The organism is Enterobacter sp. MGH 16, from assembly GCF_000493175.1.
In the GTDB taxonomy this organism is placed as follows: Bacteria; Pseudomonadota; Gammaproteobacteria; order Enterobacterales; family Enterobacteriaceae; genus Enterobacter; species Enterobacter roggenkampii.
Genome location: NZ_KI535695.1, coordinates 3,404,563 through 3,459,186 on the forward strand (window position 1 = coordinate 3,404,563; position 54,624 = coordinate 3,459,186).

Genomic DNA, 54,624 nt, shown 5'->3' on the forward strand with positions numbered 1-54,624 from the left:
CTCAACATCCAGCGGCTGCTTGCTTTGCAAAATAAAACGAAGCTGCTGCGTTTGGCCCGGCTCAAGGCGAACCACAGGCTGCGTGACGATCAACTTAAGCCCCTGGTCGTCCGGCAGGTCTACAACGTTCGTATATAATAAGGATGGGTGTGAATCCGTATTTTTTACGTTAATGGTACCGCTGTGTGTGGCTTCATCAATAATTAGCAGGCTGGTTTCTGGCACCATACCTTCTGCATGCACCGCAAAATTGGCGGAAAATAAAGCGACAGTAAAAAGTGTTTTAAATATATTCGACCTTATGCATTGCATAATATTATCTCCTTGATAGCCCAACAGAACATTCCATGTTTATCGTGCTGTTAAAAAGAGAGTAAATGCAGAACATTCACTCTCTGGATTATTTTAAAATTACTTTTACTCAATAAAGTCTTACAGATAACGCAGGCTGATGGTCAACTGACCGTCAAGCTGAGTATCGTCCGTAATCGCCAGAGTTGTGGTGTCCTGAAGAGCCAGTGAAGTTGCCAGCGGGAAGGTCGCGGTCTGGAAGGCCAGCGGATCCAGAGAACCTGCAGACGCAACGGTGAAGTCACGAATATGGCTGCCCTGAGAAGAACCGTTGGTGGATTTGGTCCAGGTACCCGTCGCGTTCTGCTGATAGATTGGATCTACCGCAGCACCATCAGCCGTTACGCTGTCTACTTTAACTAGCAGAGCGTAAGAGCCAATGTTAACGCCACCCGCGGTTTTGCCCACACCGTAAGTTTGGCTAGCGCCTTTAATAATACCACCACCAAACATACCGTTTTCTACGGTCAGACCCGCGTTAGTATCAGCGCGATCGTCAACCATATTCCAGGACACTTTTGTTGCTGCGGTGCAGTTAATGGTCAGATCGATATTCTTCTGTCCCAACTGGTTGACAGCAGAAGCGTTCAGACTGCCCAAATTAATTGTACCGTAGTCAACAGTACCGCCGTTGCTTAATACTGGCGTACATGCTGCATTCGTCAGCGTACCTTTAACCTTCAGTACAGCTGAAGGGTCTGCAGCAAATGCTGAAGTCACACACAGAGAAAGCGCAGTAGCGAGTAAAACTTTTTTCACTTGTTAATCCTTAACATATGAGTAATTGCAATATTTAACCCAGTAATGATAAATACCTTTACCAGTTACTGATTGTCGTCATGCTTGTCAGCATGTGCACATAGTATTGTTTTTATAAATACATGCAATTTAGCAAAATTAACTATTCTATTAAGGATAACCACAAAATGATTTTTTCCTTATTTTATTAAGAAATTACCCAATCAAAAAAGAGATCAACATCAAAAAAATAATATTACTCAGAATTCCTCTTTACTTTTCTCATCGTTTTGATATTAGTTCACACCTCATTTATTCATGGGGTTTATAAATCTATTTAATTATTAATCAAGCAATGAAGAAACAAGAGATATAAACAATGCTTATTTAAAAATATTACAACGGTAGATTGATACAGAAATAAAAAAAGCCAGTGATATCACTGGCTTTTTACAAACGGCGCAAGCGGATTTATTTCACAACGCGTAGCGCTGGACGACCACCGCGCGGAGGCGGATCGTCATCAGGGTCATTGTCATCTTGATGATCGGGTTTGTCGCCATCGATAATTGACATCACCGTGTCGCTTTCACGCTCATCAGATGCGTTGTCATCATTCAGGCTGGCAATGTCTTCATCATATGCCGCTTCCGGCTCGAACATGGTACCCGCACCGTTTTCACGCGCGTAGATAGCCAGCACAGCAGCCAGCGGTACGGAAACCTGGCGCGGTACGCCGCCGAAACGCGCGTTGAAGCGCACCTCATCGTTCGCCAGCTCCAGGTTGCCCACCGCACGCGGGGCGATGTTCAGTACGATCTGTCCGTCACGTGCGTATTCCATTGGAACCAGCACGCCCGGCAACGTCACATCCACAACCAGGTGCGGCGTGAGCTGGTTATCCAGCAGCCATTCATAGAAGGCGCGCAGCAGATACGGACGGCGTGGGGTAAGTTGTGACATTTCCACAGTCATTAGCCTCGGCCGAGACGCATTTCACGTTCCGGTTCAGTTAAAGATGCCAGGAAAGAGTCGCGCTCAAAGACGCGAGTCATGTAGCCCTTCAGCTCTTTCGCGCCAGGACCGCTGAACTCTACGCCCAGGATTGGCAGACGCCACAGCAGCGGTGCCAGGTAGCAATCCACCAGGCTGAATTCATCGCTCAGGAAGAAGGGTTTCTGACCAAACACCGGGGCGATTGCCAGCAGCTCTTCACGCAGTTGCTTACGCGCAGCGTCGGCTTCCGCAGCGGATCCGCTGGTGATCACGTTCATCAGCGAATACCAGTCTTTTTCGATACGCTGCATGTACAGGCGGCTTTCACCACGCGCAACAGGGTAAACAGGCATCAGCGGCGGATGCGGGAAACGCTCATCCAGGTATTCCATAATGATACGGGATTCCCACAGGGTCAGCTCGCGATCCACCAGCGTCGGTACGCTTTGGCTCGGGTTGAGATCGATCAGATCCTGAGGCGGGTTATCCTTTTCCACATGCTCGATCTCAAAACTGACACCCTTCTCGGCCAGCACGATACGAACCTGATGGCTATAAATGTCAGTAGGACCAGAAAACAGCGTCATTACCGAACGTTTGTTGGCAGCGACAGCCATGAAAACCTCCAGGTATATTCAGAATTTTTACTGCTACCAGCCCAACAGGGGCCAGCCAGATGTTGTATCGCCCATCCCAGAGAAGACACATTGTTCAAGAATCGAACAAAAATCGAGTATTCACCGATATTTGGGCAGAAAATTGGATGATAGTTTACCAGATTTTGATGGCTTTGTGGTGAGGGGATTCTGGAAATGTGGAAAAAGAGAAGATATATGCATGGATATTGTGGATAACCTGCGCATTATCCATAAAAAAACCCGCCGAAGCGGGTTTTTCGCCAATCGTTCTGCGTAAGCAGAATGGATTAACGTTTGGAGAACTGTGGACGACGACGTGCTTTACGCAGACCCACTTTCTTACGTTCAACCTGACGCGCGTCACGAGTAACGAAGCCAGCTTTACGCAGTTCAGAACGCAGGGATTCGTCGTACTCCATCAGAGCGCGGGTGATACCGTGACGGATCGCACCTGCCTGACCGGAGATACCACCACCTTTAACGGTGATGTACAGATCCAGTTTTTCTACCATATCAACCAGTTCCAGCGGCTGGCGAACTACCATGCGGGCAGTTTCGCGACCGAAGTACTGTTCCAGAGAACGCTGGTTGATTACGATTTTACCACTGCCCGGTTTGATGAAAACGCGAGCTGCGGAACTTTTGCGGCGACCAGTGCCGTAGTATTGATTTTCAGCCATTGCCTATAATCCCGATTAGATGTCAAGAACTTGCGGTTGCTGTGCCGCGTGGTTGTGCTCGTTGCCTGCGTAAACTTTCAGTTTACGGAACATAGCACGACCCAGCGGGCCTTTTGGCAGCATGCCTTTAACCGCGATTTCAATCACACGCTCAGGACGGCGAGCAATCATCTCTTCAAAGGTCGCTTCTTTGATACCACCGATGTGGCCGGTGTGGTGGTAGTACATTTTGTCAGTACGCTTGTTGCCGGTAACAGCAACTTTGTCAGCGTTCAGAACGATGATGTAATCACCGGTATCAACGTGCGGAGTGTATTCCGCTTTGTGCTTACCGCGCAGGCGACGAGCCAGTTCAGTAGCCAGACGGCCCAGAGTTTTACCGGTCGCGTCAACAACATACCAGTCGCGCTGTACGGTTTCTGGTTTAGCTGTAAAAGTTTTCATTAAAAGCTTACCCAAATAATAAGTTACACGTTGGTGAACACCCAAACGTTTAGTCAGTTGAGGTTCACACGACAAAGTCCGGCAAACCTACCCCTTCGAATAGCACATGCCGACACATAGAAAGTTTCGGGAAAAAAACCTTCTCGTAACGTGGGGTCGCAAGATTATAGAGAAGTTGAGGTCAAAGATCGACCCTTAAATGTGATTCAAATTGGGTTTTTCGAGGCGGTGGAAAATGCCGGGTGGCGGCTGCGCCTTACCCGGCCGACAAGTCCCCCTTCACAGGGAGAGGGTAGCGTTTATGGCATATGCTCCAGCTTCAGGTATTCCTCGCTCTGCATCTCCTGCAGGCGAGACAGGCAGCGCTGGAACTCAAACTTTAGCCGCTCCCCCTGGTAGATCTCATATAAAGGAACCTCGGCGCTAATCACCAGCTTAACGTGGCGCTCGTAAAACTCGTCCACCATCGCGATGAAGCGCCGCGCCTCGCTCTCCATCAGTCGCGTCATCACCGGCACATCCAGCACCATCACGGTGTGGAACAGACGTGAAAGCGCAATGTAGTCGTGCTGGCTGCGGGCATCAACGCACAGCGTCGTAAAGGAGACCGCCAGCGTTTGGTTTTCAACGCCGAGCGTTGGCAGCGGGCGATGGTTAATCTCGAGTTCCGGGGCGTGCTCGCGTTTTGCCCCCGCCAGCGCCAGCCAGAGTTTATCCATCTCGCGGGTGGTCTCTGCATTTAACGGCGAGAGCCACAGGTGCGCCTGGGTTAAGGTGCGCAGGCGATAATCGACACCGGCATCAACGTTCATAATGTCACAATGCTGCTTAATGGCGTCGATGGCAGGCAGGAAGCGTGCCCGCTGCAGGCCGTTGCGGTAAAGCTCATCCGGCGGAATATTCGACGTGGCCACCAGCGTGATCCCGCGGGCAAAAAGCGCTTTCATCAGGCCGCCTAACAGCATGGCATCGGTGATGTCAGACACAAAAAATTCATCGAAGCAGAGCACGTCCGTTTCCGCCTTGAACCTGTCGGCCACAATCTCCAGCGGATCGCTTTTACCCTGCAGCGCAGTCAGCTCTTCATGCACACGCAGCATAAAGCGGTGGAAGTGCAGACGCTGTTTACGCGCCCCCGGCAGGCTCTGGTAGAACATGTCCATCAGCCAGGTTTTTCCGCGACCGACCCCGCCCCACATATATAGACCGCGCACCGGCGCGTGGGCCTGTGGCGCTTTTTTTCCGAGCAACCGTCCAAATGCCGCCTTTAGCCCGCCATTCTGTTCGGTTTCAGCGGGTTTGGCCGTGAGTTCCTGATAAATCATCTCCAGACGACTTACCGCCTCACGCTGTACGTCATCCGGCTGATGAGTGCCCTCGTTTAGGGCCAGTTGATATCGCGATGCAGGGGACAGGTTTTGCATAATCTTATTGTTATTCCTTCAATTAACGCTCACCAGCAGACGTGACTGATGAAAAAAAGGCCGTTCTACACTACGCGATGATACGTCAGGATTCCACTTCTACGGAAATAGCGGTTATAGTGGCATTATCAGGCACAGGCAGGAGCCGAGCCAACACCCTACGGAACAACAAGACAACGGGAGAAGTTCATGACCTGGGAATATGCGCTAATCGGTTTAGTCGTCGGCATCGTCATCGGTGCTGTGGCCATGCGTTTCGGTAATCGCAAATTGCGTCAGCAGCAGTCACTGCAGTACGAACTGGAAAAGAACAAAGCCGAGCTGGAAGAGTATCGTGAAGAGCTGGTCAGCCATTTTGCCCGTAGCGCCGAGCTGCTGGACAACATGGCGACCGACTATCGTCAGCTGTATCAGCATATGGCAAAAAGCTCCAGCAGCCTGCTGCCGGAAATGACGGCGGAAACCAATCCGTTCCGCAACCGTCTGGCAGACTCTGAAGCCGGTAACGACCAGGCGCCTGTTCAGATGCCTCGCGACTATTCAGACGGCGCGTCCGGCCTGCTGCGCGGCGGTGTAAAACGCGATTAATCGCACAACCTGAATTTATTTTACGGGCGCAGCGATTGCGCCCGTCCTTTCTTCCTGACCCCAGCTATCATTTAGTTAAACACCTCATTGTTCAGCGGTTTAAAATTCAATAACATCAACGTGTTTTTGGGGCCGTTTTTCCTTTATTCCAGGTTACGAGAGTCAACATCGATGAAGAAAAAAAACCAGCTGTTGAGCGCTATCGCGTTAAGTGTCGGGTTATCTCTCTCGGCGTCCGTCCCTGTATTTGCCGCCCTTCCCTCCCAGGTGCCTGGCCAGGCGGCCATTCCAAGCCTTGCCCCCATGCTGGAAAAAGTGTTGCCTGCGGTGGTCAGCGTTCAGGTTGAGGGCACGGCGGTACAAAGCCAACGCGTCCCTGAAGAACTGAAAAAATATTTTGGCGATGAGTCTCCCGACCAGCAGGCCCAGCCTTTTGAAGGCCTGGGTTCCGGCGTCATTATTGATGCGGCAAAAGGCTACATTCTGACTAACAATCATGTCATCAGCCAGGCCGATAAAATCAGCGTCCAGCTAAACGATGGCCGCGAATTTGATGCCAAACTGATTGGCGGTGATGACCAGAGCGACATTGCGCTGTTGCAGGTACAAAACCCGAGTAACCTGACCCAGATTGCCATCGCGGACTCCGACAAACTGCGCGTCGGTGATTTTGCCGTCGCCGTGGGTAACCCCTTTGGCTTAGGGCAAACCGCCACTTCCGGGATCGTCTCCGCGCTGGGACGCAGCGGCCTGAATCTGGAAGGGCTGGAAAACTTTATCCAGACCGATGCCTCAATCAACCGCGGGAACTCCGGCGGGGCGTTACTTAACCTTAACGGTGAGCTGATTGGGATCAACACAGCCATTCTGGCCCCGGGTGGCGGCAGCATCGGGATCGGTTTTGCGATTCCCAGCAATATGGCCAAAACCCTGGCGCAGCAGCTCATTCAGTTCGGCGAAATCAAACGCGGGCTGCTGGGTATTAAAGGTATGGAGATGAGCGCCGATATCGCCAAAGCGTTCAATATCAACGTACAGCGCGGGGCGTTTGTCAGTGAAGTGCTGCCTAACTCCGGCTCGGCAAAAGCAGGTATCAAATCGGGCGATGTGATCGTCAGCCTCAACGACAAGCCGCTGAGCAGCTTTGCCGAGCTGCGCTCGCGGATAGCGACCACCGAACCCGGCGCCAAAGTGAAGCTGGGTCTGATCCGTGACGGTAAGCCGCTGGACGTTGAAGTGACGCTGGATAAGAGCACCTCCTCCTCTGCCAGTGCGGAGCTGATCGCCCCGGCGCTGCAGGGTGCGACGCTGAGCGATGGACAGCTGAAAGACGGTACGAAAGGCATTCGCATCGACACCGTTGAGAAGAGCAGCCCTGCCGCACAGGCCGGATTGCATCAGGAAGATGTGATCATTGGGGTAAACCGCAATCGCGTGCAGTCCATTGCCGAACTACGCAAGGTGATGGAGAGTAAACCGGCGGTTATTGCCCTGCAGGTCATGCGCGGCAATGAGTCTATCTATATTCTGTTGCGCTAAGCATTTGCGACCCGGACATCACCGCTGCGTGTGATGTCCGGATAACTCATGTTATGCTGCAAATCGTTCCTTTTTTAACGACACGCGCATCATGCTTTTAAAGCTCTTACGTTCTATTGTCATCGGTTTGATTGTCGCTGGCCTGCTGCTGCTGGCGCTGCCGTCTTTACGTCAGTTCAATAAACTGTCGGCCCCTCAGTTCGATAGCACGGATGAAACGCCGGCCACCTATAACCAGGCCGTTCGCCGTGCCGCACCTGCCGTAGTTAACGTCTATAACCGTGGCCTGAATACCTCAGCCCATAACCAGCTGGAGATCCGCACTCTCGGCTCCGGGGTAATCATGGACGAGCGCGGCTACATTATTACCAACAAGCATGTGATAAACGATGCCGACCAGATCATCGTCGCCCTACAGGATGGCCGCGTGTTTGAGGCATTACTCGTTGGCTCTGACAGCCTGACTGACCTCGCCGTCCTGAAGATTAACGCCACGGGCGGTTTGCCGGTCATCCCGATCAACCGTAAACGTACCCCGCATATTGGTGACGTCGTCCTGGCGATTGGTAACCCTTACAACCTGGGCCAGACCATCACCCAGGGGATTATCAGCGCGACCGGGCGTATTGGCCTCAACCCATCCGGGCGGCAGAACTTCCTGCAAACCGATGCCTCCATCAACCACGGAAACTCCGGCGGTGCACTGGTCAACTCGCTGGGCGAACTGATGGGCATCAACACCCTCTCGTTCGATAAGAGTAACGACGGCGAGACGCCGGAAGGCATCGGCTTTGCCATTCCGTTCCAGCTGGCGACCAAAATTATGGATAAGCTGATCCGCGACGGACGCGTGATCCGCGGCTATATCGGTATCGGTGGCCGTGAAATTGCGCCGATGCATACCCAGGGTGGCGGGATCGATCAGATCCAGGGCATCGTGGTGAACGAGGTGGCGCCAGGGGGTCCGGCGGCCAACGCGGGGATTCAGGTCAATGACGTCATTGTGTCGGTCAACGGCACACCGGCGGTTTCTGCGCTGGAGACGATGGACCAGGTGGCAGAAATTCGCCCGGGCTCTATCATCCCTGTTGAAGTCATGCGCAACGATAAGAAACTGACGCTGCAGGTCACCATTCAGGAATACCCGGCAACGAACTGACAGGCATAAAAAAACGGAGCGATAAGCTCCGTTTTTTTGCCGGGAGACGGTTCGTATTACTTGTTAACGAACTCTTCACCCAGGGTGATATCTTTCTTCAGCGTATCCAGCATGCCTTCCATCGCGTGTTGTTCAAACGCGCTCAGCGTACCAATGGATTTACGCTCTTCGATACCATTTTTGCCCAGCAGCAGCGGCTGAGAGAAGAAGCGAGCGTGTTCGCCATCGCCTTCAACGTAAGCGCATTCAACAACGCCTTTCTCGCCCTGCAGGGCGCGAACCAGTGACAGACCGAAACGTGCAGCCGCCTGGCCCATAGACAGGGTTGCAGAACCGCCACCCGCCTTCGCTTCCACCACTTCGGTGCCCGCGTTCTGGATGCGTTTAGTCAGGTCAGCCACTTCCTGCTCGGTGAAGCTCACGCCTGGGATCTGCGACAGCAGAGGCAGGATGGTAACGCCAGAGTGACCGCCGATGACCGGCACTTCCACTTCTGTTGGCTGTTTGCCCTTCAGCTCAGCAACAAAGGTGTTGGAGCGAATAATATCCAGCGTGGTTACGCCGAACAGTTTGTTTTTGTCGTAAACACCTGCTTTCTTCAGCACTTCTGCCGCGATAGCAACGGTGGTGTTCACCGGGTTAGTGATGATACCGATGCACGCTTTCGGGCACACTTCAGCAATCTGCTGCACCAGGTTTTTCACGATGCCCGCGTTGACGTTGAACAGGTCTGAACGATCCATGCCTGGCTTACGCGCCACGCCTGCAGAAATCAGCACCACGTCGGCACCCTGCAGAGCAGGACGCGCATCTTCACCGGAGAAGCCTTTGATTTTTACAGCGGTAGGGATGTGGCTCAGGTCAACCGCCACGCCTGGGGTTACCGGAGCAATATCGTACAGGGAGAGTTCTGAGCCTGAAGGCAGTTGGGTTTTCAGTAGTAGGGCAAGCGCCTGGCCGATACCACCAGCAGCGCCGAGGACTGCGACTTTCATCCTAAACTCCTTATTATGGTTAACTTAAGTATCTGTAAATCCGTTGCGGCGACCATAATTCAGCAAGTGTTTAATTACAATTTTCGTAGCTAAAGAATTTGAGGTCGCGCGACTTTATCTCTCTTCAGAAGGCTATCTGACGACAGACGGCAACGAATTAAGAGGTGGTTACAATACACCCTGCCCCGCCACCAAAACAACATCATTTTGATAACATTTAATTTACTTTTAAGCTTATTTGCGCGGCGTGACCCAGGCATGTTTTCTGATAACGAATTCTGATAAAATCACTCCCTTTCATAACATTATTTCAGCCTGGCGCTGAGTAGATAATTTGCATAAAAATTCATCCACATGCATAATAATGTTGTTTCTATCGTCATATTCCGGGTGACTTATGCGAAGCTCGTCTAAGCAAGAAGAATTAGTAAAGGCGTTTAAAGCGCTACTTAAAGAAGAGAAATTCAGTTCTCAGGGAGAAATTGTTCAGGCGCTGCAGGAACAGGGCTTCGACAACATCAATCAGTCGAAGGTCTCCCGCATGTTAACGAAATTTGGCGCGGTACGTACCCGTAACGCCAAGATGGAGATGGTCTATTGCCTGCCGGCTGAACTTGGCGTGCCGACCACCTCCAGTCCGCTCAAGAATCTGGTTCTGGATATCGACTACAACGATGCCGTTGTGGTGATCCACACAAGCCCAGGTGCCGCACAGCTGATTGCCCGCATGCTGGACTCATTGGGTAAAACGGAAGGTATCCTCGGGACTATCGCCGGTGATGACACCATCTTTACCACGCCAGCCAGCGGTTTCTCCGTTAAAGATCTCCACGAAGCGATTCTGGTTCTGTTCGAACAGGAACTCTAATCCCCTTTCCCCGTAGCGCCGCTGCGGGGATCGTTCTGCCTCCACACCGTTTCCCCCTCTTTTTCACTGCCTCTGCCTTTGACAAATAGTGCTTTTTACCACCCATTAACATTCACCTGGTGAATGCTAAATCAAAAAATCGCACAAAAAATCAAAAGCTGATATCCATATGATTTCATTAGACATAACCAACTAAAATGTGTAAAAAACACCCAATATTATGCAATTTGGTTATAAAAAAAAGACTGTTTAACACGTAATAACAATAGAAACCATTAGTCTGGTATTAATTTTTTCCGTTATTAGTGTATACTTGATTTTGTGATGAGGGTCACGAAACAAGACCCCACTAAAAAATTCGACGAGGTAAGAATCATGAAAATCAAATCAACTGTAGCGGCGCTGAGCGTCCTGTCTGTCCTGTCATTCGGTGCCTTCGCGGCTGACGCTATCAATGCTGACCAGGCGCAATCCCGCCAGGCCATCGGTACGGTTTCTGTCGGCGCGGTCGGCACATCGCCAATGGACATGCATGAGATGCTGAACAAAAAAGCGGAAGAAAAGGGTGCGTCATCCTATCGCATCATCGAAGCGCGCTCTGGTGCACACTGGCACGCCACCGCTGAGCTATACAAATAAGTTTGAGCAATAACTGAACTCGTAAATCTCCACTCAACGGCACCAGGCATAAAAATAGCGGTTCAACCCTTCTCGCCGTTGAGCAAAAACCCTATTCAGGAGTAAAGACTATGAAAACCAAATTGATCATCGCAACCCTCGGTCTGGCATCTGTTCTCTCTTTCGGCGCAAGCGCAGCCGTACAGCAGGTGAATGCCGACCAGGCACAAAATCTGCAGCCTATGGGCAGCATCTCCGTGACGTCTGTTACCGGCTCTCCGATGGATATCCGTCACGAACTGGCTGCCAAAGCTGAAAAAGCAGGTGCCAGCAGCTATCGCGTCACCGAACTGAATCAGGGTGACCACTGGCATGCAACTGCAGAACTGTATAAATAAACCCTCGTCGTATCTCATCATACGACTTGCCCCTGGCCTGATGGTCAGGGGCTTTTTTCATTCAGTGCCGCGCGTTAAAACGCAGCTGCCCTTCCAGCTCTTCTTCCGCTTCATCGAACAGTAATATCAGTGCGCCAAAACGTCTGCGCAGCTTATCGGGCAAATGGATGAACTCAATTTCCAGCGGTAGCGGCAGCAGACTCCCGGTCACCACGTCCCACAGCGTATCCAGATTCGTCACGCTTTCCCGTTCAAGATCAAACACCCGGATAAACTCACGGTAGAAGTCTTCCTGACTGTCGATCTCGTCAAAATCAAAGGTATAGGTTTTCATTGCCAGCCACCCAGTCCAGGCGAGCGGCAGATGCCGCCCTGTCTATTATAATCCCCCAATGTGAAGGGTTTTCACTTCCAGATACTCTTCCAGGCCCAGCACGGAGCCCTCACGACCCAGGCCTGACTCCTTCACGCCACCAAAGGGCCCCAGTTCCGTGGAGACGGCACACTCGTTAATGCCGATCATCCCACTCTCGATCGCCTGGGAAACGCGGAAAACACGTGAGAGATTCTGGGTATAGAAGTAAGCCGCCAGCCCGTAGGGCGTATTGTTGGCACGCTGGATAACTTCATCTTCCGAGGTGAAACGGAAACACGCCGCAACCGGGCCAAACGTCTCTTCCTCTGCCAGCTTCATGCCTTCATGGCAGTCGCCCAGCACGGTTGGCATCCAGAAATTCCCGCCAAGCGGATGGGGCTTACCCCCTGCCAGTACGGTTGCCCCCCGTGAGACGGCATCGTCGACATGCTCACGCACCTTGTCGACCGCAGCAGATTCAATCAGCGGCCCGACAACAACGCCCTCGTCAAGGCCATTCCCCACCTTGAGCGCCTTCACGGCATCGGCAAGTTTATTCACAAACTTGTCGTAGACGGTTTCCTGAATATAAAAACGGTTCACGCTGACGCAGACCTGCCCGGCATTGCGGAACTTGTTGGCAATCGCCCCCTTCACCGCCGCGTCGATATCTGCATCCTCAAAAACGATATACGGGGCATTTCCCCCCAGCTCCATCGAGACTTTTTTCATGGTTTCGGCAGCATTACGCACCAGCGTTTTGCCGACGGAGGTCGAGCCGGTAAAGGAGATTTTACGCACGTCTCGGCTTGCCATAATCGCATCGCTGATTTCATGGGTATTCCCGGCCACGGCGTTGAGCACGCCGTCGGGTACGCCGGCCTGTTTTGCCAGGGTGAGCAGCGCAAAGGCACTGAGCGGCGTGTTATTGGCCGGTTTGATCACTCCGGTGCACCCCGCAGCCAGCGCCGGGCCTAATTTGCGGGTGAGCATGGCCATTGGGAAGTTCCACGGCGTTATCGCCGCCACCACGCCTATGGGTTCGCGGGTCGCCAGAATGCGCGAGCCGGGTTTGATCGGCGGAATAATTTCCCCGTTGGCGCGCTTGGCCTCTTCGGCAAACCACTGGATAAAGCTGGCAGCGTACTCCACCTCACCTTCCGCTTCTTTCAGCGGCTTGCCCTGCTCGGTGGTCATTAACTGCCCGAGCCAGCTTTTATTCTCAATAATCAGTTCGTACCAGCGATAAAGAATCGCCGAGCGCTCTTTCGCGGTTTTGGCACGCCAGGCCGGGAAGGCTTTGGTGGCCGCTGCGATAGCCTCTTCGGTTTGTGCTTTACCCGCTTTCGCGACTTTCGCGATGACTTCCCCGGTAGCGGGGTTAAGCACATCGAAGGTCGTGTCCAGCGTTTTCCAGATCCCGTTGACCAGATAACCGGTCTGAAAAAGGATGTGATCCTGAAGCGCCTGGGTCGTCATGTGTCCTCCCTTCCTGAAATGTAAGAACGTGCTGGAATAAGTATAGCCACAAAAAAACCGACGCTTTTGGCGTCGGTTTTTTTACTTCAGTCAGCTATCCGTGAGGGCATTCTGGTAGCGATGCAGCATCAACACCAGCCGTCCTACCGGCTCGGTCACCTGAGGTGGCGCTTCCCAGGTTTTAAGCTTCTCCTGGTAGATATCAAGCTCTGCAAGCAGCTGCGTAAAGTAGCGACGTCGTTTGTCATCACTGCTGGCGAAAAGCACGTGGTCCGCGGTACGACGCAGCTGGCGGTGCCAGGCCGACAGATCGTCGTTGATCGGCACCGGCGCATTGCGCAGACGCTGGTGTGCAATGATCATGGTCAGCGCCAGGCGGAACTTGGCAATGTCGCCCGGGAACTTGTTCAGCAGTAAAAACAGCTGCTGGTAGAGCGCGGGCAGATGGTTCTCTTTTCGACGCGCGGTGTTGGTTGTCATCGACGACACGGCGGCCGACACAAACTGGTTCAACAGCACGCGGCCCGTTCTTGCCTGCGAATTATCGCGGACCAGCAGAATCACCATCATCGCCAGGAAACAGCCCACCAGCTGACCTAACGCGCTGTCGAGGAACTGGCTGAAATGGAAGGTCATCGGGTTATCCAGCACGATGATGTTAATCGTACTCGCCAGCGCCCCCAGCGATCCGAGGCGGCGCTTTTGCACCTCAATGCCGATAAAGAACGCCATCACCGCCAGGCTAATACAGAGCAGCAGCATGCTCTGCTGGGTAGACGGGATGATGACCAGAAAATAGAGCGCGCCGATCGGCAGGGCGGCAAGGGTGCCGTACAGGAAATCGATGGCGACCATACGCGGGTTAGGCAGACGCATCGCCAGTGCGGTCACGACGGCAATCATCACCATCGCGCCGCTGCCGGACGTCCAGCCCGTCCACAGCCAGAACAGCGTGCCGAGCATACAGGCAAGCGTCGTCCGCCAGAAGTTGACCATCGCGTGATGGCGCTCGGCGGATTCCGGCTTGATCACCACTTCGCCCTGCAGTACCTCTTCTTCCGCCGCGCTGATTTTGGTATTCCCGATCACGCCGCGTTTCAGCAGCAGGTAGCGCGTCGCGGCGCCGACCCAGGTGTAGATCGTTACCGGCGTGTCACGTTCCCCTGTCCAGGCAATAACCCTGCGCATACGCTTAAGCTGCTTGTGCACGTCCTGCACCGTTTCCACTGGCTCAGCGAACAGTTCGCGGAACGTATCGGTGACCACTTCCGGGCGCGTGTTCTGAATCAGGTAGGTTTCACATGCCTGAGTAATCAGCGTTAACGAGACCGTATTAAGGGCTTTCAGACGACGGTTAGCGCGAGCCCAGCGTGACGACTCCATATTGAGATTGCTGCGCATCCCTTCCAGCGCCTGCGTGCGGCGAACCAGCCCGCTCCAGGCTTTATCCACCTCTTCGCTGTCGCCGTGCTTAATGCAGAGCTGCATCAGCTGGTACTGGGCGACAATCAGCGCATCAAGCTCACGGTCGACTTCCTGCTTGATGGAGCGCGGGGAGAACAGCAGGTCCGCGACAATTGCACTCACGATACCAATGACAATCTCACTGCATCGCTCCACCGCAAACTGCGGAGCCAGCAGCGGCTCGGACTGGATGGTGATGATAATAATCAGCGCGGTATAGCCCGCCAGACCCCAGGCATAGGAGTTCTCCACTTTCACCAGGGATGAGATCCAGGTGCAGAAGCCCGCCCAGATACAGCACACCATCAGCATCAGCAGCGGCGTGCGGATCATCAGGATAATAATGGTGAGCGCCGCGATACAGCCGATGAACGTCCCGATGATACGCAGCATTCCGCGATAGCGGATCGCGCCTGAATAGGGTTCCCCACCCACGGCAAAGGCGGGACCCGCAGCGACAATCGCGGCCGTCAGCACTGCCCAGCGCGGGGTTTCAAGCTGGAAGTGGAAGCCAACAAACAGCGCCAGCACAATGGCACACGCCAGCTTCACGGCGAAGCGAATGTGCTGGCTGGCGATGGAAAAGATGCCCATAGCGATTAACCAAACTCGCGCAGACGGTGGGCGATTTTACGGAAGAACGAGTCCTGGCTGGCATCCCGATCTTTTTCACCGGTAATCACCACCGTCGCCGTGGTACCCGCAGGCCACAGATTGCCCTGCTGTTCATCCAGGTGGATACGGACCGGCACGCGCTGGGCCAGACGCACCCACTCGAGGTTGGAATCCACCGTTGCCATCCCTTTTGCATCACGCGAACTGCTGGAGTTGGTGACCCCTGCGGCGACGCTGTCGACGGTACCTTTAAAGACGCGGTTGCTGCCCAGCGGCGTGATTTCTGCCCGATAGCCGGGACGTACGCCTTCCAGCTTGGTCTCTTCCATATAGGCGAGTACATAGAAAGAGTTCTGTTTCACCAGCGCCACGGCGGTTGAGCCACGGGTAATGAATTCCCCGGTATAGACGTTAAGGTTGGTCACCCAGCCATCAGACGGCGCGCGGATCACGGTACGCTCCAGATCGAGCTTCGCCAGATCGCGCGTTGCTTCTGCTTTCGCCAGCTGGTGCAGCACGGTTTGCAGCACGTTGTTGGACTGGTCAATCTCTTCACGGGACATTGCCTGAACGCCAAGCTGATTACGGCGGCCTGCCTCACGGCGTTTCTCCGCAGCCAGCGCCTGGTAATAGGCCACGTCCGCTTCCGCCTCTTCCAGCGCTTTCTGGTAACGAGGCTGGTCGATGGTGAACAGAACCTGATCTTTTTTCACCAACTGGTTATCGTGAACGTTAACCGCCGTTATAAGACCGGCCACGTCAGGGGCGATGGCCACCACATCGGCGCTGAAGCGTGCATCACGCGTCCACGGTGATTCGGTGTAATAGACCCAGGCGCGGAAAATGGCAATGAAGGCGAGGATAACCAGCGCCATGGTGATGGCAGTGCGGGAGATTTTTCTTGTTAGCGTTTTCACATCAACCTCAGACAAACATGCGCGATATCAGGTAAAACAGGCAGCAATACAGCGCGGTATTGAACAATGCAGGGTGCCAGACGAAATCGTAGATCCCGGTAGGGACCAGCACCTTGCGCACCAGCCAGAAGATCGCCAGTGATAAAAGAAGCTCGAAAAATATCGGTGGGAACGACAGACCGAACACCACGATAACGGGAAACAGACTCATGTTGACCTTGATAAGAGAGAGTGCAGGCTTCAGAATTTTTTAGCGCACGCCACCGCAGGAGAGCAAGAAACGCCGGGCGAGAATGGCGCAGCCGTTATGTAATTAATAATATATTAACGTAACTGTTATGCTGTTATCTATAATATGTGATCTAAATCACTTTTAAGCCAGAGTGAACAATGGAACGTTTAAAACGCATGTCAGTCTTCGCCAAAGTGGTTGAACTGGGCTCCTTTACCGCCGCTGCACGCCAGCTTCAGATGAGCGTCTCCTCTATCAGCCAGACGGTGTCCAAACTGGAAGATGAGCTTCAGGTCAAGCTGCTCAACCGCAGTACCCGCAGCATTGGCCTGACGGAAGCGGGTAAAATTTACTATCAAGGCTGTCGTCGCATGCTTCTGGAAGTGCGGGATGTTCACGAACAGCTCTACGCCTTCAACAACACCCCCATCGGCACGCTGCGCATCGGGTGTTCTTCAACTATGGCACAAAATGTTCTCGCTGCCATGACGGCGGATATGCTGAAAGAGTACCCCGGGCTTACCGTCAATCTGGTGACGGGTATCCCGGCGCCGGATCTGATTGCCGACGGCCTGGACGTGGTGATCCGCGTCGGCGCGCTGCAGGATTCCAGCCTGTTCTCGCGTCGGCTGGGCAGCATGCCGATGGTCGTCTGCGCTTCGAAGAGCTATCTGGCCCAGTACGGTGTGCCGGAGAAACCCGCCGATCTCACCAACCACTCGTGGCTGGAGTACAGCGTGCGGCCCGACAATGAATTTGAGCTGATTGCCCCGGAAGGGATCTCCACCAAACTGCTGCCGGAGGGGCGGTTTGTCACTAACGATCCGATGACCATTTCGCGCTGGCTGGTGGCTGGCGCCGGGATCGCCTACGTGCCGCTGATGTGGGTGATCAACGAAATTAACAGCGGCGTGCTGGAGATCCTCTTCCCGCGCTACCAATCCGATCCGCGTCCGGTGTACGCCCTGTATACCGAAAAAGACAAGCTCCCGCTGAAAGTCCAGGTGTGCATTAACTATCTGACCGAGTATTTTGTGGACGTGGCGGAGCTGTTTCAGGGGATGCGGGGAAGACGAAAGGAATAATCCATTTATCCCATAACGCATAGGACCGATGAATATTCCCAGGATGAATCCCGTATTCATTCAGGAATATTCCTTCGCCACTATCAGGAATAGCTAATTGACACTACCGCCATCAGCCCATTACTTTATATGCAGTCTGCTCGTCAGGCTGTTATTAATTTGTTGCTGATATGAATAATAAAATGTATTCCGCAGGATGACGTTAAACAAGGAAAAGAAATGAATCTATTTGAACAAACACCGCCTTCACGCAGGCGCTATGGACTCGCTGCGTTCATCGGCTTAATTGCAGGGATCGTCTCCGCTTTTGTCAAATGGGGAGCCGAAGTACCGCTTCCGCCACGCAGCCCCGCCGACTTATTCACCGGCGCATGCGGACCAGAGCAATTAATAAGAGCCGCAGGCCAGATTGACTGTTCCCGCAATTTTTTAAACCCTCCCTATGTATTTTTACGCGACTGGCTGGGCGTTGTCGATCCTAACGCGGCAGTTTATACATTTGCCGGACATATATTTAACTGGGTTGGCGTGACGCATATTATTTTCTCCATCGTCTTCGCTGTTGGCTATTGTGTCGTTGCTGAAGTCTTCCCGAAAATTAAACTCTGGCAGGGTTTGCTGGCAGGTGCGTTAGCTCAGCTCTTTGTGCATATGATCTCCTTCCCGCTGATGGGGTTGACGCCACCGCTGTTTGAGCTGCCGTGGTATGAACACGTGTCAGAGATCGTGGGCCATCTGGTCTGGTTCTGGTCGATCGAAATTATTCGTCGTGACTTGCGTAACCGCATCACTCACGAGCCGGATCCGGAGATACCGCTGGGTAACTTACGTTAAAAAAAAGGCGCTACGTCTGTAGCGCCTTTTTTTATGTTTGCTCAGGTCAGGCTGTGCCGCCCACCGTCAGGTTGTCTACTTTCAGCGTTGGCTGGCCCACGCCCACCGGCAGGCTCTGGCCCTCTTTACCGCAGACGCCCACGCCGTTATCCAGCTTCAGATCGTTACCGACCATGGAGATCTGCTGCATGGCTTCAATACCGGAGCCGATCAGCGTTGCACCTTTCACCGCTTTGGTCACTTTGCCCTTCTCGATCAGGTACGCTTCTGAGGTTGAGAAGACAAACTTACCGGAAGTGATATCCACCTGGCCGCCGCCAAAGTTAGGCGCAAAGATACCGTAATCAACGGATTCGATAATCTCCTGCGGCGTGGATTTGCCCGGCAGCATGTAGGTATTGGTCATGCGCGGCATCGGCAGGTGCGCGTAGGATTCACGACGGCCGTTACCCGTTGGCGCAACGCCCATCAGGCGCGCGTTGAGTTTGTCCTGCATGTAGCCTTTCAGCACGCCGTTTTCGATCAGCACGTTGTACTGGCCGGGCGTACCTTCATCGTCGATAGCCACCGAGCCGCGACGATCGCGCATGGTGCCATCATCCACCACGGTGCACAGTTCAGAGGAGACAAGTTGACCAATCTGACCGCTGAATACCGACGTTCCGCGACGGTTAAAGTCGCCTTCCAGACCATGGCCCACCGCCTCATGCAGCAGCACGCCCGGCCAGCCGGCACCCAGCACCACCGGGAATGAACCCGCCGGCGCCGCGACGGCATTCAGATTCACCAGCGCCATGCGCACGGCTTCTTTTGCCCACGCGTCAGCGCGCGCTTCACCGTCAACGTCGCCCAGGAACCAGTCATAGCCAAAACGACCGCCGCCGCCGCTTGAACCGCGCTCGCGTTTGCCGTCCTCATCGACCTGCACGCTGATAGAGAGACGCACCAGCGGACGGACATCTGCCGCCAGGGTACCGTCCGTTGCCGCCACCAGAATCAGTTCATACACACCGCTCAGGCTGGCTGAAACTTCCTGCACGCGTTTATCTGCCGCGCGCGCCACTTTGTCCACGCGGCGCAGGATATCCAGCTTCTCTTCACGGCTCATGCTCTGCAGCGGATCGATGCTGGTATAGAGCGCAGAGTGCTGCACTTCTCCCAGGGTTTTCACGCGACCATCGCCGGTATCACGCACAATGGTGCGCGCGGCCTGCGCGCTCTGCTCAAGTGCGGCGAGGCTAATCTGATCGGCATACGCAAAACCGGTTTTCTCCCCGCTGACGGCGCGGACGCCGACGCCCTGGTCGATGTTGTAAGAGCCATCTTTAATGATGCTGTCTTCTAAAACCCAGGATTCGTGATAGCTCGACTGGAAATAAAGGTCGCCGTAGTCGAGACGGCGTTCGGTCAGTTGACCAAGAATGGAGAACAGGTCCTGATGGTTCAGGCCGTTCGCTGCGAGCAAATGTTCACTTACCAGGTTCAGACTCATCGTATTGCTACTCGTTCGTTGCCGCCCGTGGCGGTATAAAGATCGTATTTATTGAGAGTGAGGCAATTACCTGCCCACGTCAAATCATTGCTGTGCATCTTTGCGCGGCTGGCGCAGCACCTCGTTAATCTGCGGTTTATCGACCGGACCGGTAATGCGATAGCGCAGAATAGAGACCTTGCTCCACAGCGGCCCTAGCACTTTACTGGCGGCAAACACCGCCGCACCGACAATCGGGTTCACCACGAAGGCCGCCGCAACGCCCACGCTCGCGGAAATTTCCGGCGCCACCACGGCTTCCATATCCAGCTCGCGGCGCACGAGGTTGACCGAGCCTTTCATGGCGATATCCGCTTCCAGGCCATCCACCAGCGTATCGTCCGTATGCAGAACGCCGTCCTTGATCCACGCCGTACTGCGGATGGAATCGTAGTAGAACCCTTCGCTGAAGGTATCGCTGAAATCGAAGCGCAGCTTGCGCAGCAGCGCATCAAAACTCAGCAGGCGCAGGATCTGCCCGGCGCGCCCCGTGCTCACGTCGGCGATTTCACCTTTGCCGAAGCGGGTTTTCAGAATGCCGTTCAGCGAGGCCTCATCCGGCTTCCACGGGGCGTCGCGCCAGTGAAGATCGTAATCGACGTCAAATGACGAACCGCGCAGCGGCGTGCTGATGCCAAAGAAATTGGCTGCCGCATCCAGTTTGTTGCCTTTAATGTCGCCCTTGAGGGACGTTCGCTGCTCGCCCGGATTATTCACCCATTCCCCGCCTGCCGTCATGCGGCCAAAGCCGGTGTCGATCAATCCACCGGTGAGCGTAAGCGTATTTCCCTGAATGGCAAAATCACCGTCGATACGGCCATATTTCTGTCCCCACAGCCAGCACTCCGCGCAGCGCAGCTGGAGATCGGGCCAGCCGCTAAAGTCGACGCGGGAGGTTTGACTCAGCGGCGAGGTATCCGCCGGTTTATCTTTACTCGCGGCGGCCGGGTTGTAGTAGAGATAGCGGATCGCCGCCTGCCACGGCGCGTGATTGCGCATGGTCAGCGTGCCGTTTATCTCCCGGCCCTGGGCCTCCACTTTCGTACCGTTAGCAGCAGGCTGCGAGACAATACTCAGGTTGTTCCACTGCTGCCCACCCAGCATCAGCGACGGCGTGCGTACGGTAATGGTTTGCGGGAACTGCGCGGTTTCATCAACGTTTTGCCCAACGCCTTTCTGGAACAACGCCAGCCACTCTGCACCGTCCATCGGCGGCAGATTCAGCTCAACGCCCGTCTGCTCTGGCAGCGGCGGCGTGGAGCGGCTATCCGTCGTCCAGATGGCCCTGTCGAGGGTGAGCTTGCGGTTAAGCAGCCAGCGGCTGTTGAAGTGGTTCGTCCCGCCCGCGTTTCCGGTCAGCGCGAAGCTGTTCAGGTTGCCCTCGACGTTCAGCTTCACCGGCAGCGGCTGTCCGGCCTGTTTATCCAGCGGCGCAGGCAGCTGGCTTCGAAGATTCTTCAGATCACCCGTGATGTCGACCTTGTACTGGGCACCCGCGTGATAAGGCAGGTCGATTGCCACTTTACCCTGCCAGGCGACCGCCCCCTCCACCGACGCCTCAATCGGCTTCGGCAGGACATCCATTCGCGCTGGCTGCCAGTTACCGTCCAGATTGACGGCCACCTGATACGCCTTTTCACCTTCTGTGGTCGTGAAGTCGATATTCACGGGCTGATTAAACCAGCTGGCGGTCAGCGGCTCGCTCTTCAGGTTACCGTTCTCAAAGCTGAACTGCCCGCTGAGATTTTTCAGGGTGCTCTCAAGGGGTTTAATGTACAGACTGTTGTTCTTCAGACGGACGTCGCCTTTCGCGGTGGTCATCTCACCGTCCAGCGGGATATCAAGATGTAAGCGAGCATTCACATCGCCATCAAGCTGCAGCTGCTGAAGCGTCGCCGCCAGCGACTCTTTCAGGGGGGTCTCCTCAAAGTACGGTCCCACCGTCTTGCCGGGACCGTTGATGTCGGCATCAATCAACAGCTTCTCTTTTGAGTAGTCCGGAATGTTGGCCGTCAGGTTGCTGGCCGTCACGCCGCCCAGCGCCACGCTGTCGGACTTCATCCACAGGCCGTCATTGAGGAAGTTAAGTTCGATATCCAGATTTTTCAGCGCGGGCCAGCCCGGCTGGAACGCGAAGGTGGCGTCATGCAGCGGCACCAGCACCTGGAACTGACCTTCATTATGTTTGTACGGGAACAGATGGGGGTTACCGCCGTAGACCAGCGTGGCGTTTTCCGCCTGACCGCCCTGAATTGCGCCGCTCAGATAGTCGACCAGCGCTTTACCCATCAGGTTTTCCGGGAAATAGCGCCAGGCCTGCGAGCCATCATCGGTACTGATTCCGGCCAGAATACCCAGCCACGGCTCGTCCCCCTGCGGTTGCAGATAGCGGAAGTCACCCCGCGCGTGTACCGCTTTAGCTTTGACATCGATGTGGCGACCATCGAGCTGGAAGCCCTTATCGTTACGGAGCCAGTTAAGCACTGCGTTCCCCTGTTCGATTTCCAGCGGTGCGCGGAAGACCGTCTCGTACGGCATTCTGGCGTCGTGCATATCAACCGTCAGCCTGCCGTTCTCCACGCTGCCTTCCAGCTTGCCGCTAAAGTGCTCCGCACCCGGCAGCAGCTTCCACTGCTTCCAGGCAAGATCTTTCCATGTTGCCTGGAAACGGGTTTTTTCCGTCGCCTGAAGCGGGATATCCAGCGCCAGAGAATCGATCTTTCCGCTCGGCTGCGTAGCCAGCCAGATCTCGCCCAGGTCTGGAGAGAGCTTTGCCGCCATTGAGCGCAGCCCTTCAATGGCGGCCAAATCCAGGTTGCTGGCGCGAATGCGCAGCTCGTCGCTGCGTTTACTGGCCGTGCCGCCAACGTCCTGCTCCGGCATCCAGGCCAGCGTCAGCGCACCGCGCGGCCACGGCTTGCCGTCCATCGCGATCCGCGTATCGGGAATGGCAAACTGCCAGCCCTCTTTCTCCTGCGTCACGTGGGCGGTGAGGTTATCGACGGAAAGCTGATGCTGCTGGTTTTCACCTTTCCAGCTCGCGCCCCCCTGCTTGAGCCAGATATCGCCGCTGGCAAATTCGCCTTTCGTCAGGGTCAGCCAGCCTTCAAGGCTGAATCGGGCCGTTTCCAGCTGCATATTCTGCTGGAGCCAGTCGCCCAGCCACGGTTTGACGTCCACATCGTCGGCCTGCAGCCAGACTTTGCCGTTATTTAGCAGACCGTCATCGTCACGCAGATCCATGCGCACCTGCATCACGCCGTGCTGACCGTTCAGGCTGGAGAGACTCACCTGCCCCTCAGCGCGGTGCCGGTTCCTGCCGTTGAGCCAGGTCAGCTGGGGGATCGCCAGTTCCGCGCGCTGGCCGGAAAGGGTAATAAAGCTCACTTCGCTGTCGCGCAGATCGAAATGATCGAACTGACGCAGGAAAAGATCGCTAAAACGATTGGCCTCAAGCCCCTGGCTGCTGTCGCCGCCCGAGATGGGCGTATTGGTCAGAAACTGGAGCTGATAAAAGGTGAGATCGCGAAACTGCCAGCGCAGATGCAGCAGGCTTTGCCAGACGTCCAGCGCCAGGGTCACGCGTTTGATTTTGAGGTGGCCGCCATCTTTCAGGCTGGCGTTGATATCCCGCACATCGAGCGTCGGGCCAAAATTCTGCCAGCTGGCGCTTACCTGGCTGACGTTCACCGGTACGCCGGTGGTGGATTCGATTTTTGCCAGCAGCTGCGGACGCCAGCTGTCCAGATGCGGTAAAACGAGGCGTAGCCCGCTCACGAGCAACGCGACAATCACGACCAGCGTTGCCCCTGTAAGCAATAAAATCCCCGGCAATCGCCTCACGCATCTCTCCTTGTCAGCTTTGGTCACGCAGCGTACTGCGCTTACATCATCACGACGTCAAACTGCTCCTGGTTATAGAGCGGTTCAATTTGTACTTTTACCTGTTTGCCGACAAAGATTTCCACTTCCGCCAGCGCGTGTGACTCTTCGCCTTTCAGCGCTTCAGCCACCGCAGGGGAAGCATAGACCAGAAAACGATCGGAGTCGTAGGCATGATGAACACGGACGATTTCACGCATGATCTCGTAGCAGACGGTCTCAACCGTCTTTACCGTTCCGCGTCCATGGCAGGTCGGGCATTCATTACACAGCACATGCTCCACGCTCTCGCGGGTACGCTTACGCGTCATTTCCACCAGCCCCAGCTGTGAGAAGCCGTTGATGCTGGTTTTCACGCGATCTTTACTCAGGGCCTGCTCAAGCGAGTGCAGCACGCGGCGGCGATGGTCTTCATTACTCATATCGATGAAGTCGATGATGATAATGCCGCCCAGATTGCGCAGACGAAGCTGGCGCGCAATGGCCTGCGTGGCCTCGATGTTGGTGTTGAAGATGGTGTCATCCAGGTTGCGATGGCCGACGAACGCGCCGGTGTTGATATCGACGGTGGTCATCGCTTCGGTCTGATCGATGATCAGATAGCCGCCGGACTTCAGTTCAACCTTACGCTCCAGGGCACGCTGGATCTCGTTTTCGACATCATAGAGATCGAAGATCGGCTGACGCCCGGTGTAGTGCTCCAGTAGGCCCGGCATTTCCGGGATATATTCAGCGGTAAACTCCAGCAGCGCTTCATACGTCAGGCGGGAATCCACGCGAATGCGGTCGAGCTGCGCGTCGGCAAAGTCACGCAGCACGCGCTGCGCCAGCGCCAGCTCACCATAGAGCTGATAGCGGGTCTGGTTGCGTTTTTTACGCTCCATCACTTTTGTCCAGACGCGCTTCAGGTAAGCCGCATCTGACGCCAGGTCTTCCTCGCTGATCCCTTCCGCGGCGGTGCGGATGATAAATCCTCCCTGTTCATCGCAGTAGGCGCTGACGACTTTCTTCAGGCGCTCGCGCTCGCTTTCGCTCTCAATACGCTGCGAAACGCCCACGTGCGACGCGCCGGGCATAAACACCAGATAGCGGGAAGGTAAGGTGATATCGGTGGTCAGACGGGCGCCTTTGGTACCAAGAGGATCTTTCACCACCTGCACCATTAAGTCCTGGCCCTGACGCACCAGCTCAGAAATGTCACGCACGGCAAACTGTTTTTGCTCTTCGCCCGCGACGCACTCGGTGTGCGGCATGATGTCGGAGGCATGTAAAAATGCCGCCTTATCCAGTCCAATATCTACAAAAGCCGCCTGCATACCCGGCAGTACACGACTGACACGACCTTTGTAGATATTGCCTACTATTCCGCGCCGCGCTTCACGCTCAATATGAATTTCCTGAAGAATGCCACCGTCAATATAGGCCACACGGGTTTCCGATGGCGTTACGTTTACCAACAATTCAGCCGTCATAATTATCCCTTCCCTCACGCAGTGAGTTAAAATTGCTCAGCAACTCATACGTTTCCACCAGCGGTAAGCCGACTACGGCGTGATAGCTGCCATGAATCTTCCTGACAAAACAGCCACCCAGCCCCTGAATACCGTATGCACCTGCTTTATCCATCGGTTCACCGCTGGCAATATAAGCGGCGATCTCGTCGTCGGTAAGTACTCTGAACGTGACATCCGTCACCACCAGGCAATCCAGCACGTGCTGGCTGTCCGCCAGCGCGACGGCCGTCATCACCTGATGCGTTTGCCCGGACATTTTGCGCAGCATGCGCGCCGCGTGTTCCGCGTCATGCGGTTTCTCCAGCACTTCACCGTTAAGGATAACGATGGTATCAGCTCCCAGCACGGGCAGATCGCGCGGCACGCAGGCCACGCCCGCCTGCGCTTTCTCGCGCGCCAGACGTGACACGTACTGTTGAGCACTTTCGCCCTCAGCACGTTTTTCTTCAATGCCGGTCACGATGCGTTCAAAAGAGACCCCAAGCTGCGTCAGGAGTTCCTGACGGCGCGGGGAGCCGGAAGCGAGATACAAAGACGTCATAGAAACCTTTTATTGCACAGCAAACTGCTGGCGAACCTTACGCATCAGCAGGAATAGCCACGGCCAGAGCACACCGTTTACTACACTACTCCAGAACACTTCCGGTCGGAAAGAGACGTTGATCACTAAAAACTCTGCCCAGAAAACAACGATATCCGCAGCAAGCGACAACAGCATCACGACCAGGGCCTGTTGCCAGAGCGCGAGGTTACGGAAGAGCTGGAATTTCAGTGCGACGAGGTACGCAATAATGCTCATGGACAAGGCGCGTACGCCCAGCGTAGAGCCACTAATGAGATCCAGTATGGCACCCATCACAAAACCCGTGCCGACATTTACGCGATGCGGCAGGGCAAGGATCCAGTAGAGCAAAATGAGCAAGACCCAGTTTGGCCGGAAAACGAGAATGTTATCCGGCCAGGGCATAATCTGCAGCAACAGTGCAATGAGGAACGAGAGCCAGATGACCCAGCGTCCCTGGCTACGATAGCTTGCCACTACTGCCCTCCCGAAGAGAGTTTAGGCGGTGGCGGCGCATCCGGCAGCGGCTGCGTTAACCCCGTTGCCGGTGCCGGGACTGGCGCAGGCGGCCCCATAGAGTCCGCTGGCGGCAGAACCTGCGGCATCATCTGCATCAGGCGTTCATTTGCCACACGATGGACCTCTTCAGGCGTCATCGGGTTAGTACCGTTACGATCGGCGCCCCACAGCAGCAGCAGGTAGCGCAGACGCTGTAAACCGGCGGTTGGACGCGCCTGAATCACGGTATAGGCACGCTGCGTATCCAGCTTCACCGAAGAGACCACCGCAACCGGATAGCCTTCAGGGAAGCGGCCACCCAGACCGGAGGTCACCAGCACGTCGCCCACGCGGATATCCGTGTTGGCCGGCAGGTGTTCCAGCTGCAGATCGTCCGTACAGCCGTTCCCGGCCGCAATCACGCGGATGTCGTTGCGCAGCACCTGGATCGGCAGCGCATGCGTGGCGTCGCAAATCAGCAGCACGCGGCTGGTCAGTTTGGCGACGGCAACAACCTGGCCTACTACGCCTTTATCACTGATGACGGGCTGGCCTTCATACACCCCGTTGACGCTCCCTTTGTCGATCACAACCTGATCGCTGTAAGGGTCGTTCACGGTGGAGATCACCTGGGTAACCATCTTCTGCTCATCCTGACGCAGCGGCGAGCCGAGCAGCTCACGCAGACGCGCGTTTTCCTGCTTGTATTGCCCCAGCATCAGAAGTTCGCTGTTTTTCAGCAGCAGTTCCTGGCGTAATGCCCGGTTTTCAAGTTCGAGCTGGTCTCGTGAAGACAGCGTTTGAGAAACGGAGTCGAGCAGTTCACGGGGACCATTTGATATAAAGTAGAAAGGACTGACGGCGGTATCCATGTACGTTCGGATCTGGCTGAACGTACCGAGGCGGCTATCGGCAATAATGACCCCAAGCGCAACCAGAACCGCCAGAATGAGGCGAAACTGTAGCGATGGGCCACGGCTAAAAATTGGCTTCATAGGCTATGCGTATTCTCGCGTCAGAGAGAAAGGGTAGCAAATTGCTACCCTCTCAAACTCGACTACTCTTCGCTGAACAAATCGCCGCCGTGCATGTCGATCATTTCCAGCGCCTTGCCACCACCACGGGCGACGCAAGTCAGTGGATCTTCTGCAACTACGACAGGAATACCTGTCTCTTCCATTAACAGGCGGTCGAGGTTACGCAGCAGCGCACCACCACCGGTCAGAACCATACCGCGCTCGGAGATATCGGACGCCAGCTCTGGTGGGCACTGTTCCAGCGCGACCATTACCGCACTCACGATACCCGTCAGTGGCTCCTGCAGTGCTTCCAGAATTTCGTTGGAGTTCAGGGTGAAACCGCGTGGAACACCTTCAGCCAGGTTGCGGCCACGTACTTCGATCTCGCGCACTTCATCGCCCGGATATGCAGAGCCGATTTCGTGTTTGATACGCTCTGCGGTGGCTTCACCGATCAGAGAGCCGTAGTTACGGCGCACATAATTAATGATGGCTTCGTCGAAGCGGTCACCACCGATACGTACGGAAGAGGAGTACACCACGCCGTTCAGAGAGATAACGGCCACTTCAGTGGTACCACCACCGATATCCACCACCATGGAACCGGTCGCTTCAGACACAGGCAGACCTGCACCGATTGCCGCCGCCATTGGCTCTTCAATCAGGAACACTTCACGCGCACCTGCACCCTGAGCAGATTCACGGATTGCGCGACGCTCTACCTGGGTTGCGCCAACCGGCACACACACCAGAACACGCGGGCTTGGACGCATGAAGCTGTTGCTGTGAACCTGCTTGATGAAGTGCTGAAGCATTTTTTCAGTCACGAAGAAGTCAGCGATAACGCCGTCTTTCATTGGGCGAATAGCGGCGATGTTGCCAGGGGTACGACCCAGCATCTGCTTCGCGTCATGACCCACAGCGGCTACGCTTTTCGGCGAGCCTGCACGATCCTGACGAATGGCCACAACGGAAGGCTCATTCAATACGATGCCTTGTCCTTTTACATAAATAAGGGTATTCGCAGTACCCAGGTCAATGGACAGGTCATTGGAAAACATGCCACGAAATTTTTTCAACATACTAAGGGATAATCCTGAAAGCTGGGGCGGAAAACAAAATCCGCTTACTTTACCAACCACACGCAGCAGCGACAAGGCGCAAAAATCATCTGCAACGGTGAAAATTTGTGCAGTACGTTTCCTGATGTTACAAAATCATCCCCTGACTCCCTCAGGGCTGAGTAAACAGCAGCATTCCTTACTGACCTTTGTAACCCGTTAAAGGTCGTTCACTGGCTTTTTGCTCGACATACTCAAAGCTACAGGCGCGATATTCTACGTGAAAACAGCGTAAACGGCAGGTCAAACCGAGTATCTTTGCAAATATTTTTTCACATTGGTGTCAAGCGGCTGAGAGGCAGCAAAAAAATCCCCCTGACCACCCATTACACCGCGCTCTGTTAACATTTGCCATTCGCCTCTGGCGCGCACGCCCGCGGCAAACACCTGTGTTCGCGTTCCTTTGCACGCCTCAACCAGGCTCTGTACCAGCAGCTGGTTTTCCGTGCGCTTTTCAATATTCCTTACCAGCCCCGGATGTAGCTTTAATAGCTCCACATCCAGCTCCTTGATCCAGTTGGTGCTGACCAGCGTCAAACCTGCCTGCGTCACCGCGACGCGCGCGCCGAGCGCGTTGATCAAACGAACCACCGGACGTAACCGGCTGATGTGTTGACCTACATCCGCCTCAGCAAGTTCAAAAATAATGCGTTTGCGTTGCGATTTTTCGCATTGCATTAATGTATCACGCAGCCAGCGCTGAAAACGCGGGCGTATTAATGACTCCACGGTGACCTGTAACGCCAGGCTCTCTTCAGGCCAGAATGATAAAAACGGAATCAAGCGGCTAATTTGCTGACGGTCATACTCTTCGGACAGCCCAAATTGCAGCACCATTGGCAGATATTCCGCAGAAATAACCTCTTCCGTACCGTCAAAAATACGACACATCAGTTCACGGTGATGAACGTTACCGTTTTTCATGACCGCGGGTTTTTGATAAATACGCGGTCCGCCGCGACTTAGCATTTGCTCAATCAACGTACGCCAGCGCACGTTACCGCGCCCTTTTTCCGGCAACGAATCATCATAGACCGCCCATCCGTTCGCGCCCTGCAGCACGGCGTTGCGGGTGGCCGCTTCCGCATGCTCCATCACCTGTTCTGTCGATTGTCCGCCACGCCAGGCGCAGATCCCCATGTGGACCATATCGTCCCTGTCGAGCATTTTGCTCTGCGGCAGCGCATCAACCGCCTTCAGCAGCTGGCTGGCGATGCTTTCCGACTCCTTCAGCGTCCGATGCGGCAGCAACACGGCAAAGTCGCTGCGGTGGTAGCGGGCCAGCAGCGCGCCCGGGTAGCGCATAATAAAGGTGGAGAGCAGGTTGATCAGCGTAAAGAGATTTTCTTCCGCGGCCCGCTGTCCCCAGGTGTCGCGCAGGAGATCGAAATCAGGCAGGCGAATCATCATCACCACCCCGTGCGTCCCCACTTTTTCCGAATCGTCGAGCAGCGTGGCGAGCTGATTATCAAAGAAAAGGCGGTTGTTGAGGCCGGTTTTATTATCCTGCGCGGCATAGGAGCGGATCAGCGTATCCATACGGCTGCGCTGGTCGCTGGCAAACTGGATTTCCGAGAGCAGCGTATCCAGCGCGCTGCTGGCGCGTGACGGCCATTCGTGGACTGAACCACGGACCTGCGGGCCGCGTTCACCGTTAAGGATCCGCACGGAGCGCATCTCCAGCAGCTCCTGGCCGGAGAGCTGGCGGCGCAGCCAGCGGACCGCGAGAAAGATCAGCAGGACGATAAACGCCACCGCGACGGTGAGCGGCGCGGTGGTCATCATGGAACGGAAATAGCTGGCCATCGGATCGAGATAGACCATGTGTATGGTCATCCCCGGATTTTTAAGGGAATGTACGGTCACTTCCCGATACTGGCTCACCACGCCCGCAGGCCGATAGCTTCCCGGGCGTTCGTGGCTTAACACACGATGCTTTCCCTGCTGAATGTCGATCTGAACAATATCAACAGGTACCATCAGCTCATCGAGCTCCCTGGAGAGTGCCGGTAGCGGCGTCGTCAGCAGACGCGTATCAATTACCGACGCGACAGACTGTACCCGGTTAACCAGTTTGTCCTGAATGGCGTTGTAAAAGCTCAGAGAGCAGCCCAGAAGGGTGACAAAAATGGTAAGCCCCGTCAGCAAGGTGATAAAAGCTGAGAACTTCGTCGTTAATCGCATCCTTGAGATTACTCCGTGGGTTGATGGGGTAGCGAGTAAGCGCTAACTTGCATGTCAAATGCGGCATACTACCAAATCGGGTGTATCTGGCAATTTATTGCGTTAAATCGGCACTGCGTTTCCCTGAGCGAGTATAGTCTTCAGAAATTATTTTCCAATCAAATGAGTCGAGAGGACCCCGTATGCAGGCTTTGATCTTAGAACAGCAGGACGGCAAAACGCTTGCCTCAGTGCAGGCGGTAGAAGAGAGTCGCCTGCCGGAAGGCGAAGTAACCGTCGACATCGACTGGTCCAGTTTAAATTATAAAGATGCGCTGGCGATTACCGGGAAGGGTAAAATCATCCGAAATTTCCCTATGGTGCCGGGTATTGATTTCGCTGGCCGGGTACATACCAGCGAGGATCCGCGCTTCCATCCGGGCCAGCAGGTCCTGCTCACCGGCTGGGGCGTAGGTGAAAATCACTGGGGCGGGCTGGCCACGCAGGCGCGCGTGAAGGGCGACTGGCTGGTGCCGATGCCGAAAGGCATGGATGGCCGCAAGGCGATGATCGTCGGCACGGCAGGCTTTACCGCGATGCTGTGCGTGATGGCGCTGGAAGACGCAGGCATCCGCCCTGAATCGGGGGAAGTTGTCGTCACCGGTGCCAGCGGGGGCGTGGGCAGCACGGCAGTGACGCTACTGCACAAGCTGGGCTATCAGGTTGCGGCGGTTTCCGGTCGGGAAAGTACCCACGATTACCTGCGCCAGCTCGGTGCAAATCGCATTCTCAGCCGTGACGAATTCGCCGAAACCCGTCCACTGGAAAAACAGGTCTGGCCAGGCGCGGTGGATACCGTCGGTGATAAAGTGCTGGCAAAAGTCCTGGCGCAGATGAACTACGGCGGCTGCGTGGCCGCCTGCGGGCTGGCGGGCGGATTTGCCCTGCCAACCACCGTGATGCCATTCATTCTGCGTAACGTCCGCCTGCAGGGCGTGGATTCCGTGATGACACCTGCGGCTCGTCGTACTGAGGCATGGGAACGTCTGGTGCGCGATTTGCCGGAATCTTTCTACACCCAGAGCGCCACGGAGATTACGCTCAGCCAGGCACCGGACTATGCCAGTAAGATCATGGATAACCAGTTCCACGGTCGCGCGCTGGTGAAAATCGCCTAATCTTCAAATTTTCGTGACATATTCGCGCGAATCACTCTCCTCCGTCATGCTTAGGAAAACGCATGACGGAGGATGCCATGAAAAACCGAAAACTGACGGAAGCCGACGTAACGTCCGAGTCTGTCTTTATGTTACAGCGCCGCCAGATCCTGAAAATGCTTGGCATCAGCGCCACCGCGCTCTCGCTCTCGCCTTCGGCTCACGCTGACCTGCTCGACTGGTTTAAAGGCAACGATCGGCCGAAGGCCCCTTCCGGCGCCCCGCTCACCTTTACGAAACCCGCCCAATGGCAGAACAAACTGACGCTTACGCCAGAAGATAAAGTGACGGGCTATAACAACTTCTACGAATTTGGCCTCGACAAGGCCGATCCTGCGGCCAACGCCGGTAGTCTCAAAACCGATCCGTGGACGCTGAAAATCGACGGCGAAGTGGCAAAACCCCTGACGCTGGACCACCACGATCTGACCACCCGTTTCCCGCTCGAAGAGCGTATCTACCGCATGCGCTGCGTGGAAGCCTGGTCGATGGTGGTGCCCTGGATCGGCTTCCCGCTGCATAAATTGCTGGCGATGGTGGAGCCCACCAGCAACGCAAAATATGTCGCTTTCCAGACGCGGTATGCGCCGGACGAGATGCCGGGCCAGAAAGACCGGTTCATTGGCGGCGGGCTGGAGTATCCCTACGTTGAAGGGTTACGCCTTGACGAAGCCATGCACCCTCTTACGCTGCTGACCGTCGGCGTTTACGGCAAGGCGCTTCCGCCGCAGAACGGCGCGCCCATCCGTTTGACCGTGCCGTGGAAATACGGTTTCAAAGGAATTAAGTCTATCGTCAGCATTAAGCTCACCCGCGAGCGTCCGCCAACCACCTGGAATCTGGCGGCTCCGGACGAATACGGTTTCTTCGCCAACGTGAATCCGCACGTGGATCATCCGCGCTGGTCGCAGGCGACCGAGCGTTTTATCGGTTCCGGCGGCGCGCTGGACGTAAAGCGCCAGCCAACGCTGCTGTTTAACGGTTATGCGGATGAAGTGGCCTCGCTGTACCGTGGCCTCAATTTACGGGAGAACTTCTGAGTGCGTTTAACGGCAAAACAGATTACCTGGCTGAAAGTGCTGCTGCATTTAGCCGGATTACTCCCTTTTATCTGGCTGTTCTGGGCCGCCAGCCAGGGGCTTTTTAGCGCCGATCCGGCCAAGGATATCCAGCATTTTACCGGTCGGATGGCTCTGAAATTTTTACTGGCCACCTTGCTCGTCTCGCCGCTGGCGCGCTACGCTAAACAGCCACTATTGATACGCACCCGTCGGCTTTTGGGGCTATGGTGTTTTGCCTGGGCCACGCTGCATCTGACCAGCTATGCCCTGCTGGAACTGGGAATTAACAATCTGACACTGCTTGGCCGCGAACTGGTGACGCGCCCTTATCTGACGCTGGGTATTGTGAGCTGGGTGATTTTACTGGCGTTAGCGCTGACATCCACGCAATATGCGCAGCGAAAGCTGGGCCGTCGCTGGCAGTTGCTGCATAACTTCGTCTATCTTGTCGCGATCCTCGCACCCATTCATTATCTGTGGTCGGTGAAGATCCTCTCTCCGCAGCCGGTCCTTTACGCGCTGGCGGCCGTGGCGCTTTTAGCATGGCGTTACAAGAAGTTCCGCCAGTGGTTGCGATAGTTCGCGAAACTGTGCGTTTTCCCGCAGATTGCCTCTCAACCGCAAATCTTTTTTGGATTGCGGTTGATAATCTTCCCTGATAAGACCAGTATTTAGCTGCCAAATGCTACGAAATCGTTATAATGTGCGACCTTGGTTCGCCTGACAGTGGTTTTTGGCCTCTGAAAAGGTGACATTTGCGCTTCGACGGTATATTTTGTTTTTTACCCGAAAATCGCAGGAGATAGCGGCATAATGACTGATAAGTTCCAGATCTTAGTTTTGAACGGACCGAACCTGAACATGCTCGGCACCCGTGAGCCGGAGAAGTACGGCACGCTGACATTAAGCGAAATTGTTAACCGTTTGAGCACGGAAGCAGCGTCGCTGAATGTGGATTTGGATCATTTTCAGTCAAACGCGGAGTACGCAATCATCGACCGTATTCATCAGGCTAAAGACAATGTGGACTATATCCTGATCAATCCGGCCGCGTTTACGCACACCAGTGTTGCTATCCGCGACGCACTGCTTGCGGTGAGTATCCCGTTTATCGAGATCCACCTGAGTAACGTGCACGCCCGAGAGCCGTTCCGTCACCACTCGTATCTGTCGGATATCGCTGCTGGCGTTATCTGTGGACTGGGCGCAGACGGCTATTCATACGCTTTACAGACAGCGGTAAAACGCTTGTCACAATCACACTAAACAAGAGTACGGAACCCACTCATGGATATTCGTAAGATTAAAAAACTGATCGAGCTGGTTGAAGAATCAGGCATCTCCGAACTGGAAATTTCTGAAGGCGAAGAGTCTGTACGCATCAGCCGTGCAGCCCCAGCCGCTAGCTTCCCGGTAATGCAGCAAGCTTACGCTGCGCCAGTGCAGCAGCCTGCGCTCTCCGCAGCCGTTGCACCAGCAGCAGCTGAAGCCGCACCTGCCGCTGCAGCAGAAATCAGTGGTCACATCGTACGTTCCCCAATGGTTGGTACTTTCTACCGCACCCCGAGCCCGGACGCGAAGGCGTTCATCGAAGTGGGTCAGAAAGTCAACGTAGGCGATACCCTGTGCATCGTTGAAGCGATGAAAATGATGAACCAGATCGAAGCAGACAAATCAGGTACTGTGAAAGCGATTCTGGTCGAAAGTGGTCAGCCGGTTGAATTTGACGAGCCGCTGGTCGTCATCGAGTAACGAGGCGTACATGCTGGATAAAATTGTTATCGCCAACCGCGGCGAGATCGCACTGCGTATTCTTCGTGCCTGTAAAGAACTGGGCATCAAGACTGTCGCTGTGCACTCAAGCGCGGATCGCGATTTAAAACACGTATTGCTGGCGGATGAGACGGTCTGTATTGGCCCGGCTCCGTCCGTAAAAAGCTATCTGAACATCCCGGCTATCATCAGCGCCGCTGAAATCACCGGCGCGGTGGCAATTCATCCGGGTTACGGCTTCCTCTCTGAGAACGCCAACTTTGCTGAGCAGGTTGAACGCTCTGGCTTTATCTTCATCGGCCCGAAAGCCGACACCATCCGCCTGATGGGCGACAAAGTGTCGGCGATCACCGCGATGAAAAAAGCCGGTGTACCAACCGTACCAGGCTCTGACGGCCCTCTGACCGACGACATGGATGCTAACCGTGCTCATGCTAAACGCATTGGCTACCCGGTTATCATCAAGGCGTCCGGCGGCGGCGGCGGTCGCGGTATGCGCGTTGTGCGCAGCGATGCTGAACTGGCACAGTCCATCTCCATGACCAAAGCAGAAGCGAAAGCCGCTTTCAGCAATGACATGGTGTACATGGAAAAATACCTGGAAAACCCACGCCACATCGAAATTCAGGTGCTGGCTGACGGTCAGGGTAACGCAATCTATCTGGCAGAACGTGACTGCTCCATGCAGCGTCGTCACCAGAAAGTAGTCGAAGAAGCACCAGCGCCGGGCATTACTCCGGAACTGCGTCGCTACATCGGCGAGCGTTGCGCTAAAGCGTGTGTCGATATCGGCTATCGTGGAGCGGGTACCTTTGAGTTCCTGTTCGAAAACGGCGAGTTCTACTTCATTGAGATGAACACCCGTATTCAGGTTGAACATCCGGTTACCGAAATGATCACCGGGGTTGACCTGATTAAAGAGCAGCTGCGTATCGCAGCCGGTCAGCCGCTGTCCATCAAGCAGGAAGAAGTTGTGGTGAAAGGCCATGCGGTAGAATGCCGTATCAACGCCGAAGACCCGAACACCTTCCTGCCAAGCCCGGGTAAAATCACGCGTTTCCACGCGCCGGGTGGCTTTGGCGTGCGCTGGGAGTCTCATATCTACGCCGGTTACACCGTACCGCCGTACTATGACTCAATGATCGGCAAGCTCATCTGCTACGGCGAAAACCGTGACGTGGCGATTGCCCGCATGAAGAACGCCCTGCAGGAACTGATCATCGACGGAATCAAAACCAACGTTGATCTGCAGATGCGCATCATGAGCGACGAGCACTTCCAGAATGGTGGAACCAACATCCACTATCTGGAGAAAAAACTCGGTCTGAACGAGAAGTAAGAGACCTGTGTTGTGAAAAGGCCGGATTATCCGGCCTTTTTTATTTCTGGGGCCTGGAAAGCCTCATCATGTACAATCCCCGCTTTCTTCATCCACAAGGGACAAAAAATGGACAAACGTTTTGTTCAGGCCCATAAAGAAGCGCGCTGGGCGCTGTGGCTGACCCTTTTCTATCTTGCTGCATGGTTAGTAACCGCTTACTTACCAGACTCTGCTATTGGCATCACCGGCCTGCCGCACTGGTTCGAATTGGCCTGCCTGCTGGTTCCGCTGGTGTTTATCCTGCTGTGCTGGGCAATGGTGAAATTTATCTACCGGGATATTCCGCTGGAGGACGATGATGCAGCTTGAAGTCATTCTGCCGCTTGTCGCTTACCTGCTGGTCGTATTTGGATTGTCCATTTACGCCATGCGCAAAAGAACGACCGGTGCCTTTCTGAACGAGTATTTCCTCGGCAGCCGTTCGATGGGCGGCGTTGTGCTGGCAATGACGCTGACCGCGACCTATATCAGCGCCAGCTCGTTTATTGGCGGCCCCGGTGCGGCCTACAAATACGGGTTAGGCTGGGTTTTGCTGGCGATGATCCAGCTGCCTGCCGTCTGGCTCTCGTTGGGCATACTGGGTAAAAAATTTGCCATTCTGGCGCGCCGTTACAATGCCGTGACGCTCAACGATATGCTCTTTGCCCGTTACCAGAGCCGCTTGCTGGTGTGGCTGGCGAGCTTGAGCCTGCTGGTGGCGTTTATCGGTGCGATGACCGTACAGTTTATCGGCGGTGCACGCCTGCTGGAAACGGCGGCCGGCATCCCTTACGAGACAGGCCTCATCATCTTCGGGGTAAGCATCGCGCTCTATACTGCGTTTGGCGGATTCCGCGCCAGCGTGCTGAACGATACGCTGCAGGGAATGGTGATGCTCATCGGTACGATCGTTCTGCTGGTGGGGATTGTCCATGCGGCGGGTGGACTCACTCACGCGGTGGAAACCCTGGAAGCGATTGACCCGAAACTGGTCTCGCCGCAGGGCGCAGATGATATCCTCTCTCCGACCTTTATGACCTCATTCTGGGTGTTAGTCTGCTTCGGAGTAATTGGTCTGCCGCATACCGCCGTGCGCTGTATCTCCTATAAAGACAGCAAAGCCGTTCACAAGGGCATCATCATCGGGACGATTGTGGTCGCTGTCCTGATGTTTGGTATGCATCTGGCGGGGGCATTAGGGCGCGCGGTAATCCCCGATCTTACCGTGCCGGATCTGGTTATCCCGACGCTGATGGTCAAAGTGCTGCCCCCCTTTGCCGCCGGGATTTTCCTCGCCGCACCAATGGCCGCCATTATGTCGACCATCAACGCTCAGTTACTGCAAAGTTCCGCTACGATCATTAAAGATCTCTATCTGAACCTGCGCCCTGAGCAGGTTGAAAATGAACGTCGCCTGAAGCATATGTCGGCGGTGATTACGCTGGTGCTAGGCGCGTTGCTGCTGTTAGCCGCATGGCGCCCGCCGGAGATGATCATCTGGCTGAACCTGCTGGCATTTGGTGGGCTTGAGGCGGTATTCCTGTGGCCGCTGGTGTTAGGGCTCTACTGGGAACGCGCAAATGCTGCCGGTGCGCTGAGCGCGATGATTGTTGGCGGCGTGCTGTACGCCGTCCTCGCAACGTTTAAGATCCAGTACCTGGGCTTCCATCCGATTGTGCCTTCGTTACTGCTAAGTTTACTGGCGTTTGTGGTGGGGAACCGTTTCGGTCAGCCCGTCCCACAGCCCGCTATGATTTCTACTGATAAATAAAGAGTTTTGCCATGCCGTGGATCCAACTAAAACTGAATACAACCGGCGCGAACGCCGAAGAGCTGAGCGATGCGCTGATGGAGGCCGGCTCGGTCTCTATCACCTTCCAGGACACGCATGACACGCCGGTCTTTGAACCGCTGCCGGGCGAAACCCGCCTGTGGGGCGATACCGACGTGATTGGCCTGTTCGATGCTGAAACCGACATGAAAGAGGTCGTCGCGATTCTGGAAAACCACCCTCTGCTGGGCGCGGGCTTTGCGCACAAAATCGAACAGCTGGAAGACAAAGACTGGGAACGCGAATGGATGGATAACTTCCACCCGATGCAGTTCGGCAAGCGTCTGTGGATCTGCCCAAGCTGGCGCGAGGTTCCTGATGAAAACGCGGTTAACGTCATGCTCGATCCGGGTCTGGCGTTTGGTACCGGCACCCATCCAACGACCTCCCTGTGCCTGCAGTGGCTGGATGGTCTCGATCTGGATGGTAAGACGGTGATCGACTTCGGCTGTGGATCCGGGATCCTTGCGATTGCCGCCCTGAAACTGGGCGCGGCAAAAGCTATCGGGATCGATATCGATCCGCAGGCCATTCAGGCCAGTCGCGACAACGCCGAGCGCAACGGCGTTTCCGATCGACTGGAGCTGTATCTGCCGGATGCGCAGCCAGAAGCCATGAAAGCCGATGTGGTGGTTGCAAACATTCTGGCGGGCCCATTGCGCGAGCTGGCTCCGTTAATCAGCGTGCTGCCCGTTGAGGGCGGTCTGCTGGGACTTTCGGGTATCCTGGCAAGCCAGGCAGACAGCGTGTGTGAAGCCTACGCCGATCTTTTCGCTCTCGACCCGGTGGTGGAGAAAGAAGAGTGGTGCCGTATTACCGGTCGTAAAAAATAAGCATTTGGCGTGGTCCTCTGACCACGCCCCTCTTCTTCTGATAATCCTCTCTCCCTCTGCCATTCTTCGGTAAAATAACCCCGCAAATCATGTTGATTTGTATTAAAAAATTCACCGGAAGAATATGATGAAACACATTACAGGCAAGGCAGCGCTGTTTGCGCTGAGCATGGTTTCGGCTTCAGCATTCGCATCACACTGGGGCTATGAAGGGGAAGGTTCACCGGAACACTGGGGTGAACTGGACGAGGCCTACAAGACCTGCCAGAGCGGGATGAACCAGTCTCCGATAAATATTGATTCGACCGCTAACGCCCATCTCTCCCCGCTGCAAACACACTACATTGATGGTCCTGTAACGCTGACCAATAATGGCCATACCATTCAGGCTAGCGAACAGGCTGACACCCGTGACACCATCACTCTGGACAAGCAAACCTGGACGCTCCAGCAGTTCCACTTCCATGCACCAAGCGAAAACACCGTGCACGGCAAGAAGTACGCGATGGAGATGCATCTGGTACATAAAAACAGCGCGGGTGAGCTGACCGTGGTAGCCGTCATGTTTGATAAAGGGGCTGCGAATCCGGAGCTGGATAAGCTGTGGAGCGTGATGCCGCAGCAGGCTGAACAGAACGTCTCCATTGAGAAGGATCTCAACCTGAACAAGCTGCTGCCGAAGGTGAAAACCTACTGGCGCTTTAGCGGATCTCTGACCACGCCACCGTGTTCTGAAGGGGTCACCTGGATCGTGCTCAAACAGCCGTTAACCGTCTCAGCAGAACAGCTTGAGAAATTTACCCATACCATGCATCACGATAATAACCGCCCGGTACAGTCTCTGCATGGGCGCGTTGTGGTCGAATAACGCCCATTCTGAGGCTTAATATCATGTTCTAAAATGCGACGCAGATCGCAAAGAAGAGGGAAAATCTGCTGCTAAAAACAGCAGATTATCCCGTTCAGGTAGGCCATTTATTCAGAAATGATGAGAAGTTACGGGAAATTGTAAGCGCTCATAAAATAGCCATTCCTGTCTAACACAATGATTTAAATAGTGAATAATTCTTAACGAAAAGATTGAGCGGCGATTCCTTGATCTACAACAGTGGATTGTTCAAAGTTTGGCCTTTCATCTCGTGCAAAAAATGCGTAATATACGCCGCCTTGCAGTCACAGTATGGTCATTTCTTAACTCATGCGCATCGGACACCACCAGCTTAGAAATCGCCTGATCGCAGCCCCTATGGCAGGTATTACCGACCGGCCGTTCAGGACGCTGTGCTATGAGATGGGAGCCGGTTTAACCGTATCCGAGATGATGTCGTCTAACCCGCAGGTTTGGGAAAGCGATAAATCCCGCCTTCGGATGGTGCACATTGATGAACCCGGTATTCGCACCGTGCAAATTGCCGGAAGCGTGCCTGAAGAGATGGCAGATGCCGCGCGTATCAACGTGGAAAGTGGTGCCCAGATTATTGATATCAATATGGGGTGCCCGGCCAAAAAAGTGAATCGCAAGCTTGCAGGTTCAGCCCTTCTGCAATACCCCGACCAGGTGAAAGCTATCCTGACGGCGGTTGTCAGCGCAGTGGACGTTCCTGTTACGTTAAAGATTCGCACGGGTTGGTCGCCGGAACACCGTAACTGTGTAGAGATTGCCCAACTGGCCGAAGACTGTGGCATTCAGGCCCTGACCATTCATGGACGCACGCGCGCCTGTTTGTTCAACGGTGAAGCTGAATACGACAGCATTCGGGCAGTTAAGCAGAAAGTTTCCATTCCGATTATCGCGAATGGCGACATAACTGACCCGCTTAAAGCCAGAGCGGTGCTCGACTATACGGGAGCTGATGCTCTGATGATAGGACGTGCCGCTCAGGGAAGACCCTGGATCTTTCGGGAAATCCAGCATTATCTGGACACTGGAGAGCTGCTTGCTCCCCTGCCTCTGGCAGAGGTTAAGCGCTTGCTTTGTTCGCATGTTCGGGAACTGCATGACCACTACGGTCAGGCGAAAGGGTACCGAATTGCGCGTAAACACGTTTCCTGGTATCTCCAGGAGCACGCTCCAGATGACCAGTTTCGGCGCACATTCAACGCCATTGAGGATGCCAGCGAACAGCTGGAGGCGTTGGAGGCATACTTCGAAAATCTTGCGTAATGAAATAAAGAGCTGACAGAACTATGTTCGAACAACGCGTAAATTCTGACGTACTGACCGTTTCTACCGTTAACTCTCAGGATCAGGTAACTCAAAAGCCCCTGCGTGACTCGGTTAAACAGGCACTGAAGAACTATTTTGCTCAACTGAACGGTCAGGATGTTAATGACCTGTATGAGCTGGTACTGGCTGAAGTTGAACAGCCACTGTTGGACATGGTGATGCAATACACCCGCGGTAACCAAACCCGCGCTGCGCTGATGATGGGTATCAACCGTGGTACTCTGCGTAAGAAACTGAAAAAATACGGCATGAACTGATACTAATCAGTTAAATGCTTGTTTAAAAAGGCGCTCTTCGGCATGGGGAAGCGCCTTTTTTATTCCCTGCTTCACTCCGTCAACGCTTTGTAAACCTTCACTTATCCCGCTTTAAAACCGCCGCTTTTGGTGTATATTTCCCCCACTTTACTGGCGCTCTTCTCGCGGAATGACACAATGATTCGTAAATACTGGTGGCTGGTTGTTTTTGCAATCTCCGTTTTGATTTTCGATGCACTTCTGATGCAGTGGATTGAACTGATGAGCACTGAAACCGATAAGTGTCGCAATATGAACTCCGTGAATCCCCTGAAACTCGTAAACTGTTCAGAGCTCGACTAGCCGCCTGATTGCGCAAACTCCCCGTGATTACCCACTAAAAACGGGGATTTAAATCCCTTTGAGCCATTACCCGACGGTGATAATGTCTCGCCCTTCTCAACCGCTCTAGCGTAACCCCACACTCGAGTAGAACCGTCCATGCTGGTCAGCCAATACAACCATATCCTTGTTGTCCTCTCCTTTGTTGTTGCCATCCTTGCCGCGTATACCGCACTGAATATGGCGGCACGTGTCGCCGGGAGTGAGGGTGTCGCTGCCCGCGTCTGGCTGGCTGGCGGCGGTATTGCAATGGGCATCGGCGTGTGGGCCATGCATTTTATCGGCATGCTGGCGATGGATCTCTCCATGAGCATGAGCTACAACGCCAGCCTGACGGCGTTATCCATGGTCATCGCCGTCGGATCGTCACTGTTCGCGCTCTGGCTCGTGAGCTGCGATCGGCTACGCTTGCGCCGTCTGCTGCCCGGTGCGCTGGTGATGGGAAGCGGTATTGTTGCCATGCATTACACCGGCATGGCCGCGCTGGAAGTGATGCCCGGGATAATCTGGGACAAGGTCTGGGTGGCCATTTCGGTCGCCATTGCGCTTGCCGCTTCACTCACGGCATTATGGCTGACCTTCCGCCTGCGTCACGACGCCGCGCAGGTCGTGCTGATGCGCACGGGTGCCGCCATCACCATGGGCATAGCCATTGCCGGGATGCACTACGCCGGGATGAAAGCCGCACAGTTTCCGATGTCCACAATGGTTCACCATGAGGGTATTAACGGGAGCTGGCTGGCGGTGCTGGTGAGCGTTGTCGCGCTCTCTATTCTTGGGATTACCCTGTTGGTATCAATGCTGGACGCCCGCCTTCAGGCGCGTACCGCCCTTCTGGCCTCGTCCCTTGCAGAAGCTAACCGGGAACTCGCACAGCTGGCCCTGCACGATACCCTGACGCGGCTGCCCAACCGTATCCTGCTGGAAGACCGACTCGATCAGGCCATCAGCAAAGCCGATCGCGAGGGGACCCATTTTGCCCTGATGTTCATGGATCTCGACGGCTTTAAAGCCATCAATGACGCTTACGGCCATGATGTCGGTGACAAGCTGCTGATTGCCGTAACGGAGCGCCTGCTGCATCTCCTGAAGGGCCAGTTCACCCTGGCACGTATCGGCGGTGATGAGTTTGTTCTGCTGGCTGAGGGGGAAGGCCCGGACGATGCGGCATCGCTGGCGAATTCGCTGGTGCGCGCGATCGATAGCCCGTTCAACCTCGACCACTATGAACTGATGGTCACCCTCAGCATTGGGATCGCGCTGTATCCTCACGACGGCAAAACCGAACGTGAGCTCATGTTTAACGCCGATGCGGCGATGTACCATACCAAGCATATGGGCCGGAACGGTTACCACTTTTTCCAGCCCTCGATGAATACGCTGGCGCAGACCCACCTTCAGTTAATGAACGATCTGTGGATGGCGATCGATCGCAATGAACTCCACCTGCTGTATCAGCCAAAATTTCACGCCCCCGCCGGCCCTCTCCTTGGATTTGAGGCGTTATTGCGCTGGCAGCATCCTAAGCAGGGGTTACTGACCCCGGACCTTTTCCTGCCGCTGGCGGAGAAAACGGGGCTGATTATCCCTATCGGCAACTGGGTAATTAATGAAGCCTGTCGCCAGCTGCGTGAATGGCATCTTCAGGGACATCAAAGCTGGTCAATGGCGGTAAACCTGTCGACGCTGCAGTTTGAACAGCCTTCGCTGGTCAACACGGTTCTCAACTGCCTGGCACTTCATCATGTGCCACCAGAAATGTTGATCCTGGAGGTGACGGAAACGACGGCCATGAGCAACCCGGATGAAAGTGTACGGGTGCTGACAGAGCTGACGGAAGCGGGCGTCAAGGCCTCCATTGATGATTTTGGCACCGGCTATTCAAGCCTGCTGTACCTCAAGCGCTTACCCGCCTGTGAATTGAAAATCGACAGGGCGTTCGTGAAAGAGCTCAGCGGAGAAAGCGAGGATGCCACCATTGTCTCCGCGATTGTGGCCCTCGCCAAAACACTCAATCTGAAAGTCGTGGCTGAAGGCGTAGAAACCGAAGCACAGCAGGCCTTTTTGACCGAGTTGGGCTGCAACACCCTTCAGGGTTATCTGTTAGGTAAACCCGTCAGCGCGCAAACCATAGAGGCGCTTTGTGCACGAGGGGAGATGCTACCTGGTGCAGGGCTGTAAGCATCATCATGAGGCGATACGCGAATGACAGGGAGTGTCGCCAGAATGCTATCGACCAGGGCGGGCGCCTGCTGATAAAGATTGAAACTTTCGTTATTCATTAACCAGTTTTTAATTATTCCGCTAAAAAAGCCGTGGAATACGATCAAGGTCAGATCAACATTTACCTTTGGCGAAATGATGTTACGTGAAATACAGGCCTCCAGCGAGGCACGCAGCGTGTCATAATTGAATCCAATCCGTTTTCTGATGTCTCTCTCTGAAATCATGTCACTGCTAAATTCACATTTATGATACAAAATTTGTAAAAGTGCGCATTGTCGAGGCTCACGCGCAATATACTGCAACGCAGTAATAAATTGCTCACGAAGTATTAACAATGGATCATCACCTTCGGAAAGGGAAAGCCTGTCGCGAATAATGTCGCGAAGCGGTAATTGCTGTTCCCAGATGGCATTAAATATTTCAGCTTTACTGGTGAAGTGCCAATAGATTGCACCGCGCGTCACATTTGCAGCATCCGCGATGTCCGTCAGCGTCGTGTTGGCTACGCCACGCGTCGCAAACTGCCCGATAGCCGCCTCAATCAACTGCTGCCGGGTTTGTTGAGCTTCTTCTTTCTTTTTCCGCGCCATAGACAACGACTCGCTACTCACAAAGTTTATTCGTAACACAGGTCAGGAGAAAGAAAGTATTCACCAATTCCCGTTTTAGTTTTGCACAAAAAAAGTCAATCCTCTTAATTTATAGTTTAGCTAAATACATATTTAAGTTTAAATTCATGCCATGAATAAATGAGGCACATTAAGCGCTATTTAACTGATTAGCTTGCCGGAAGAAGACAGAGAAATAAACCGAGTCTGATTCTGATTTTTCTGCTCAGACCTTGCCATTCGCACTTATAAATTAAAAAACATTAAATACCCTCATTATTATACGCAGCTACATTTTATTTTTTTATCCCGCTGCCCCTGCTACCGATTCACGCTAAATATCGGTTACCGGGTATTTAAAGGAACAGTAATGACGAATCATTTCAGACGCTTACCCTTAGCCGGTTTCATTGTCTGCGCTGTGCTGCTCTCAGGATGCGATGGCCAGGAAAACCAACAACAACATCCGCAGGCTCCCCAGGTCACTGTGCATATTGTGAAAACCGCACCGCTGGCTGTCACCACTGAACTCCCGGGCAGAACAGATGCGTTCCGCGTTGCAGAGGTTCGTCCGCAGGTTAGCGGTATTATCCTGCGTCGCAACTTCACGGAGGGCAGCGATGTAAAAGCTGGAGATTCGCTTTACCAGATTGATCCTGCAACCTATCAGGCGGCTTACGACAACGCCAAAGGCGAGCTGGCGAAGGCCCAGGCGGCGGCCAATATTGCTCATCTGACGGTGAAACGTTATCTCCCACTGGTCGGTACACAGTATGTCAGCAAGCAGGAGTATGACCAGGCCGTGGCCACGGCCCAGCAGGCAGACGCCAGCGTCGTCGCCGCCAAAGCGGGCGTTGAAAGCGCGCGCATCAACCTTGCCTATACCAAAGTGACATCGCCCGTTGATGGTCGCATCGGTAAATCCAGCGTAACGGAAGGGGCGCTGGTCACCAACGGGCAGGCAGCGGCGCTGGCAACGGTTCAGCAGCTTGATCCGATGTATGTCGATGTCACCCAGTCCAGTAATGATTTTTTGCGCCTGAAGCAGACGAGCCTGCAAAAAGGCGATACCGCCAGCAGCGTTGAGCTACTGATGGAGAACGGGCAGCCCTATCCGCTGAAGGGCACATTGCAGTTCTCAGACGTCACGGTGGATCAAAGTACCGGCTCAATTACCCTGCGCGCCATTTTCCCGAATCCTCAACATTTGCTGTTACCGGGTATGTTCGTTCGCGCCCGGATTGATGAAGGTACGCAGCCGAATGCGATTCTGGTTCCCCAGCAAGGCGTGACTCGTACGCCGCGAGGCGATGCCACCGTGATGGTGGTGAACGATAAAAATCAGGTTGAGTCTCGCACCGTCGTTGCGCCTCAGGCGATTGGCGACCGCTGGCTGGTGACGGAAGGGCTGAAAAACGGTGACCGCGTGATTGTCAGCGGGCTACAAAAGGTCAGACCGGGCGTAACCGTCGTCGCCACGCCTGATACCACCACCGCTCCAGCCAGTTAAGGGACGACGACATGGCTAATTTCTTTATTCAGAGACCGGTTTTCGCCTGGGTACTTGCCATCATTTTGATGATTGCTGGTGGGCTGGCCATTCTCAAACTTCCCGTCGCACAGTATCCGACCATTGCGCCTCCCGCCGTGGCGATATCCGCGACCTACCCGGGAGCAGATGCTCAAACGGTGCAGGATACCGTGACCCAGGTTATCGAACAGAACATGAACGGTATCGATAACCTGATGTATATGTCCTCCACCAGCGATTCAGCGGGTAACGTCACCATCACCCTGACCTTCGAGTCCGGAACCGATCCGGACATCGCCCAGGTGCAGGTGCAGAACAAGCTACAGCTCGCCATGCCGCTGCTGCCGCAAGAGGTGCAGCAGCAAGGGATTGGCGTTGAGAAGTCCAGCAGTAGCTTCCTGCTGGTCGCCGGTTTTGTTTCAGACAACAAAAACCTCACGCAGAATGACATCTCCGACTATGTTGCCTCGAACGTCAAAGATGCCATCAGCCGAACGTCTGGTGTCGGTGACGTGCAGCTGTTCGGTGCCCAGTATGCGATGCGTATCTGGCTCGACAGCAATGCGATGAACAAATACCAGCTGACGCCGCTGGATATTATCAACCAGCTGAAAACGCAGAACGACCAGATAGCGGCAGGCCAGTTGGGCGGGACGCCATCCATCCCAGGACAGCAGCTGAATGCCTCGATCATCGCGCAAACCCGCCTGAAATCACCGGAAGAGTTTGGCCGCGTGACGCTCAAGGTGAACCAGGACGGCTCGATGGTGCATCTGAAGGATGTGGCTCGCATTGAGCTGGGTGGCGAAAACTACAACATGGTGACAAAAATCAACGGGCAGGCGGCAACCGGCCTGGGGATTAAGCTGGCAACAGGGGCAAATGCGCTGGATACAGCGGCAGCCATCAAGAGCAAGCTGGCACAACTGCAGCCGTTCTTCCCGCAGGGGCTAAAAGTCGTCTACCCCTATGACACCACACCGTTTGTGAAAATCTCCATCCACGAAGTGGTGAAGACCCTGTTTGAAGCGATTATTCTCGTCTTCCTGGTTATGTACCTGTTCCTTCAAAACCTGCGGGCAACGCTCATCCCGACTATCGCGGTTCCGGTCGTTCTGCTGGGTACCTTCGCGGTTCTGGCGGCGTTCGGTTTCTCCATCAATACCCTGACAATGTTCGGCATGGTGCTGGCGATAGGTCTGCTGGTTGATGACGCTATCGTGGTCGTTGAGAACGTTGAACGCGTCATGGTCGAGGACAAGCTGCCGCCGAAAGAGGCTACGCAGAAATCGATGGGACAGATCCAGGGGGCACTGGTGGGGATCGCCATGGTGCTCTCGGCGGTCTTTATCCCGATGGCCTTCTTTGGCGGCTCGACGGGGGCGATCTATCGCCAGTTCTCGCTAACTATCGTTTCCGCTATGGCATTGTCAGTACTGGTTGCGCTAATCCTGACGCCAGCGCTCTGTGCAACGTTGCTTAAGCCTGTTTCAGCCGATCATCATGAGAAAAAAGGGGGTTTCTTCGGCTGGTTTAATGCGCTCTTTGATAAGAGCGTTGAGCACTACAGTAACAGCGTGAGCGGTATCTTGCGCAAGACCGGACGCTATCTGTTGGTGTACGTCATTATTGTCGGTGGAATGGCGGTGCTCTTCCTGCGCTTACCGACCTCCTTCCTCCCCGAAGAGGATCAGGGGGTGTTTATGACAATGGTTCAACTCCCCGCAGGTGCAACCCAGACGCGTACTCAGCAGGTTCTCGACCAGGTTCAGGACTACTACCTGAACAAAGAGAAAGCAAATGTTGAATCCGTCTTTACTGTAAACGGCTTTAGCTTTAGCGGCCAGGGTCAGAACTCCGGTATTGCCTTCATCAGCCTGAAGCCCTGGGAAGAGCGTCCTGGGGCGGAAAATGGCGTTGAAGCCATTGTGGGTCGCGCGACAAAAGCTTTCAGTCAGATTAAAGACGGCCTTGTATTCCCGTTTAACCTGCCCGCTATTATTGAGTTAGGTACCGCAACGGGCTTCGACTTTGAACTTATCGATCAGGCAAACCTGGGGCATACCCAGCTGACGCAGGCGCGTAACCAGCTGCTCGGCATGGTGAAAGAGCACCCTGATCTGCTGGTGCGCGTGCGTCCAAACGGTCTTGAAGATACGCCTCAGTTCAAACTGGATGTCGATCAGGAGAAAGCACAGGCGCTGGGCGTCAGTCTTTCTGACGTCAACCAGACGATTTCGACGGCCTTAGGGGGCACCTATGTGAATGACTTTATCGATCATGGCCGCGTGAAAAAAGTCTATGTACAGGCCGACGCGAAATTCCGTATGTTGCCAGGGGATATTAACAACCTTTATGTGCGCAGCGCGAACGGGGAAATGGTGCCGTTCTCAGCCTTTAGCAACGCTCACTGGGTTTATGGTTCACCTCGTCTGGAGCGCTACAACGGAATGCCTTCGATGGAGATCCTCGGCGAATCAGCCCCGGGTAAAAGTACCGGTGAGGCCATGGCTATGATGGAAAGCCTCGCGGCAAAATTGCCTTCCGGCATCGGTTATGACTGGACGGGAATGTCTTACCAGGAGCGACTTTCAGGTAATCAGGCGCCTGCACTGTACGCCATTTCACTGATCGTGGTGTTCCTGTGTCTGGCAGCGCTGTATGAAAGCTGGTCCATTCCGTTCTCCGTTATGCTGGTTGTGCCGTTGGGGGTCATCGGGGCCCTTCTCGCAGCCTCGCTGCGCGGGTTAAACAATGACGTCTATTTCCAGGTCGGCCTGCTGACCACAATTGGTCTGTCGGCGAAAAACGCCATCCTGATCGTCGAATTTGCTAAAGACCTGATGGAGAAAGAAGGTAAAGGCATCATTGAAGCTACGCTTGAAGCGTCAAGGATGCGCCTTCGACCGATCCTGATGACCTCGCTGGCCTTTATCCTTGGCGTCATGCCGCTGGTGATCAGTACCGGAGCCGGGAGCGGTGCGCAAAACGCCGTCGGTACGGGTGTGATGGGGGGAATGCTTTCCGCAACGCTTCTGGCGATTTTCTTCGTGCCCGTCTTCTTTGTGGTTGTTCGTCGACGCTTTACCCGCCATAAAGATTAACATTTCCCTAAAAAGGCACCTCTGGTGCCTTTTTTATTTTTAACATAAACAATGAATTAGGCATTAAGCAAAAGCCATGTTAAAAATACAGTGATTTGCATTAAGTAAAAACACTCTCTTACCCCTTCATAATGTCTCCATTAATTCGTCCGGAAATCGATTTTTCTCCACGATTTTTACAAACTACATAATTTGAGATTATTCCTCGTGTAACGCGGACTTACCCCGGTGGTAAAATAACCTCCAGTTCGTTAATTGCCCTCCTGGCTTTATAGCGGACGAGAAATAATACTGAGGTAACATCATGAAAAGATTCATTTCCGTTGCACTACTCGCTGCGCTGCTTGCTGGTTGCGCGCACGACTCTCCATGTGTACCGGTTTACGACGACCAGGGCCGACTGGTTCATACCAATACCTGTATGAAAGGCACCACCCAGGACAACTGGGAAACAGCAGGTGCGATCGCTGGCGGCGCTGCCGCAGTGGCGGGCTTGACGCTGGGTATTGTTGCCCTGACGAAGTAACATCAGTTAAGAAAGCGCGGCTCTGGCCGCGCTTTTGCTTTTAATCAGTGCACTATTTTCAAAGAAGTAAAAAAATAGCCCCGTATTTATTCGTACCTTTCATTTCAGCCTGAAGCCAGTCACATCTTTTTCGTACACTTTTTTAAATTACCTGTTCTATTGTGATGATTTTCACACATTAATATTATTGAATATCCTGCCAATATTCACTCTGGAAACTATCTCTTCTTTTTTCTGGCACGACTCAAAACTTTTGCTCCAATTTGTGGCACAGGTTGTAATTTCGCACCGTTTCAGGGCGCTCGTTTTATTTAAGCCTGTCTACACTCAGCATTAAGCGTTCACTCATCTCTTATTTTGCCGAACGCAAAACTGGCATTACGTTTGCTTTATAAACGTTGGCCAAAGCCACAGACAGGTAAAGCGTTTAAAAACGCCTCTATAACGATAAATTTCGCCACACAGGAAGCATTATGAAAAAGACGATGATAGCCAGCCTGGCCGCTGCAGGCATGATGTTTGCCGTAGCCGGTCAAGCCCATGCGGGAACGACACTGGATGCCGTTAAAAAGAAAGGTTTTGTTCAATGTGGTATCAGTGACGGTTTGCCTGGCTTCTCTTATGCCGATGCGAACGGCAAATTTACCGGTATTGATGTAGATGTCTGCCGCGGTGTTGCCGCCGCCGTTTTTGGCGATGACAGCAAGATAAAATATACCCCGCTGACGGCAAAAGAACGCTTTACGGCACTGCAGTCCGGCGAGGTTGACATGCTCTCCCGTAATACCACCTGGACCTCCTCCCGCGACGCGGGTATGGGGATGTCATTTACGGGCGTGACCTATTATGACGGGATCGGCTTCCTGACCCACAATAAAGCAGGCCTGAAAAGCGCCAAAGAGCTGGATGGTGCGACCGTTTGTATTCAGGCGGGCACCGATACCGAGCTGAACGTCGCCGATTATTTCAAAGCAAATAACATGAAATACACGCCAGTGACATTTGACCGCTCGGATGAGTCGGCTAAAGCGCTGGAATCCGGCCGTTGCGACACGCTGGCTTCTGACCAGTCACAGCTGTATGCCTTACGCATTAAGCTGAGCAATCCGGCAGAGTGGATTGTCCTGCCTGAAGTGATCTCCAAAGAACCTCTCGGCCCTGTCGTTCGTCGCGGCGATGAAGACTGGTTCTCTATTGTTCGCTGGACGCTGTTTGCCATGCTGAACGCAGAAGAGATGGGCATCAACTCGAAAAACGTGGATGAGAAAGCGGCTAACCCATCTAACCCGGATATGGCGCACCTGCTGGGTAAAGAAGGCGATTTCGGCAAGGATCTGAAGCTGGATAACAAGTGGGCCTACAACATCATCAAACAGGTGGGCAACTACTCTGAGATCTTTGAACGCAACGTGGGATCGGAAAGCCCGCTGAAGATCAAACGCGGTCAGAACAATCTCTGGAACAACGGCGGTATTCAGTACGCGCCACCAGTACGTTAAGTCATAGCTGTAACGGGCACTGCTCATGCAGTGCCCACTCCAGAGTCATGGTTACTGAGGTTTCTTTATGTCCCATCGCCGCTCAGCCGTAAAAGGATCGCTATCCTTTTCTCATCCCGCGGTCCGCGCCTGGCTATTCCAGATTATTGCTATTGTTGCGGTTGTTCTCATCGCCGTGTATCTCATCCATAACACCATCACCAACCTGAACAATCGCGGCATTACCTCCGGTTTTGCGTTTTTGGATCGCAGCGCGGGCTTTGGCATTGTTCAGCATCTTATTGATTACCAGGAAGGTGACACGTACGGACGCGTATTCGTGGTCGGTTTACTGAATACGCTGTTGGTATCGGCGCTTTGTATCGTCTTCGCGTCGATACTGGGCTTCTTTATTGGCCTGGCACGTCTTTCAGAAAACTGGCTCCTGCGGAAACTGTCGACTGTTTATATCGAGACGTTCCGCAATATCCCCCCGCTGCTGCAGATCTTCTTCTGGTATTTCGCCGTACTGCGTAACCTTCCTGGTCCCCGTCAGGCCGTCGACGCGTTTGAGCTGTTTTTCCTGAGTAACCGTGGGTTGTCCATTCCTTCTCCTCAGCCGGGCGAAGGACTGTATGCTTTCATCGGCGCAATTGTGATAGCGCTTGCCCTCTCCGCTGGGGTATTCCGTTTTAACCGCAAGCATCAGATCAAAACCGGTCAGCTTTGTAGAACCTGGCCCACCGCAGTCATCCTGATCGTTAGCCTGCCGCTAGTGGCACACTGGCTGTTTGGCGCCGCGTTGCACTGGGATGTTCCCCATCTGCGAGGCTTTAACTTCCAGGGGGGAATGGTGTTAATTCCTGAACTGGCGGCCCTGACATTGGCGCTATCGATTTATACCTCAGCCTTTATCGCTGAGATTATTCGTGCCGGGATCCAGGCCGTCCCGCACGGGCAACACGAAGCGGCACGCTCATTAGGATTACCGCATACGGTGACGCTTCGCCAGGTCATTATTCCGCAGGCGTTGCGGGTCATCATTCCGCCTCTGACCAGCCAGTATCTTAACATCGTCAAAAACTCGTCGCTGGCCGCCGCTATTGGTTACCCGGATATGGTTTCACTCTTCGCCGGAACCGTGCTTAACCAGACCGGACAAGCCATTGAAACCATCGCCATCACCATGTCTGTCTATCTCATCATCAGCCTGGTAATTTCACTGCTGATGAACCTCTATAACCGTCGTATAGCACTGGTCGAGCGCTAAGGATCTATGATGACAAAAGCGATACTGTCGCACGCCTCGCGCCCTGCCAACTCGACAGGTGGACGTTTCATTCTCTGGGCGCGAAAGAATCTGTTCTCCAGCTGGAGTAACAGCCTGCTGACGATTGTCTGCCTGTGGCTCATGTGGGAATTGATTCCTCCCCTGCTGAACTGGGCGTTTTTACAGGCCAACTGGGTCGGTTCAACCCGAGCTGATTGTACAAAAGCCGGCGCCTGCTGGGTGTTTATTCATGAACGTTTCGGTCAGTTCATGTATGGATTGTATCCCCACGAACAGCGCTGGCGGATTAATCTCGCGCTGGTTATCGGCCTGCTCTCTGTTGCGGTCATGTTCTGTAAAAAGTTACCTCATCGTGGACGCTATATTGCCGTCTGGGCAGTGGTTTATCCAATTATTGTCTGGGTGCTTTTGTATGGCGGTTTTCTGGGGCTGGAACGCGTTGAAACACGCCAGTGGGGTGGGCTGACGCTGACGTTGATTATCGCGTCAGTGGGGATAGCCGGTGCCCTGCCGTGGGGGATTTTACTTGCCCTCGGACGGCGTTCAAAAATGCCGATCGTTCGCGTGCTCTCCGTTATCTTCATTGAGTTCTGGCGCGGCGTACCGCTTATCACCGTTCTGTTTATGTCATCGGTCATGCTGCCGCTATTTATGGCAGAAGGAACAACGATCGACAAACTGATCCGTGCCCTGGTCGGGGTGATCCTCTTCCAGTCCGCCTATGTCGCTGAAGTGGTGCGCGGTGGTCTGCAGGCGTTGCCTAAAGGCCAGTACGAAGCGGCGGAATCACTGGCGCTCGGCTACTGGAAAACCCAGGGGCTGGTCATTCTTCCCCAGGCACTCAAGCTGGTCATTCCGGGCCTGGTCAACACGATCATTGCCCTCTTCAAGGATACCAGCCTGGTGATCATCATCGGATTGTTCGATCTCTTTAGCAGCGTGCAACAGGCTACCGTTGACCCTGTCTGGCTGGGCATGTCCACCGAAGGATATGTCTTTGCTGCCCTGATCTACTGGATCTTTTGTTTTAGCATGTCGCGCTACAGCCAGCATCTGGAAAAGCGCTTTAACACCGGGCGTACACCGCACTGAGGAAAATATGAGCCAAATAACTATGACACCCGCCGACGCGATGATTACGCTGGAAAACGTGAACAAATGGTACGGACAGTTTCATGTCCTGAAAGACATTAATCTTAAGGTCAAACAGGGCGAACGCATTGTCCTGTGCGGCCCGTCCGGCTCCGGGAAATCCACAACCATTCGCTGTATTAACCACCTTGAAGAGCATCAGCAAGGACGCATCGTGGTTGATGGTATCGAGCTGAATGAAGATATCCGCAATATCGAACGCGTGCGTCAGGAAGTGGGAATGGTATTTCAGCACTTTAATCTGTTTCCGCACCTGACCGTTCTGCAGAACTGTACGCTTGCGCCGATTTGGGTACGAAAGATGCCGAAAAAGGAAGCCGAGGCGTTGGCAATGCACTATCTGGAGCGTGTACGTATCGCAGAGCATGCCAATAAGTTTCCTGGTCAGATATCGGGTGGACAGCAGCAGCGTGTGGCTATCGCCCGTTCACTGTGTATGAAACCGAAAATTATGCTGTTTGATGAACCGACATCTGCCCTCGATCCGGAAATGGTGAAGGAGGTTCTGGATACCATGATTGGACTGGCACAATCCGGTATGACCATGCTGTGTGTCACGCATGAGATGGGGTTCGCGCGAACCGTGGCTGACCGGGTGATCTTTATGGATCGTGGGGAGATTGTTGAGCAGGCGCCGCCAGATGAGTTCTTTGCGCATCCGAAGTCAGAACGTACGCGAGCATTCCTGTCGCAGGTGATTCATTAATCACATCTTTTTGCCCGGTGGCGCTGCGCTTGCCGGGCCTACCGTTTTCACGAGAATCATAACGCAAAAAGGCCATCCTTTCGGATGGCCTTCTCACTTATTTGATGTCTGGCAGTTCCCTACTCTCACATGGGGAGACCCCACACTACCATCGGCGCTACGGCGTTTCACTTCTGAGTTCGGCATGGGGTCAGGTGGGACCACCGCGCTAAAGCCGCCAGACAAATTCTTTTACTTCTTGCCGAACTTTAACCTAAGTATAAAGTGGTGCTGATACCCAGAGTCGAACTGGGGACCTCACCCTTACCAAGGGTGCGCTCTACCAACTGAGCCATATCAGCACGCTAAATTTGAT

The 54,624-nt window shown here is 54.2% G+C and carries 52 protein-coding genes, 1 tRNA gene and 1 rRNA gene (1 of these 54 only partly in view); 30 read left to right on the forward strand and 24 right to left on the reverse strand.

Annotated elements, in window-relative coordinates:
* The 7 genes from L362_RS06925 to zapE form a co-directional block, all read right to left on the reverse strand.
* A protein-coding gene (locus tag L362_RS06925) for a fimbria/pilus chaperone family protein (RefSeq protein WP_008502827.1) crosses the window boundary here: on the reverse strand, positions 1-312 show its 5' portion. 393 nt of this gene lie to the left of the window's left edge; the window shows 312 of its 705 coding nt (coding positions 1-312); its start codon is at positions 310-312; the stop codon falls past the left edge of the window.
* Between the two features lie 120 nt (positions 313-432).
* A complete protein-coding gene (locus L362_RS06920; protein ID WP_008502828.1) occupies positions 433-1,110 on the reverse strand; it encodes a DUF1120 domain-containing protein in 678 nt (225 codons plus the stop codon).
* A gap of 450 nt (positions 1,111-1,560) precedes the next feature.
* On the reverse strand, positions 1,561-2,058 hold the full coding sequence (gene sspB / locus L362_RS06915; protein ID WP_032638041.1) for a ClpXP protease specificity-enhancing factor: 498 nt from the start codon (positions 2,056-2,058) through the stop codon (positions 1,561-1,563).
* A gap of 5 nt (positions 2,059-2,063) precedes the next feature.
* The gene (gene sspA, locus L362_RS06910; protein WP_008502830.1) at positions 2,064-2,702 is read right to left on the reverse strand and encodes a stringent starvation protein SspA; all 639 of its coding nucleotides are present in this window, start codon (positions 2,700-2,702) and stop codon (positions 2,064-2,066) included.
* Positions 2,703-3,010: 308 nt separating this feature from the next.
* On the reverse strand, positions 3,011-3,403 hold the full coding sequence (gene rpsI / locus L362_RS06905; RefSeq protein ID WP_003860436.1) for a 30S ribosomal protein S9: 393 nt from the start codon (positions 3,401-3,403) through the stop codon (positions 3,011-3,013).
* A gap of 15 nt (positions 3,404-3,418) precedes the next feature.
* Positions 3,419-3,847 (reverse strand): 50S ribosomal protein L13, encoded by a 429-nt coding sequence (gene rplM / locus L362_RS06900; RefSeq protein WP_003860434.1) that lies wholly within the window; start codon positions 3,845-3,847, stop codon positions 3,419-3,421.
* A 299-nt stretch (positions 3,848-4,146) separates the two neighbouring features.
* The gene (gene zapE, locus L362_RS06895; RefSeq protein ID WP_023344996.1) at positions 4,147-5,271 is read right to left on the reverse strand and encodes a cell division protein ZapE; all 1,125 of its coding nucleotides are present in this window, start codon (positions 5,269-5,271) and stop codon (positions 4,147-4,149) included.
* A gap of 189 nt (positions 5,272-5,460) precedes the next feature.
* Between zapE and zapG the strand changes: the two genes are divergently transcribed.
* The 3 genes from zapG to degS all read left to right on the forward strand — a co-directional run bounded on the left by zapG (position 5,461) and on the right by degS (position 8,557).
* Positions 5,461-5,859, forward strand: coding sequence for a Z-ring associated protein ZapG (gene zapG / locus L362_RS06890; protein WP_008502832.1), 399 nt, complete (start codon positions 5,461-5,463; stop codon positions 5,857-5,859).
* A gap of 171 nt (positions 5,860-6,030) precedes the next feature.
* On the forward strand, positions 6,031-7,398 hold the full coding sequence (gene degQ, locus L362_RS06885) for a serine endoprotease DegQ (protein ID WP_021242281.1): 1,368 nt from the start codon (positions 6,031-6,033) through the stop codon (positions 7,396-7,398).
* Positions 7,399-7,489: 91 nt separating this feature from the next.
* Entirely contained in the window at positions 7,490-8,557 is a 1,068-nt protein-coding gene (gene degS, locus L362_RS06880) for an outer membrane-stress sensor serine endopeptidase DegS (protein WP_008502834.1), read from the forward strand.
* A gap of 56 nt (positions 8,558-8,613) precedes the next feature.
* On the opposite strand, the gene mdh is transcribed toward degS, so the two are convergent.
* On the reverse strand, positions 8,614-9,552 hold the full coding sequence (gene mdh / locus L362_RS06875) for a malate dehydrogenase (RefSeq protein ID WP_008502835.1): 939 nt from the start codon (positions 9,550-9,552) through the stop codon (positions 8,614-8,616).
* A 397-nt stretch (positions 9,553-9,949) separates the two neighbouring features.
* On the opposite strand from mdh, the gene argR reads away from it, so the two are divergent.
* The 3 genes from argR (at position 9,950) to yhcN (L362_RS06860) (ending at position 11,436) form a co-directional block, all read left to right on the forward strand.
* Positions 9,950-10,420: a transcriptional regulator ArgR gene (gene argR, locus L362_RS06870; RefSeq protein ID WP_008502836.1), complete on the forward strand. Its 471-nt coding sequence runs from the start codon at positions 9,950-9,952 to the stop codon at positions 10,418-10,420.
* A 375-nt stretch (positions 10,421-10,795) separates the two neighbouring features.
* Positions 10,796-11,059 carry a peroxide/acid stress response protein YhcN gene (yhcN, locus tag L362_RS06865; protein WP_008502837.1) on the forward strand — a complete coding sequence of 88 codons (264 nt, stop codon included), beginning with the start codon at positions 10,796-10,798 and terminating at the stop codon, positions 11,057-11,059.
* A gap of 110 nt (positions 11,060-11,169) precedes the next feature.
* The gene (gene yhcN / locus L362_RS06860) at positions 11,170-11,436 is read left to right on the forward strand and encodes a peroxide/acid stress response protein YhcN (RefSeq protein ID WP_008502838.1); all 267 of its coding nucleotides are present in this window, start codon (positions 11,170-11,172) and stop codon (positions 11,434-11,436) included.
* A gap of 61 nt (positions 11,437-11,497) precedes the next feature.
* Here the strand turns inward: yhcN (L362_RS06860) and L362_RS06855 are convergent, their stop codons facing one another.
* From L362_RS06855 to aaeX, 5 genes are all read right to left on the reverse strand, one after another.
* Positions 11,498-11,770, reverse strand: coding sequence for a barstar family protein (locus tag L362_RS06855; protein ID WP_008502839.1), 273 nt, complete (start codon positions 11,768-11,770; stop codon positions 11,498-11,500).
* Between the two features lie 45 nt (positions 11,771-11,815).
* A complete protein-coding gene (locus L362_RS06850; RefSeq protein ID WP_008502840.1) occupies positions 11,816-13,270 on the reverse strand; it encodes an NAD-dependent succinate-semialdehyde dehydrogenase in 1,455 nt (484 codons plus the stop codon).
* Between the two features lie 90 nt (positions 13,271-13,360).
* On the reverse strand, positions 13,361-15,328 hold the full coding sequence (gene aaeB, locus L362_RS06845) for a p-hydroxybenzoic acid efflux pump subunit AaeB (protein WP_023344997.1): 1,968 nt from the start codon (positions 15,326-15,328) through the stop codon (positions 13,361-13,363).
* Positions 15,329-15,333: 5 nt separating this feature from the next.
* Complete coding sequence (gene aaeA, locus L362_RS06840; RefSeq protein ID WP_008502842.1) at positions 15,334-16,266, reverse strand: p-hydroxybenzoic acid efflux pump subunit AaeA; 933 nt, start codon at positions 16,264-16,266, stop codon at positions 15,334-15,336.
* Positions 16,267-16,273: 7 nt separating this feature from the next.
* A complete protein-coding gene (aaeX, locus tag L362_RS06835; protein WP_003860416.1) occupies positions 16,274-16,477 on the reverse strand; it encodes a p-hydroxybenzoic acid efflux pump operon protein AaeX in 204 nt (67 codons plus the stop codon).
* A gap of 179 nt (positions 16,478-16,656) precedes the next feature.
* Here aaeX and aaeR point away from each other — a divergent pair, with 179 nt between their 5' ends.
* Both aaeR and L362_RS06825 read left to right on the forward strand, forming a co-directional pair.
* Positions 16,657-17,583, forward strand: coding sequence for an HTH-type transcriptional activator AaeR (gene aaeR / locus L362_RS06830; RefSeq protein WP_008502843.1), 927 nt, complete (start codon positions 16,657-16,659; stop codon positions 17,581-17,583).
* Positions 17,584-17,802: 219 nt separating this feature from the next.
* A complete protein-coding gene (locus L362_RS06825; protein WP_008502844.1) occupies positions 17,803-18,417 on the forward strand; it encodes a YagU family protein in 615 nt (204 codons plus the stop codon).
* Positions 18,418-18,463: 46 nt separating this feature from the next.
* On the opposite strand, the gene tldD is transcribed toward L362_RS06825, so the two are convergent.
* From tldD to mreB, 7 genes are all read right to left on the reverse strand, one after another.
* Positions 18,464-19,909, reverse strand: a complete 1,446-nt coding sequence (tldD, locus tag L362_RS06820; protein WP_021242283.1) for a metalloprotease TldD — start codon at positions 19,907-19,909, stop codon at positions 18,464-18,466.
* A gap of 84 nt (positions 19,910-19,993) precedes the next feature.
* Positions 19,994-23,791 (reverse strand): AsmA2 domain-containing protein YhdP, encoded by a 3,798-nt coding sequence (gene yhdP, locus L362_RS06815; protein WP_023344998.1) that lies wholly within the window; start codon positions 23,789-23,791, stop codon positions 19,994-19,996.
* 41 nt (positions 23,792-23,832) lie between these two features.
* Positions 23,833-25,302, reverse strand: a complete 1,470-nt coding sequence (gene rng, locus L362_RS06810) for a ribonuclease G (RefSeq protein ID WP_008502847.1) — start codon at positions 25,300-25,302, stop codon at positions 23,833-23,835.
* The gene (locus L362_RS06805) at positions 25,292-25,885 is read right to left on the reverse strand and encodes a Maf family protein (RefSeq protein ID WP_023344999.1); all 594 of its coding nucleotides are present in this window, start codon (positions 25,883-25,885) and stop codon (positions 25,292-25,294) included. Before L362_RS06805 ends, rng begins: the two co-directional genes overlap by 11 nt.
* A gap of 9 nt (positions 25,886-25,894) precedes the next feature.
* Positions 25,895-26,383 carry a rod shape-determining protein MreD gene (mreD, locus tag L362_RS06800; protein ID WP_008502849.1) on the reverse strand — a complete coding sequence of 163 codons (489 nt, stop codon included), beginning with the start codon at positions 26,381-26,383 and terminating at the stop codon, positions 25,895-25,897.
* A complete protein-coding gene (gene mreC / locus L362_RS06795; protein WP_008502850.1) occupies positions 26,383-27,399 on the reverse strand; it encodes a rod shape-determining protein MreC in 1,017 nt (338 codons plus the stop codon). The genes mreD and mreC overlap by 1 nt, the downstream gene beginning before the upstream one ends.
* A gap of 62 nt (positions 27,400-27,461) precedes the next feature.
* The gene (gene mreB / locus L362_RS06790; protein WP_000913396.1) at positions 27,462-28,505 is read right to left on the reverse strand and encodes a rod shape-determining protein MreB; all 1,044 of its coding nucleotides are present in this window, start codon (positions 28,503-28,505) and stop codon (positions 27,462-27,464) included.
* Here mreB and L362_RS24835 point away from each other — a divergent pair.
* Positions 28,474-28,707, forward strand: a complete 234-nt coding sequence (locus L362_RS24835; protein ID WP_162230876.1) for a hypothetical protein — start codon at positions 28,474-28,476, stop codon at positions 28,705-28,707. The genes mreB and L362_RS24835 overlap by 32 nt on opposite strands.
* Before the next feature lie 80 nt (positions 28,708-28,787).
* Here L362_RS24835 and csrD read toward each other — a convergent pair whose 3' ends face one another.
* Positions 28,788-30,728, reverse strand: coding sequence for an RNase E specificity factor CsrD (gene csrD / locus L362_RS06785; protein WP_023326184.1), 1,941 nt, complete (start codon positions 30,726-30,728; stop codon positions 28,788-28,790).
* 182 nt (positions 30,729-30,910) lie between these two features.
* Here csrD and L362_RS06780 point away from each other — a divergent pair, with 182 nt between their 5' ends.
* The 14 genes from L362_RS06780 to L362_RS06715 all read left to right on the forward strand — a co-directional run bounded on the left by L362_RS06780 (position 30,911) and on the right by L362_RS06715 (position 43,828).
* Positions 30,911-31,885: an acrylyl-CoA reductase (NADPH) gene (locus L362_RS06780; RefSeq protein ID WP_023345000.1), complete on the forward strand. Its 975-nt coding sequence runs from the start codon at positions 30,911-30,913 to the stop codon at positions 31,883-31,885.
* Positions 31,886-31,962: 77 nt separating this feature from the next.
* Positions 31,963-32,964 (forward strand): protein-methionine-sulfoxide reductase catalytic subunit MsrP, encoded by a 1,002-nt coding sequence (gene msrP / locus L362_RS06775; protein WP_008502853.1) that lies wholly within the window; start codon positions 31,963-31,965, stop codon positions 32,962-32,964.
* Positions 32,965-33,564: a protein-methionine-sulfoxide reductase heme-binding subunit MsrQ gene (msrQ, locus tag L362_RS06770; RefSeq protein WP_023294685.1), complete on the forward strand. Its 600-nt coding sequence runs from the start codon at positions 32,965-32,967 to the stop codon at positions 33,562-33,564. It begins immediately after the preceding gene.
* 234 nt (positions 33,565-33,798) lie between these two features.
* On the forward strand, positions 33,799-34,251 hold the full coding sequence (aroQ, locus tag L362_RS06765; protein WP_008502855.1) for a type II 3-dehydroquinate dehydratase: 453 nt from the start codon (positions 33,799-33,801) through the stop codon (positions 34,249-34,251).
* A 21-nt stretch (positions 34,252-34,272) separates the two neighbouring features.
* On the forward strand, positions 34,273-34,737 hold the full coding sequence (gene accB, locus L362_RS06760) for an acetyl-CoA carboxylase biotin carboxyl carrier protein (protein WP_008502856.1): 465 nt from the start codon (positions 34,273-34,275) through the stop codon (positions 34,735-34,737).
* Positions 34,738-34,747: 10 nt separating this feature from the next.
* Positions 34,748-36,097 (forward strand): acetyl-CoA carboxylase biotin carboxylase subunit, encoded by a 1,350-nt coding sequence (accC, locus tag L362_RS06755; RefSeq protein WP_003860388.1) that lies wholly within the window; start codon positions 34,748-34,750, stop codon positions 36,095-36,097.
* A gap of 108 nt (positions 36,098-36,205) precedes the next feature.
* Complete coding sequence (locus L362_RS06750; protein ID WP_023345001.1) at positions 36,206-36,448, forward strand: YhdT family protein; 243 nt, start codon at positions 36,206-36,208, stop codon at positions 36,446-36,448.
* Positions 36,438-37,889 (forward strand): sodium/pantothenate symporter, encoded by a 1,452-nt coding sequence (gene panF, locus L362_RS06745; protein WP_008502858.1) that lies wholly within the window; start codon positions 36,438-36,440, stop codon positions 37,887-37,889. Before L362_RS06750 ends, panF begins: the two co-directional genes overlap by 11 nt.
* Positions 37,890-37,900: 11 nt before the next feature.
* A complete protein-coding gene (prmA, locus tag L362_RS06740) occupies positions 37,901-38,782 on the forward strand; it encodes a 50S ribosomal protein L11 methyltransferase (protein ID WP_008502859.1) in 882 nt (293 codons plus the stop codon).
* A gap of 127 nt (positions 38,783-38,909) precedes the next feature.
* Entirely contained in the window at positions 38,910-39,650 is a 741-nt protein-coding gene (locus L362_RS06735; RefSeq protein ID WP_021242291.1) for a carbonic anhydrase, read from the forward strand.
* 330 nt (positions 39,651-39,980) lie between these two features.
* A complete protein-coding gene (gene dusB / locus L362_RS06730; RefSeq protein ID WP_008502861.1) occupies positions 39,981-40,946 on the forward strand; it encodes a tRNA dihydrouridine synthase DusB in 966 nt (321 codons plus the stop codon).
* A 23-nt stretch (positions 40,947-40,969) separates the two neighbouring features.
* Positions 40,970-41,266, forward strand: a complete 297-nt coding sequence (gene fis / locus L362_RS06725) for a DNA-binding transcriptional regulator Fis (protein ID WP_000462905.1) — start codon at positions 40,970-40,972, stop codon at positions 41,264-41,266.
* 177 nt (positions 41,267-41,443) lie between these two features.
* A complete protein-coding gene (locus L362_RS06720) occupies positions 41,444-41,608 on the forward strand; it encodes a DUF2556 family protein (RefSeq protein ID WP_008502862.1) in 165 nt (54 codons plus the stop codon).
* Between the two features lie 138 nt (positions 41,609-41,746).
* Positions 41,747-43,828 carry a putative bifunctional diguanylate cyclase/phosphodiesterase gene (locus tag L362_RS06715; protein ID WP_023345002.1) on the forward strand — a complete coding sequence of 694 codons (2,082 nt, stop codon included), beginning with the start codon at positions 41,747-41,749 and terminating at the stop codon, positions 43,826-43,828.
* On the opposite strand, the gene envR is transcribed toward L362_RS06715, so the two are convergent.
* Positions 43,744-44,463, reverse strand: a complete 720-nt coding sequence (gene envR / locus L362_RS24095) for an acrEF/envCD operon transcriptional regulator (RefSeq protein ID WP_008502864.1) — start codon at positions 44,461-44,463, stop codon at positions 43,744-43,746. The genes L362_RS06715 and envR overlap by 85 nt on opposite strands.
* Before the next feature lie 388 nt (positions 44,464-44,851).
* Between envR and L362_RS06710 the strand changes: the two genes are divergently transcribed.
* From L362_RS06710 to L362_RS06680, 7 genes are all read left to right on the forward strand, one after another.
* Positions 44,852-45,991, forward strand: coding sequence for an efflux RND transporter periplasmic adaptor subunit (locus L362_RS06710; protein WP_023345003.1), 1,140 nt, complete (start codon positions 44,852-44,854; stop codon positions 45,989-45,991).
* A gap of 11 nt (positions 45,992-46,002) precedes the next feature.
* Positions 46,003-49,116, forward strand: coding sequence for an efflux RND transporter permease subunit (locus L362_RS06705; RefSeq protein WP_023294691.1), 3,114 nt, complete (start codon positions 46,003-46,005; stop codon positions 49,114-49,116).
* Between the two features lie 304 nt (positions 49,117-49,420).
* The gene (locus L362_RS06700; protein WP_008502867.1) at positions 49,421-49,642 is read left to right on the forward strand and encodes a lipoprotein; all 222 of its coding nucleotides are present in this window, start codon (positions 49,421-49,423) and stop codon (positions 49,640-49,642) included.
* Between the two features lie 473 nt (positions 49,643-50,115).
* The gene (locus tag L362_RS06695; protein ID WP_023345004.1) at positions 50,116-51,141 is read left to right on the forward strand and encodes an amino acid ABC transporter substrate-binding protein; all 1,026 of its coding nucleotides are present in this window, start codon (positions 50,116-50,118) and stop codon (positions 51,139-51,141) included.
* A 67-nt stretch (positions 51,142-51,208) separates the two neighbouring features.
* Positions 51,209-52,390 carry an amino acid ABC transporter permease gene (locus L362_RS06690; protein ID WP_023345005.1) on the forward strand — a complete coding sequence of 394 codons (1,182 nt, stop codon included), beginning with the start codon at positions 51,209-51,211 and terminating at the stop codon, positions 52,388-52,390.
* 9 nt (positions 52,391-52,399) lie between these two features.
* Positions 52,400-53,503: an amino acid ABC transporter permease gene (locus L362_RS06685; protein WP_023345006.1), complete on the forward strand. Its 1,104-nt coding sequence runs from the start codon at positions 52,400-52,402 to the stop codon at positions 53,501-53,503.
* A gap of 7 nt (positions 53,504-53,510) precedes the next feature.
* On the forward strand, positions 53,511-54,269 hold the full coding sequence (locus L362_RS06680) for an amino acid ABC transporter ATP-binding protein (protein WP_014171880.1): 759 nt from the start codon (positions 53,511-53,513) through the stop codon (positions 54,267-54,269).
* A gap of 106 nt (positions 54,270-54,375) precedes the next feature.
* Here L362_RS06680 and rrf read toward each other — a convergent pair.
* A 5S ribosomal RNA gene (gene rrf, locus L362_RS06675) occupies positions 54,376-54,491 on the reverse strand.
* A gap of 43 nt (positions 54,492-54,534) precedes the next feature.
* A tRNA-Thr gene (locus L362_RS06670) sits at positions 54,535-54,610 on the reverse strand.
* Positions 54,611-54,624: the final 14 nt, after the last annotated feature.

Coding starts and splice junctions, on each gene's coding strand:
- mreC (WP_008502850.1), bottom strand. CDS start 27,399: ATGAAGCCAATTTTTAGCCGTGGCCCATCGCTACAGTTTCGCCTCATT.
- accC (WP_003860388.1), top strand. CDS start 34,748: ATGCTGGATAAAATTGTTATCGCCAACCGCGGCGAGATCGCACTGCGT.
- mdh (WP_008502835.1), bottom strand. CDS start 9,552: ATGAAAGTCGCAGTCCTCGGCGCTGCTGGTGGTATCGGCCAGGCGCTT.
- yhcN (WP_008502837.1), top strand. CDS start 10,796: ATGAAAATCAAATCAACTGTAGCGGCGCTGAGCGTCCTGTCTGTCCTG.
- L362_RS06690 (WP_023345005.1), top strand. CDS start 51,209: ATGTCCCATCGCCGCTCAGCCGTAAAAGGATCGCTATCCTTTTCTCAT.
- L362_RS06850 (WP_008502840.1), bottom strand. CDS start 13,270: ATGACGACCCAGGCGCTTCAGGATCACATCCTTTTTCAGACCGGTTAT.
- sspA (WP_008502830.1), bottom strand. CDS start 2,702: ATGGCTGTCGCTGCCAACAAACGTTCGGTAATGACGCTGTTTTCTGGT.
- L362_RS06705 (WP_023294691.1), top strand. CDS start 46,003: ATGGCTAATTTCTTTATTCAGAGACCGGTTTTCGCCTGGGTACTTGCC.
- aaeR (WP_008502843.1), top strand. CDS start 16,657: ATGGAACGTTTAAAACGCATGTCAGTCTTCGCCAAAGTGGTTGAACTG.
- zapE (WP_023344996.1), bottom strand. CDS start 5,271: ATGCAAAACCTGTCCCCTGCATCGCGATATCAACTGGCCCTAAACGAG.
- panF (WP_008502858.1), top strand. CDS start 36,438: ATGCAGCTTGAAGTCATTCTGCCGCTTGTCGCTTACCTGCTGGTCGTA.
- degS (WP_008502834.1), top strand. CDS start 7,490: ATGCTTTTAAAGCTCTTACGTTCTATTGTCATCGGTTTGATTGTCGCT.
- dusB (WP_008502861.1), top strand. CDS start 39,981: ATGCGCATCGGACACCACCAGCTTAGAAATCGCCTGATCGCAGCCCCT.
- aaeB (WP_023344997.1), bottom strand. CDS start 15,328: ATGGGCATCTTTTCCATCGCCAGCCAGCACATTCGCTTCGCCGTGAAG.
- L362_RS06805 (WP_023344999.1), bottom strand. CDS start 25,885: ATGACGTCTTTGTATCTCGCTTCCGGCTCCCCGCGCCGTCAGGAACTC.
- L362_RS06685 (WP_023345006.1), top strand. CDS start 52,400: ATGACAAAAGCGATACTGTCGCACGCCTCGCGCCCTGCCAACTCGACA.
- mreB (WP_000913396.1), bottom strand. CDS start 28,505: ATGTTGAAAAAATTTCGTGGCATGTTTTCCAATGACCTGTCCATTGAC.
- L362_RS06780 (WP_023345000.1), top strand. CDS start 30,911: ATGCAGGCTTTGATCTTAGAACAGCAGGACGGCAAAACGCTTGCCTCA.
- L362_RS06825 (WP_008502844.1), top strand. CDS start 17,803: ATGAATCTATTTGAACAAACACCGCCTTCACGCAGGCGCTATGGACTC.
- yhcN (WP_008502838.1), top strand. CDS start 11,170: ATGAAAACCAAATTGATCATCGCAACCCTCGGTCTGGCATCTGTTCTC.
- accB (WP_008502856.1), top strand. CDS start 34,273: ATGGATATTCGTAAGATTAAAAAACTGATCGAGCTGGTTGAAGAATCA.
- zapG (WP_008502832.1), top strand. CDS start 5,461: ATGACCTGGGAATATGCGCTAATCGGTTTAGTCGTCGGCATCGTCATC.
- rpsI (WP_003860436.1), bottom strand. CDS start 3,403: ATGGCTGAAAATCAATACTACGGCACTGGTCGCCGCAAAAGTTCCGCA.
- L362_RS06750 (WP_023345001.1), top strand. CDS start 36,206: ATGGACAAACGTTTTGTTCAGGCCCATAAAGAAGCGCGCTGGGCGCTG.
- tldD (WP_021242283.1), bottom strand. CDS start 19,909: ATGAGTCTGAACCTGGTAAGTGAACATTTGCTCGCAGCGAACGGCCTG.
- L362_RS06700 (WP_008502867.1), top strand. CDS start 49,421: ATGAAAAGATTCATTTCCGTTGCACTACTCGCTGCGCTGCTTGCTGGT.
- argR (WP_008502836.1), top strand. CDS start 9,950: ATGCGAAGCTCGTCTAAGCAAGAAGAATTAGTAAAGGCGTTTAAAGCG.
- envR (WP_008502864.1), bottom strand. CDS start 44,463: ATGGCGCGGAAAAAGAAAGAAGAAGCTCAACAAACCCGGCAGCAGTTG.
- rplM (WP_003860434.1), bottom strand. CDS start 3,847: ATGAAAACTTTTACAGCTAAACCAGAAACCGTACAGCGCGACTGGTAT.
- L362_RS06855 (WP_008502839.1), bottom strand. CDS start 11,770: ATGAAAACCTATACCTTTGATTTTGACGAGATCGACAGTCAGGAAGAC.
- prmA (WP_008502859.1), top strand. CDS start 37,901: ATGCCGTGGATCCAACTAAAACTGAATACAACCGGCGCGAACGCCGAA.
- aroQ (WP_008502855.1), top strand. CDS start 33,799: ATGACTGATAAGTTCCAGATCTTAGTTTTGAACGGACCGAACCTGAAC.
- L362_RS06735 (WP_021242291.1), top strand. CDS start 38,910: ATGAAACACATTACAGGCAAGGCAGCGCTGTTTGCGCTGAGCATGGTT.
- csrD (WP_023326184.1), bottom strand. CDS start 30,728: ATGCGATTAACGACGAAGTTCTCAGCTTTTATCACCTTGCTGACGGGG.
- L362_RS06695 (WP_023345004.1), top strand. CDS start 50,116: ATGAAAAAGACGATGATAGCCAGCCTGGCCGCTGCAGGCATGATGTTT.
- aaeX (WP_003860416.1), bottom strand. CDS start 16,477: ATGAGTCTGTTTCCCGTTATCGTGGTGTTCGGTCTGTCGTTCCCACCG.
- fis (WP_000462905.1), top strand. CDS start 40,970: ATGTTCGAACAACGCGTAAATTCTGACGTACTGACCGTTTCTACCGTT.
- msrP (WP_008502853.1), top strand. CDS start 31,963: ATGAAAAACCGAAAACTGACGGAAGCCGACGTAACGTCCGAGTCTGTC.
- L362_RS06715 (WP_023345002.1), top strand. CDS start 41,747: ATGCTGGTCAGCCAATACAACCATATCCTTGTTGTCCTCTCCTTTGTT.
- L362_RS06710 (WP_023345003.1), top strand. CDS start 44,852: ATGACGAATCATTTCAGACGCTTACCCTTAGCCGGTTTCATTGTCTGC.
- L362_RS06680 (WP_014171880.1), top strand. CDS start 53,511: ATGAGCCAAATAACTATGACACCCGCCGACGCGATGATTACGCTGGAA.
- rng (WP_008502847.1), bottom strand. CDS start 25,302: ATGACGGCTGAATTGTTGGTAAACGTAACGCCATCGGAAACCCGTGTG.
- degQ (WP_021242281.1), top strand. CDS start 6,031: ATGAAGAAAAAAAACCAGCTGTTGAGCGCTATCGCGTTAAGTGTCGGG.
- L362_RS06720 (WP_008502862.1), top strand. CDS start 41,444: ATGATTCGTAAATACTGGTGGCTGGTTGTTTTTGCAATCTCCGTTTTG.